Source organism: Haloarchaeobius sp. FL176, assembly GCF_024609245.1.
GTDB lineage: Archaea > Halobacteriota > Halobacteria > Halobacteriales > Natrialbaceae > Haloarchaeobius.
On the sequence record NZ_JANJYH010000010.1, the window covers coordinates 1 to 57050 of the forward strand.

58 protein-coding genes and 7 pseudogenes (1 of these 65 running past the window's edge) are annotated in these 57050 nt (G+C 58.3%); 53 read left to right on the forward strand and 12 right to left on the reverse strand.

Annotated elements, in window-relative coordinates:
* Window positions 1–126 precede the first annotated feature (126 nt).
* Together NO978_RS15690 and NO978_RS20020 are read left to right on the forward strand one after the other, a co-directional pair.
* Window positions 127–888 carry a VOC family protein gene (locus NO978_RS15690; protein WP_257300540.1) on the forward strand — a complete coding sequence of 254 codons (762 nt, stop codon included), beginning with the start codon at window positions 127–129 and terminating at the stop codon, window positions 886–888.
* A 152-nt stretch (window positions 889–1040) separates the two neighbouring features.
* Window positions 1041–1340: a HalOD1 output domain-containing protein gene (locus tag NO978_RS20020; protein WP_135536563.1), complete on the forward strand. Its 300-nt coding sequence runs from the start codon at window positions 1041–1043 to the stop codon at window positions 1338–1340.
* 45 nt (window positions 1341–1385) lie between these two features.
* On the opposite strand, the gene NO978_RS15695 is transcribed toward NO978_RS20020, so the two are convergent.
* Window positions 1386–1721 (reverse strand): helix-turn-helix domain-containing protein, encoded by a 336-nt coding sequence (locus NO978_RS15695; RefSeq protein ID WP_202613947.1) that lies wholly within the window; start codon window positions 1719–1721, stop codon window positions 1386–1388.
* Between the two features lie 165 nt (window positions 1722–1886).
* Here NO978_RS15695 and NO978_RS15700 point away from each other — a divergent pair, with 165 nt between their 5' ends.
* From NO978_RS15700 to NO978_RS15715, 4 genes and pseudogenes are all read left to right on the forward strand, one after another.
* The gene (locus NO978_RS15700) at window positions 1887–2639 is read left to right on the forward strand and encodes a pirin family protein (protein ID WP_369684154.1); all 753 of its coding nucleotides are present in this window, start codon (window positions 1887–1889) and stop codon (window positions 2637–2639) included.
* 49 nt (window positions 2640–2688) lie between these two features.
* A pseudogene (locus NO978_RS15705) lies at window positions 2689–2810 on the forward strand (VOC family protein); the annotation flags it as partial.
* A 780-nt stretch (window positions 2811–3590) separates the two neighbouring features.
* Window positions 3591–4862, forward strand: a complete 1272-nt coding sequence (gene tuf, locus NO978_RS15710) for a translation elongation factor EF-1 subunit alpha (protein ID WP_235167714.1) — start codon at window positions 3591–3593, stop codon at window positions 4860–4862.
* Window positions 4863–5057: 195 nt separating this feature from the next.
* The gene (locus tag NO978_RS15715) at window positions 5058–5969 is read left to right on the forward strand and encodes a formate/nitrite transporter family protein (RefSeq protein ID WP_006667280.1); all 912 of its coding nucleotides are present in this window, start codon (window positions 5058–5060) and stop codon (window positions 5967–5969) included.
* Window positions 5970–6103: 134 nt separating this feature from the next.
* On the opposite strand, the gene NO978_RS15720 is transcribed toward NO978_RS15715, so the two are convergent.
* Window positions 6104–7126, reverse strand: coding sequence for an LLM class flavin-dependent oxidoreductase (locus tag NO978_RS15720; RefSeq protein WP_235167716.1), 1023 nt, complete (start codon window positions 7124–7126; stop codon window positions 6104–6106).
* Window positions 7127–7302: 176 nt separating this feature from the next.
* On the opposite strand from NO978_RS15720, the gene NO978_RS15725 reads away from it, so the two are divergent.
* The 3 genes from NO978_RS15725 (at window position 7303) to NO978_RS15735 (ending at window position 9783) form a co-directional block, all read left to right on the forward strand.
* The gene (locus NO978_RS15725; RefSeq protein WP_235167718.1) at window positions 7303–7890 is read left to right on the forward strand and encodes an NAD(P)/FAD-dependent oxidoreductase; all 588 of its coding nucleotides are present in this window, start codon (window positions 7303–7305) and stop codon (window positions 7888–7890) included.
* Between the two features lie 132 nt (window positions 7891–8022).
* A complete protein-coding gene (locus NO978_RS15730) occupies window positions 8023–9210 on the forward strand; it encodes an MFS transporter (RefSeq protein WP_257300542.1) in 1188 nt (395 codons plus the stop codon).
* 207 nt (window positions 9211–9417) lie between these two features.
* Window positions 9418–9783 (forward strand): amphi-Trp domain-containing protein, encoded by a 366-nt coding sequence (locus NO978_RS15735; RefSeq protein ID WP_257300543.1) that lies wholly within the window; start codon window positions 9418–9420, stop codon window positions 9781–9783.
* A gap of 339 nt (window positions 9784–10122) precedes the next feature.
* Here the strand turns inward: NO978_RS15735 and NO978_RS15740 are convergent, their stop codons facing one another.
* Complete coding sequence (locus tag NO978_RS15740) at window positions 10123–10740, reverse strand: TetR/AcrR family transcriptional regulator (protein WP_257300544.1); 618 nt, start codon at window positions 10738–10740, stop codon at window positions 10123–10125.
* Window positions 10741–10911: 171 nt separating this feature from the next.
* On the opposite strand from NO978_RS15740, the gene NO978_RS15745 reads away from it, so the two are divergent.
* The 4 genes and pseudogenes from NO978_RS15745 to NO978_RS15760 all read left to right on the forward strand — a co-directional run.
* Window positions 10912–11511 (forward strand): TetR/AcrR family transcriptional regulator, encoded by a 600-nt coding sequence (locus NO978_RS15745; protein WP_135536549.1) that lies wholly within the window; start codon window positions 10912–10914, stop codon window positions 11509–11511.
* Window positions 11511–12995 (forward strand): MATE family efflux transporter, encoded by a 1485-nt coding sequence (locus NO978_RS15750; RefSeq protein WP_235168827.1) that lies wholly within the window; start codon window positions 11511–11513, stop codon window positions 12993–12995. The genes NO978_RS15745 and NO978_RS15750 overlap by 1 nt, the downstream gene beginning before the upstream one ends.
* Before the next feature lie 156 nt (window positions 12996–13151).
* Window positions 13152–13415: pseudogene (locus NO978_RS15755) on the forward strand (MATE family efflux transporter); the annotation flags it as partial.
* A gap of 343 nt (window positions 13416–13758) precedes the next feature.
* Window positions 13759–13977 (forward strand): annotated as a pseudogene (locus tag NO978_RS15760) (hypothetical protein); the annotation flags it as partial.
* A 151-nt stretch (window positions 13978–14128) separates the two neighbouring features.
* Here NO978_RS15760 and NO978_RS15765 read toward each other — a convergent pair.
* Both NO978_RS15765 and NO978_RS15770 read right to left on the reverse strand, forming a co-directional pair.
* Complete coding sequence (locus NO978_RS15765; protein ID WP_257300545.1) at window positions 14129–15016, reverse strand: hypothetical protein; 888 nt, start codon at window positions 15014–15016, stop codon at window positions 14129–14131.
* Window positions 15017–15087: 71 nt separating this feature from the next.
* A pseudogene (locus NO978_RS15770) lies at window positions 15088–15216 on the reverse strand (PadR family transcriptional regulator); the annotation flags it as partial.
* A 171-nt stretch (window positions 15217–15387) separates the two neighbouring features.
* On the opposite strand from NO978_RS15770, the gene NO978_RS15775 reads away from it, so the two are divergent.
* From NO978_RS15775 to NO978_RS15840, 15 genes are all read left to right on the forward strand, one after another.
* Complete coding sequence (locus NO978_RS15775) at window positions 15388–15663, forward strand: hypothetical protein (protein WP_257300546.1); 276 nt, start codon at window positions 15388–15390, stop codon at window positions 15661–15663.
* Window positions 15650–16108: a pilin gene (locus NO978_RS15780; protein ID WP_257300547.1), complete on the forward strand. Its 459-nt coding sequence runs from the start codon at window positions 15650–15652 to the stop codon at window positions 16106–16108. Before NO978_RS15775 ends, NO978_RS15780 begins: the two co-directional genes overlap by 14 nt.
* 12 nt (window positions 16109–16120) lie before the next feature.
* A complete protein-coding gene (locus NO978_RS15785) occupies window positions 16121–17899 on the forward strand; it encodes a hypothetical protein (RefSeq protein ID WP_257300548.1) in 1779 nt (592 codons plus the stop codon).
* A complete protein-coding gene (locus tag NO978_RS15790; RefSeq protein ID WP_257300549.1) occupies window positions 17892–18800 on the forward strand; it encodes a hypothetical protein in 909 nt (302 codons plus the stop codon). Before NO978_RS15785 ends, NO978_RS15790 begins: the two co-directional genes overlap by 8 nt.
* A gap of 3 nt (window positions 18801–18803) precedes the next feature.
* Window positions 18804–20003, forward strand: coding sequence for a hypothetical protein (locus NO978_RS15795; protein WP_257300550.1), 1200 nt, complete (start codon window positions 18804–18806; stop codon window positions 20001–20003).
* A 15-nt stretch (window positions 20004–20018) separates the two neighbouring features.
* Window positions 20019–23336, forward strand: a complete 3318-nt coding sequence (locus NO978_RS15800; protein WP_257300551.1) for a VirB4 family type IV secretion system protein — start codon at window positions 20019–20021, stop codon at window positions 23334–23336.
* The gene (locus tag NO978_RS15805) at window positions 23329–24465 is read left to right on the forward strand and encodes a hypothetical protein (protein ID WP_257300552.1); all 1137 of its coding nucleotides are present in this window, start codon (window positions 23329–23331) and stop codon (window positions 24463–24465) included. The genes NO978_RS15800 and NO978_RS15805 overlap by 8 nt, the downstream gene beginning before the upstream one ends.
* Window positions 24458–27511: a type IV secretory system conjugative DNA transfer family protein gene (locus tag NO978_RS15810; RefSeq protein WP_257300553.1), complete on the forward strand. Its 3054-nt coding sequence runs from the start codon at window positions 24458–24460 to the stop codon at window positions 27509–27511. Before NO978_RS15805 ends, NO978_RS15810 begins: the two co-directional genes overlap by 8 nt.
* A 357-nt stretch (window positions 27512–27868) precedes the next feature.
* The gene (locus NO978_RS15815; RefSeq protein ID WP_257300554.1) at window positions 27869–29134 is read left to right on the forward strand and encodes a hypothetical protein; all 1266 of its coding nucleotides are present in this window, start codon (window positions 27869–27871) and stop codon (window positions 29132–29134) included.
* 108 nt (window positions 29135–29242) lie between these two features.
* On the forward strand, window positions 29243–29776 hold the full coding sequence (locus NO978_RS15820) for a sugar-specific transcriptional regulator TrmB (protein WP_257300555.1): 534 nt from the start codon (window positions 29243–29245) through the stop codon (window positions 29774–29776).
* Window positions 29777–29784: 8 nt separating this feature from the next.
* Window positions 29785–30219 carry a hypothetical protein gene (locus tag NO978_RS20025; RefSeq protein ID WP_369684155.1) on the forward strand — a complete coding sequence of 145 codons (435 nt, stop codon included), beginning with the start codon at window positions 29785–29787 and terminating at the stop codon, window positions 30217–30219.
* A gap of 104 nt (window positions 30220–30323) precedes the next feature.
* Window positions 30324–30554: a hypothetical protein gene (locus tag NO978_RS15825; RefSeq protein ID WP_257300556.1), complete on the forward strand. Its 231-nt coding sequence runs from the start codon at window positions 30324–30326 to the stop codon at window positions 30552–30554.
* 1025 nt (window positions 30555–31579) lie between these two features.
* Complete coding sequence (locus NO978_RS15830) at window positions 31580–32479, forward strand: DNA-binding protein (RefSeq protein ID WP_257300557.1); 900 nt, start codon at window positions 31580–31582, stop codon at window positions 32477–32479.
* A gap of 194 nt (window positions 32480–32673) precedes the next feature.
* Complete coding sequence (locus tag NO978_RS15835; protein ID WP_257300558.1) at window positions 32674–33381, forward strand: helix-turn-helix domain-containing protein; 708 nt, start codon at window positions 32674–32676, stop codon at window positions 33379–33381.
* A 9-nt stretch (window positions 33382–33390) separates the two neighbouring features.
* Window positions 33391–33921 (forward strand): hypothetical protein, encoded by a 531-nt coding sequence (locus NO978_RS15840; protein WP_257300559.1) that lies wholly within the window; start codon window positions 33391–33393, stop codon window positions 33919–33921.
* A gap of 48 nt (window positions 33922–33969) precedes the next feature.
* Here NO978_RS15840 and NO978_RS15845 read toward each other — a convergent pair whose 3' ends face one another.
* Complete coding sequence (locus tag NO978_RS15845; protein WP_257300560.1) at window positions 33970–34455, reverse strand: hypothetical protein; 486 nt, start codon at window positions 34453–34455, stop codon at window positions 33970–33972.
* A gap of 280 nt (window positions 34456–34735) precedes the next feature.
* Window positions 34736–35803 carry a hypothetical protein gene (locus tag NO978_RS15850; RefSeq protein ID WP_257300561.1) on the reverse strand — a complete coding sequence of 356 codons (1068 nt, stop codon included), beginning with the start codon at window positions 35801–35803 and terminating at the stop codon, window positions 34736–34738.
* A 455-nt stretch (window positions 35804–36258) separates the two neighbouring features.
* Here NO978_RS15850 and NO978_RS15855 point away from each other — a divergent pair, with 455 nt between their 5' ends.
* Entirely contained in the window at window positions 36259–37179 is a 921-nt protein-coding gene (locus NO978_RS15855; RefSeq protein ID WP_257300562.1) for a transcription initiation factor IIB family protein, read from the forward strand.
* A 58-nt stretch (window positions 37180–37237) separates the two neighbouring features.
* Here NO978_RS15855 and NO978_RS15860 read toward each other — a convergent pair whose 3' ends face one another.
* Complete coding sequence (locus NO978_RS15860; RefSeq protein WP_257300623.1) at window positions 37238–37399, reverse strand: hypothetical protein; 162 nt, start codon at window positions 37397–37399, stop codon at window positions 37238–37240.
* Here NO978_RS15860 and NO978_RS15865 point away from each other — a divergent pair.
* The 13 genes and pseudogenes from NO978_RS15865 (at window position 37325) to NO978_RS15920 (ending at window position 45294) form a co-directional block, all read left to right on the forward strand.
* Window positions 37325–37666, forward strand: a complete 342-nt coding sequence (locus NO978_RS15865; protein WP_257300563.1) for an SWIM zinc finger family protein — start codon at window positions 37325–37327, stop codon at window positions 37664–37666. The two genes, NO978_RS15860 and NO978_RS15865, sit on opposite strands and share 75 nt — an antisense overlap.
* Window positions 37667–37832: 166 nt before the next feature.
* Window positions 37833–38726 (forward strand): hypothetical protein, encoded by an 894-nt coding sequence (locus NO978_RS15870; RefSeq protein ID WP_257300564.1) that lies wholly within the window; start codon window positions 37833–37835, stop codon window positions 38724–38726.
* A gap of 130 nt (window positions 38727–38856) precedes the next feature.
* On the forward strand, window positions 38857–39348 hold the full coding sequence (locus NO978_RS15875) for a hypothetical protein (protein ID WP_257300565.1): 492 nt from the start codon (window positions 38857–38859) through the stop codon (window positions 39346–39348).
* Window positions 39349–39361: 13 nt separating this feature from the next.
* Window positions 39362–39727 (forward strand): hypothetical protein, encoded by a 366-nt coding sequence (locus tag NO978_RS15880; RefSeq protein ID WP_257300566.1) that lies wholly within the window; start codon window positions 39362–39364, stop codon window positions 39725–39727.
* Window positions 39728–39892: 165 nt separating this feature from the next.
* On the forward strand, window positions 39893–40294 hold the full coding sequence (locus NO978_RS15885) for a DUF6166 domain-containing protein (RefSeq protein WP_257300567.1): 402 nt from the start codon (window positions 39893–39895) through the stop codon (window positions 40292–40294).
* Between the two features lie 22 nt (window positions 40295–40316).
* Window positions 40317–40595: a hypothetical protein gene (locus NO978_RS15890; RefSeq protein ID WP_257300568.1), complete on the forward strand. Its 279-nt coding sequence runs from the start codon at window positions 40317–40319 to the stop codon at window positions 40593–40595.
* Between the two features lie 40 nt (window positions 40596–40635).
* Complete coding sequence (locus NO978_RS15895) at window positions 40636–41301, forward strand: helix-turn-helix domain-containing protein (RefSeq protein ID WP_257300569.1); 666 nt, start codon at window positions 40636–40638, stop codon at window positions 41299–41301.
* Window positions 41302–41303: 2 nt separating this feature from the next.
* Window positions 41304–41996: a nucleotidyltransferase family protein gene (locus tag NO978_RS15900; RefSeq protein WP_257300570.1), complete on the forward strand. Its 693-nt coding sequence runs from the start codon at window positions 41304–41306 to the stop codon at window positions 41994–41996.
* 122 nt (window positions 41997–42118) lie between these two features.
* Complete coding sequence (locus NO978_RS15905) at window positions 42119–42340, forward strand: hypothetical protein (RefSeq protein ID WP_257300571.1); 222 nt, start codon at window positions 42119–42121, stop codon at window positions 42338–42340.
* 135 nt (window positions 42341–42475) lie between these two features.
* Window positions 42476–43477, forward strand: a complete 1002-nt coding sequence (locus NO978_RS15910) for a DUF6610 family protein (protein ID WP_257300572.1) — start codon at window positions 42476–42478, stop codon at window positions 43475–43477.
* 57 nt (window positions 43478–43534) lie between these two features.
* A pseudogene (locus NO978_RS15915) lies at window positions 43535–43693 on the forward strand (DUF955 domain-containing protein); the annotation flags it as partial.
* A 16-nt stretch (window positions 43694–43709) separates the two neighbouring features.
* Window positions 43710–44017: pseudogene (locus NO978_RS20030) on the forward strand (hypothetical protein); the annotation flags it as partial.
* A gap of 581 nt (window positions 44018–44598) precedes the next feature.
* The gene (locus NO978_RS15920) at window positions 44599–45294 is read left to right on the forward strand and encodes a hypothetical protein (RefSeq protein ID WP_257300573.1); all 696 of its coding nucleotides are present in this window, start codon (window positions 44599–44601) and stop codon (window positions 45292–45294) included.
* A gap of 384 nt (window positions 45295–45678) precedes the next feature.
* On the opposite strand, the gene NO978_RS15925 is transcribed toward NO978_RS15920, so the two are convergent.
* Entirely contained in the window at window positions 45679–46146 is a 468-nt protein-coding gene (locus NO978_RS15925) for a hypothetical protein (protein ID WP_257300574.1), read from the reverse strand.
* A gap of 65 nt (window positions 46147–46211) precedes the next feature.
* Between NO978_RS15925 and NO978_RS20035 the strand changes: the two are divergent.
* The 6 genes and pseudogenes from NO978_RS20035 to NO978_RS15950 form a co-directional block, all read left to right on the forward strand.
* Window positions 46212–46395, forward strand: a pseudogene (locus tag NO978_RS20035) (hypothetical protein); the annotation flags it as partial.
* Between the two features lie 472 nt (window positions 46396–46867).
* On the forward strand, window positions 46868–48271 hold the full coding sequence (locus tag NO978_RS15930) for a lamin tail domain-containing protein (RefSeq protein WP_257300575.1): 1404 nt from the start codon (window positions 46868–46870) through the stop codon (window positions 48269–48271).
* On the forward strand, window positions 48271–48552 hold the full coding sequence (locus tag NO978_RS15935; RefSeq protein WP_257300576.1) for a DUF3006 domain-containing protein: 282 nt from the start codon (window positions 48271–48273) through the stop codon (window positions 48550–48552). Before NO978_RS15930 ends, NO978_RS15935 begins: the two co-directional genes overlap by 1 nt.
* A 224-nt stretch (window positions 48553–48776) precedes the next feature.
* Complete coding sequence (locus NO978_RS15940) at window positions 48777–49454, forward strand: helix-turn-helix domain-containing protein (protein ID WP_257300577.1); 678 nt, start codon at window positions 48777–48779, stop codon at window positions 49452–49454.
* A 13-nt stretch (window positions 49455–49467) separates the two neighbouring features.
* Window positions 49468–50157, forward strand: coding sequence for a hypothetical protein (locus NO978_RS15945; RefSeq protein ID WP_257300578.1), 690 nt, complete (start codon window positions 49468–49470; stop codon window positions 50155–50157).
* 302 nt (window positions 50158–50459) lie between these two features.
* Window positions 50460–51287, forward strand: a complete 828-nt coding sequence (locus NO978_RS15950; protein WP_257300579.1) for a hypothetical protein — start codon at window positions 50460–50462, stop codon at window positions 51285–51287.
* A 331-nt stretch (window positions 51288–51618) separates the two neighbouring features.
* Here NO978_RS15950 and NO978_RS15955 read toward each other — a convergent pair whose 3' ends face one another.
* Window positions 51619–52344 carry a 3'-5' exonuclease gene (locus NO978_RS15955; protein ID WP_257300580.1) on the reverse strand — a complete coding sequence of 242 codons (726 nt, stop codon included), beginning with the start codon at window positions 52342–52344 and terminating at the stop codon, window positions 51619–51621.
* Window positions 52345–52453: 109 nt separating this feature from the next.
* Here NO978_RS15955 and NO978_RS15960 point away from each other — a divergent pair, with 109 nt between their 5' ends.
* On the forward strand, window positions 52454–53215 hold the full coding sequence (locus NO978_RS15960) for a hypothetical protein (RefSeq protein ID WP_257300581.1): 762 nt from the start codon (window positions 52454–52456) through the stop codon (window positions 53213–53215).
* Window positions 53216–53218: 3 nt separating this feature from the next.
* On the opposite strand, the gene NO978_RS15965 is transcribed toward NO978_RS15960, so the two are convergent.
* Window positions 53219–53800: a hypothetical protein gene (locus tag NO978_RS15965; protein ID WP_257300582.1), complete on the reverse strand. Its 582-nt coding sequence runs from the start codon at window positions 53798–53800 to the stop codon at window positions 53219–53221.
* Between the two features lie 117 nt (window positions 53801–53917).
* Here NO978_RS15965 and NO978_RS15970 point away from each other — a divergent pair, with 117 nt between their 5' ends.
* Both NO978_RS15970 and NO978_RS15975 read left to right on the forward strand, forming a co-directional pair.
* Window positions 53918–54844, forward strand: coding sequence for a transcription initiation factor IIB family protein (locus tag NO978_RS15970; RefSeq protein WP_257300583.1), 927 nt, complete (start codon window positions 53918–53920; stop codon window positions 54842–54844).
* Window positions 54845–55013: 169 nt separating this feature from the next.
* Window positions 55014–55670 carry a trimeric intracellular cation channel family protein gene (locus NO978_RS15975; protein ID WP_369684156.1) on the forward strand — a complete coding sequence of 219 codons (657 nt, stop codon included), beginning with the start codon at window positions 55014–55016 and terminating at the stop codon, window positions 55668–55670.
* Window positions 55671–55777: 107 nt separating this feature from the next.
* Here the strand turns inward: NO978_RS15975 and NO978_RS15980 are convergent, their stop codons facing one another.
* Complete coding sequence (locus NO978_RS15980; protein ID WP_222609130.1) at window positions 55778–56131, reverse strand: helix-turn-helix domain-containing protein; 354 nt, start codon at window positions 56129–56131, stop codon at window positions 55778–55780.
* A 62-nt stretch (window positions 56132–56193) separates the two neighbouring features.
* Between NO978_RS15980 and NO978_RS15985 the strand changes: the two genes are divergently transcribed.
* Entirely contained in the window at window positions 56194–56895 is a 702-nt protein-coding gene (locus NO978_RS15985; protein WP_257300584.1) for an SDR family NAD(P)-dependent oxidoreductase, read from the forward strand.
* Window positions 56895–57050, forward strand: the start of a protein-coding gene (locus tag NO978_RS15990) for a DoxX family protein (RefSeq protein WP_222923614.1). The gene runs 264 nt beyond the window's last position; the window shows 156 of its 420 coding nt (coding positions 1–156); it begins with the start codon at window positions 56895–56897; the stop codon falls past the right edge of the window. Before NO978_RS15985 ends, NO978_RS15990 begins: the two co-directional genes overlap by 1 nt.

Here is a 57050-nt window from a genome sequence, read left to right on the forward strand (position 1 = left end):
AGCCGACGCATAATCCGAGATGAGGAGTCCTTGTCGTGCACAGACTGGACTTCCTCATTCCTTCCGAAAGATGCCTCGATAAGCCGCCGCTATCACGCGTTTTCTCGCTTAACTAAAGACGGATGGATGACCGGGTTCTACCGGGACGTCGTTGGCCTCAGTGTGCTCCGTACAGCCGATACGACCTCGGTTCTCGGGGTTGACGACACACCACTCCTCGTTCTGGAGGGAACTGAAGATACCCTCCAGCGTCACCGATCAGCGGCCGGGCTGTATCACAACGCGTTCAGAGTACCTTCGCGTGCGGCTCTCGGTGACGCACTGGCTCGGATACGGGACCAGTGGCAACTCGGTGGTGCCTCCGATCACTGGGTCAGCGAGGCGCTGTATCTCACTGACCCGGAAGGGAACGGTATTGAGATCTACCGCGACTACCCCCGCGAGGACTGGCCAATCGCCGACGACGGTCGTGTTCGGATCAGCACCGAGCCGCTCGACCTCGCCAGTATCGAAGCTGCTGCCACAGGTGGTAGTCAGGCCCCGTCGGGAACGGACGTCGGGCACGTCCACCTCGAGGTCTCTTCGCTCGACGCGTTCAGGGACTTCTACGTGGATACGCTCGGATTCGAGGTGCAGACGACCGTGCCCGCCGCATCCTTCGTCTCGGCGGGTGGATATCACCACCACATCGGAGCGAACACGTGGAATCACCGATCAAAGCCAGTCGGCGGCAGAGGACTGTCCTGGTTCGAGGTCGTCCTTCCAGGCACAGAGGTACTCAACGTGATCCGAGAGCGAATCTCCGACAGTCAGTATACGGTCACTGCGAGGGATGAAGGAATAGCTGTTACTGGGCCAGATGAGATCGAAGTTCGACTCCGAGGGTGAAACCCTCACACCACTACCCAAGCTGTGTGAGTACACCTCAACACTTCCATATCTGGTAGTTCCTACCGCACTTCTAACGTGGTAGCTTTTCACTTTCTGTCCCGTAGTAATGGATTCCCGGTGAAAGACAGAACAAACACCTCCAATACGCAATGACTGACCATCCCCCCGACGAGAACGGGAACGACATCTCCGGACCGCCACATAATGATGCTTACGTCTACGAAATCCGGGCGGATGAATCACACAGCCAGGCTGTCGTCCGGGCTGTCGCCTCCGTTACAAACACGTCCGGAACGAACCTTGAACTGCTATACGAGGCCATTGATCCAGAACACCTTGATGGCCTGTTCGATGGGAACATCTTACCCGAGAGTACAGTTGTATTTCACTATAACGGCTGCCAGGTGAGCGTGACCCCGGATACGGTTCGTGTTTCCGAACGAACCTAAACCGGATACAGCGGGCGACACACCCTCGGACTCAAGATACTCACTTTAGTCTGAGCAGTAGCGATCCATCCACTCATCCAGTTCTCGGAACATCGGTTCGAGGTCGTTTAACATCTGTGTCATCTCGTATTCCACGCGGGGAGGGATCTCGTCGTATTGTGTGCGTTCCAAGAATCCAGCTTCGACGAGTTCACCAAGCCGCCGAGACAGCGTATTCGGGGAGATATCGAGCTCATCTTCGAGTTCGCCAAACCGAATCGGTTCATCGTCGTCCAAGACGAATTCCTTGAGGATCGCCAGCGTATGAGCCTTCCCAAGCAAGGAAAAAACCGTACTCATCCTATGGTTATGTTGCGTTTCCGCCCGGTCAGATTTGCTCATAGCATTACTACGATTTCAGTAGTAATGTATGTTGTGAGAAACCGAGTCTACATTCCCATACCCAAACAGTGCGAGTATGCTCCAACACTTCCATATTTGGTATTTCCTACCGTACTTCTAACTTGGTAGCTTTCAACTTCCAAAGTCGTATTATAGGATGAAGACATGCAAGTAAGCAATGATACCGCGCTCTACAAGGCACCTCGCACAGATCTCGGGCAGAATCAGGGGATGTTCAGAATGCATACCAACTATCCTGGTCGACTCCTCCCGGACCACGACGACCACGGCTACGGACCGCTCGCTCGCGTTGACGAGGCAATCTTGGATCCGGACACGTTCGTTGGTATGCACCCGCACCAAAACGACGAAATTGTCTCGTACGTCCCGACCGGCGTGATGCGTCACCGAGACCGGGCAGGCAACGAGTTAGTCATGGACTCTGAACACCTGATGGTGATGAACGCCGGGCGGGAGTTCTGGCACGAGGAGCAGACGCTCGCGGATGACCCGCAACTGCGGCTTCTCCAGATATTTGTTCGACCGCACACGACTGATCTCGAACCGAACATCCAGCAGAGACCAGTTCCGGATCCGGTCACCAATGAGTGGCGACACCTCTTCGGTCCGGAAGAGTCCGACGCACCGTTCTACGTGCGCAACGACGTCAACTTCTATGACGTCCACCTCGACGTGGGAACGAGTGTCGAACTGCCCTCGATAACGGGATGGGATACGTACTTCTACGTGTTCGAAGGCGCAGTCGAGGCCAACGAGACGACCTTCGGCCGGACAGAACAGGGGTTACTCGTCGGCGCGGAGGAACTGACAGTCACCGCCCAAGAAGAAACGTTGCTCGTTGCCTTCCTCATCAACCCCGACGCACCGCTTACGTACCAGGGGACCATCGGCCGGTAAATAGCTGCCATCGGTGACACCACGCAACACAAACGCAAAACAACAATCAATGGTAACAGACACGCCCGGGACCCATCATATCACGGGCATCGTCGGGATGCCCAGCGAAATCTCGACTTCTACACGGAAGTCCTCGGACTACGCCTCGTGAAACAGACGGTGAACTTCAATACAGGACGTTCACTTCGCAAACGTTCACCCGAAATACACATTTAGGATGGTTTCTTAGTCATTTTATGAAGCGACGCTCAGTCCTCGCTGCCTTCTCTGGTTGTGCTCTCCTGTCGTTATCTGGTTGTATCGCCGAACCTGGTACGAATGGTGGGCTGTTAGAAATCCTTGAAACACAGAAGCCTTCCGAGGCAACAGTTACGCCAGCAAACGATGAGCGGATCCGTTCTGTAGAACCAATCCAAACCGCACTTGACCGGGCAACTGCGAACGGAACTGCAGATCTACGGTTGAATCAATCCGAGTTTGATACTACCGCGACTGCTCTCACTCCATTGCCATGGTACGAACGGGAAGAGAACTCCCCCTCGGGCATATATATTCGTCACGAAGAGGAAATCTTCGTCGTGTCACTCTGGCCTTACTGTACCGACTTCATCCTTGGAAGTGCAGAAAGCGAGCGTGGTGTCTATGGTCGTGGAGGTTGTCTGGACCCAGAGGACCGTCCAGGAAGTTCTTGATCAATACGCATATCTACTGAACGGTTGTTCCACCGGGAAAGGTGTCGAACCAAGAGGATGTCAACAGAGCCACTGCGGTATAAAACACGCAGCGACAACACTATTCCTTATCTAGCCGAGTTCTCTCCTCCGAGAAATACAGTCGATGATACGAAATACATCCAGTGGTAAACCTTCGCAGTCACTTCCACACCCGGTAGTTACTACTTCACTTCTAACGTGGTAGCTTTTAACTTCTAAAAGCGTAGTTAGCGGTACAGTGAGTACTGACATACCCCACCAGAACCTGGCTATCATCGGCCACGTTGACCACGGCAAGAGCACACTCGTGGGGAGACTTCTCTATGAGACGGGGAGCGTTCCCGAGCACGTCATCGAACAACACCGCGAGGAAGCTGAGGAAAAAGGCAAGGGCGGCTTCGAGTTCGCCTACGTCATGGATAATCTTGCCGAGGAGCGTGAGCGAGGTGTCACGATAGACATCGCCCACCAGGAATTCTCGACGGAGGCGTACGACTTTACTATCGTCGATACACCGGGACACCGAGACTTTGTCAAGAATATGATCACGGGCGCGTCCCAGGCTGATCACGCTGTTCTCGTCGTCGCTGCTGACGATGGCGTCGCGCCCCAGACCCAGGAACACGTCTTCTTGGCCCGTACCCTGGGAATTGACGAACTTATTGTCGCTGTCAACAAGATGGACCTCGTCGACTACGAGGAAGCGACGTACAAGGAGGTCGTCGAGGAGGTAACCCAGTTGCTACAGCAAGTTCAGTTCGACACCGACGATGCCTCGTTCATCCCCGTATCCGCCTTCGAGGGTGACAACGTTGCCGATACCTCCGAAAACACGAACTGGTACGGCGGTGAGACGCTGCTGGAGGCGCTGAACGACTTACCTGAACCGGAACCGCCGTCGGATGCGCCCCTTCGACTGCCGATCCAGGATGTCTACACAATCGACGGCATCGGTACGGTCCCGGTCGGCCGCGTCGAGACGGGCGTCCTCAACATCGGCGACAATGTCTCGTTCCAGCCATCGGATGTCAGTGGCGAAGTGAAGACCATCGAGATGCACCACGAAGAAGTTCCGAAGGCCGATCCCGGTGACAACGTCGGGTTCAACGTTCGCGGTATCGGCAAGGACGACATCCGCCGAGGCGACGTCGTCGGTCCCGCTGACGACCCGCCAACGGTCGCCGAGACCTTCCAGGCACAGATCGTCGTTATGCAGCACCCAAGCGTGATTACTGCCGGATACACGCCGGTTCTCCACGCACACACGGCGCAGGTCGCCGGCACCATCGAATCCATCGACCAGAAGATCGATCCCTCCTCCGGCGAAGTTGCCGAAGAGGAACCTGACTTTATCAAATCCGGCGATGCTGCAGTCGTCACGATCCGACCACAGAAGCCCCTCAGCATCGAACCATCGAGCGAAATCTCCGAGTTAGGCAGCTTCGCTATCCGCGATATGGGCCAGACAATCGCAGCCGGCAAGGTTCTTGGAGTCATCGAGCGAGACTAAATCATCGGTGACGAACGCCATCATTGTTTGTGATGGCCTTATCGGCCCGAGTGCCGTGCTGTTTCCCACACAACAGTCTTGATACCGTCGTCCTTGACTCTCTTTTATGCTCTCAGTAGTCCTTCTAACCAAAGAGAGTGAGTAATTGTGAGTGACCCTGAACAGGAAGATTCGGAGTCCGAGTTCCGTGAATCAATGGATCACGCCCCATCGGGAGCACCTGCAGTTGGGTGGGCGATCGGCGACCGCTTCTCAACGGAGGAAATCTTCGTTCGCGTGCTCGCAAGTGCTGAAGAAGAGATCGACACCCGCAAACAACAGCTATTTTTCAGCGGATTGACGGCCGGATTTGCCATCGTCCTGACGTTCCTCGGCCATGCAGTCGGTGTGGCAGCATTCCCTGAGAACTCCCTTCTGAGTGCGATTCTGTACCCGGTCGGCTTCATCTACATAATTATAGGCGGCTATCAACTGTACACTGAGAACACGCTGCCGCCTGTCGCGCTGGTCCTTTCTCGTATCGCCAGTTTCCCGATGTTGCTCCGCGTCTGGAGTATCGTGCTACTCGGCAACGTGGTCGGTGCCGCGCTCGGGGCATACGTCCTTGCAAACGGACAGGTGCTCTCGCCTGACGCAGTTCAGGCTGGTCTCGCATTTACCAGTGAAGGACTTGAGAAGGACTGGTGGGCGGTCTTTAATCGGTCGATTTTCGCGGGGTGGCTAGTCGCTGGCGTCGTCTGGCTCAACCATGCGGCGCGCGATACGATCTCTCGTTTCATTATTATCTATTTCATCTTCTATCTGATCGCGGCTGCCGAACTCTATCACGTCATTACTGCAGCGTGTGAAGTGCTCTTCTTTCTGTTCGTCACTGGATCAGCATCGGGTACTGTCGTGTCCGAATTCTGGCTTCCGATTCTTCTCGGAAACACGATCGGCGGCGTGTTACTATTTACCTTAGTGAACTACGCACAGACCGAGCAGCGCCGCTTCCCTACCATCCGAGAACTAAATATGCGCGAACTGTTGTTCGGTTGGCACGGTGGCACCAAGCAGCGGTCTGATTCCCTTGAACCGGCTTATCAATACTTTGAGAAAGAAGACTGACCGCTTCGTCTCGGCGTCGAATACCCGCCCCAAATTTCCGTGCTCTCGAATGGTCCGGTAAAGGTGTGAACTTTACGGTGGATTGATCTGGAAATCATAATACCTCTACCTTTGTCCTGAGAGATATCTCAGTTCTACGTGAGTCCGATGCCCTCGGCTATCAGTTCGTGCGACCGGAGTGCGTCGTCGTGGGTTGCATGGATGTGCTGAATCATCATTTCATCGACGCCGACACGGTCTGCAAGTTGTTCGAAAAGCGACGCGAGTGTCTCCGGACTGCCGGAAATCGCTCGTGGCCATTCACCAGTATCGAGTGTTGCGGGGGTCGGTTCGGGAACGCGACCGAGTTCGTCGATGGCTTCATCGATGGAGGGCCGCGTTCCGACGACACCGCGTTGCATACGTTTATACGACGCCTCGGCCACGGCCCGGAGCCGTGCTGCCTCGTCGTCAGTCTCGGCACAGACCGCATTCACCGCAATCATCCCCGCTGGTTCGTCGACGCCGCCCGCCAGTGCAGACGGCTGGAACTGTTGGCGGTACGCCTCGAATGATTGAGTGGCGAGCTGTGGTCGGATGAACGCTGCGAAGCAGAACGGGAGTCCGAGTTTGGCAGCTATCGCCGCGCTCGACGGACTGGACCCGAGCACCCATGGATCCGGAGTTCCCGCCTCGGAACGTGGGATCTGCAGGTCACTGTACGGATGGTCGTCGGGATAGTCGTCGTAAAGATGGTTGACGACGGCTTCGATCTTCTCTGAGTGGTCCTTATCGGGGTTCTGTACGCGCCGGTCCGTTCCGAGTGCGCGGTCGGCCGCTGGCGACCCGTTCGCCCGACCAAGGCCCGCATCGATACGGCCTGGAGCAAGCGCGTCCAGCACGCTAAACTGTTCGGCGACCTTGAACGGGCTGTAGTGGTTGAGCAGCACCGCTCCCGACCCCAGCCGAATCGAGTCTGTTTCCGCGGCAAGGTGTCCAAGCAGCACCTCGGGCGTCGTCCCGGCGATGGAGTCCGCCATGCCGTGGTGTTCGGCCACCCAGAACCGGGAGTACCCGAGCTGTTCCGCCTGTTGGGCGGCCTCAATGGTGTTCGCGTACGCATCACTTGCAGTCCCATCGACGGGAACGGGGGACAGGTCGACGGCAGAGAGATCCATACCCAGATTCGGAGACTGCGAGAGTTAACGGTTTGGTTAGTCCGTCTCTTTTTCGCACCAATTGCCAGACCGTCGATGGGACACGCTCAGAGATAAACTCCCGAAACGACCCTGCTTACGGTCGTGTGTCGATGGGATTGAGAAGGTTTTTCGCACTGACTGAATAATTAGCTACTATGGCAGACGTACTTGTTATCGGTGGTGGTCCGGCTGGTCTCAGTACCGCGCTATTCACGGCGAAGAACGGTCTCGAAACGACTGCTTTCGACACCGACGAGACGTGGATGCATAAGGCCCACCTGTTCAATTACCCTGGCATCGGGTCGATCGACGGAACGAACTATATGGCTACGCTCCGCGAACAGGTCGATGATTTCGGCGTCACCCGACACCAAGACACCGAGGTCACGTCTGTTTCGACAACCGACGATGGGTTCCGCGTCACCACAAGCGATGATGAGTACACTGCGAACTATGTCGTGTTAGCGACGGGGGCGAACCGCGACCTCGCGGATAACTTAGGCTGCTCGTTCACCGATGCGGACGTCGTTGACGTGGACGTAACGATGGAAACGTCAGTCGAAGACGCGTACGCGACCGGCGCAATGGTCCGAGCCGAAGAGTGGCAGGCGGTCATCTCGGCAGGTGACGGCGCAGCAGCCGCGCTCAACATTCTCACAAAAGAGAAAGGCGAGCACTTCCACGACTTCGACGTGCCAGCGGACGCCGAAGAACTGTTCGGGTCGTTAGTCGACACCGAGTAATCAGGGCCCTTCGGTGTTCGCTCGTCTCATTCGCTACTTCCCGTCTGAGGGTGGCTCCCCGTACCGGTGTAGCCGAACCCGCGAGAGCGATACCAACAATCGGACCGCAGCCGCTGCGAGGAATTCATCCCTATGAGTGACCGATCCAGACTTGCGCTCGTCGTGTGGAGTGTCCTCGTTTCACAGGTCTTTCTCTATCCGGGACTCGACGAGATCGTCTCGGTGCTTGGAGGCAGTGAGAGCATTCTCGCGGGGACGTGGTTCCTGATCGCCGAGTTCGCCGCGTTCGTCGTCTGTGCTGTCTTGTGGGGTATCGTGAGTGATTCACTCGGCACACGGTCCCCACTTATCGTACTTGGCGCTGTGGGCGGGGCAGCAAGTTATCTGGTAGTCGCGTCCGCACCCACCCTCGGGTTCGGGTTCGGCGTCGTACTACTAGTGCGCGTCATTGGCGGTGCGTTCACGATCGGTGCGTTCTCGCTGTCGATCACGATGCTGATGGATCTCTCGGGCGGTCACGGCCGAAATATGGGCGCGGCCGGGACGGCTATCGGACTCGGTGCGGCGCTCGGCTCGGTCGTCGGCGGGCAACTGACGAGCGTCGACCCGCTCGCGCCCCTGTACGGCGGTGCAGCGCTCCTCGCTGGTGCAGCTGTCCTCGCTGCGACGGTTCCCGACCGGGGTTCCGGTGGCGGGCTTCCCGTGGGTACGGTCGTTGACCGCGTGCGAACACGCCCGGCGTTACTCGTCCCGTTCGCGTTCGGCTACATTGACCGGTTAACTGCGGGGTTCTTCGCGCTGACCGGTGTCGCTTACTTCAGAGAAGCGTTCGGCGTTGACGCCGCACAGGCGGGGCTCACACTGGCGTTGTTCTTCGTACCGTTCGCGGTGTTGCAGTATCCGGTCGGCTCGCTTTCTGATCGGATTGGTCGCTTCGTCCCCGTTGTCGTCGGATCGGTGCTGTACGGGGTCACAATCATCGCTGTCGTCCTCGCTCCTACGTACGGGATTGCGGCGGGACTGATGGTTCTTGTCGGTATCTGCGGCGCGTTGGTCTCTCCGACGACGATGGCCCTCGTCACCGACATAGTGCCGGCGACAGAACGGGGCGCTGCGATGGGTGGCTTCAACGTGTTCGGAAGCCTCGGGATGCTGAGCGGGTTTATCATCGGTGGGACCGTCACGGACCTATACGGGTATCTACCGGCGTTTGTCGCTGCCGGCGGTCTGGAGATCGCAATCGCCACTGTTACATCCAGAGCCGTCTGGAAGATCACGTTTCACGAACGAGGCCCGGTACCGGGTGGCGGCGGCAACTGACCGAACCGAACGACGCACTGAACCGACGGAGCGGCACAGCTTCCGCTGTGGAAGTCGCTATATGCGCTGCTTCGTTGATGTCTATAAGATGTGTTCTGGCTCTGACTTTACCGAGAGTCGGCGATGGGGTCTCGGTAATCAGAGTTAGTAGCAGAACTCGCGTTCAGTCTCGTAACGGCTCTCCTCGGTCTCGTCTTGACGGACGTGATGCGTACCGTCGATCAACCCGGTCAGGAATGTGGCCCGATATATTTTATTGGCAGCCATCGTAAGCCCAGTATGGCAGACGACGAACAAGAATCCGAGTCCGAAGCAGAATCGGCAGACGACGAGACGGAACGTGAAGGTGAGCGGATGATGAATCGTGCAGACGGCGCAGAGATTCTGCGAGAAGTCGCTGCTGGTGTCGAGAACGGGACGATCGACATCGAAGGAGAGAACGGTTTCACGGTGGCGGTACCGGAGCGATTCGAACTGGAAGTCGAGTACGAAACTACCGACGACGAGGCAGAGTTCGAAGTCGAACTCGAATGGCAACTGGAAGACGGCGAAGCAATACCGGCAGACGAATAATTCGTACGCCGGTCTCCGTTGTAGCCAAACGTGGTAATCTGGCTTTGTCAAAACCCTCTGACGGAGATTGGATTGGAATCCTCAACGGTCAGTACAGGATGCAACGTTATCACGTCCAATAAGATTGATAGTCATCACAAATGAGTGAACCGTACATTCAACAAGCGACATTGACCGTTGCCGAGCAACTTACGGAGGTATACCAGAGCGCATATCAGGAAAATGCTGACAGTGGTCATTCTTCCGGGCGGGATTCGATATCTCCGTGTTGTCCTGACCTCGTTGGAGTTCGGGGAGAGAAGCGTTCGTTGGGCCCTGTGACCGGTGCGACAATCTGTACTAGTTCTGTTTGTTCTCGTCTATCTCGGGTTTGAGGACGGCGTTCACATATTCGTCTGCGGTTTGTCTGGCCGTTGCAAGCGTATCCGTTTCGTCAAGTACGACTGCCCGAGCACGAGCGCCGTCAACGATAGTCATGAGTGCGCGTGCTGTATGTTCGGTGTCGACGTCGTGGAATACATCTTCCTGGATGCCGTGGTCCATCACAGTCTTGAGCATGTACCGGACGTATTCGTCGTTCTGTTGGAATCGCTTTCCGAATGCTTCCTTGTACGGTGCTTGACTCCGCATCTCTAGGACGGCGATCAACAGGTCGTGATGGTCCTCTGGAGCGACGAGTAATTTATCGAGTAAGAGATTCAGTCGCTGCTCGGGATCGGTCGTTTCGACCTCGTGGATCGTATTGACGAACCGTTCGAGGATATAGTCGAGGAATGCGACGAGCAGATCGTCTTTCGTGTCGTAGTGGTAATGAACAGCAGCGGTCGATTTGCCGTACTCGTCAGCGATCCGCTTGATTGTGAGGTCAGCGTAACCGTGTTCTTGAAGTACGCGATAGGTCGCACGCATGATCTCCTCGTTAGAATCCGAAGAAGTCCGTTCCGGCGGTTCAGCCATTGGTCCAATATTAGTCCTGCGTCAGATAACTGTTTTGACCGCCTCATTAGTCCCAGAGGTTCTGAATATCGGCTGTATACTGAATGCAGGCCGGAAATCCGGTGTTCACTCGTCCGGATCATCCTTCCAAACCCTTTTGACTAACTAGTTAGTAAGTATGTTATCGACCAAATGGCGGACGACCCAGCCACCGAAATCCTGGATGCGACGTATCGTGCCCTCTGTGAGCACGGCTACGCAAACCTCACACTCCAGGATATCGCTACTGAAGCAGACACGAGCAAGGGATCGATCCACTATCACTACGATTCCAAAGACCAGTTGTTCGTTGCCTTCCTCGACGAACTGTACGAGCGGTTCACCGACCGCGTGAACTCACGCGACGGTGACACGCCGCGTGAACAGCTTGAAGCGCTCCTCCAGGTTTTACTCACGACCGACGCCGACTCGTCGCTGAGAGCATTCCGAACCGCGATGCTCGAACTGACAGCACAAGCCCCGTACAATTCGACTCTCCAGGAACGCCTCACCGACTTCGACGAGTTCCTGATCGAACAGTTACGAGAAATACTCGCAGCTGGCGTGGACACCGGCGAATTCGACGATAACATCAATCCAGTCCACGATGCAGAATACCTCGCAACGACGATCACCGGCGCACACACTCGCCACGTCGCCATCAACCACTCCTCTGACCAACTCTACGACACGATGACCAGATACATCGAACGACAGCTGCTCGCCGACGAGCAAGCGGAGGTCGCACAGTAATGGCGCTGTTACGCCGTCTCAGTTCACTCTTCAAAGGCCCCGAAGAGTTCGACCTCACGTCGGGCGGCATCGGGAAGCCACTGTTCTTCCTGTCTATGCCGATCGTCGTCACGAACCTCTTCCAGACCGCGTACAACCTCGCCGACACGTTCTGGCTCGGCCAGTACAGTACGGACGCGCTCGCTGCGATCAGCTTCGCGTTCCCGATGGTGTTCTTGCTCATCTCGCTCGGAATGGGGATTTCAGTCGCAGGTAGCGTCCTCGTCGCACAGTTTACCGGCGCGAACGAGGAACGCGAAGCCGAGTACGCCGCCTCCCAAACCGTAACATTCGCCGTCATCGCCTCGATCCTCCTCGGCAGTATCGGGTACTTCGGTGTCGACACGTTCCTTGGCCTGATGGGCGCGTCGCAAGACGTGTTGCCGCTGGCGACGAGTTACATGGAAGTCATTTCGCTCGGGCTCGTGTTCATGTTCGGGTTTGCCGTCTTCGTCGCACTCATGCGCGGATATGGCGACACTATCACCCCGATGCTCGTCATGTTTGGGTCGGTCGTACTCAATATCATCATCGACCCGTTCCTGATCTTCGGGTGGACAGTCGTCGAGAACGCGCCGCTCGTCGGGACTATCGCGTTCCCGGAACTCGGTATTCAGGGCGCGGCCATCGCCACCGTGTTCTCGCGTGCGCTCGCACTGGTCGTCGGCCTGGCGATCATGTTCCGCGGTAACCGAGGCGTCCAGATCCACCTCCGAGATATGGTCCCGGACCTCTCGTATCTCCGCCGGCTCGTTCGCATCGGCCTCCCCGCGTCCATCGAAGGGACTGGCCGAGCGTTGTCGATGAACCTCCTGCTGGTCATCGTTGCGATGTTTCCGGACACAGTCGTCGCCGCGTACGGCATCGGCACGCGTGTCTTCTCAGTTGCCTTCCTCCCCGCCCTCGCCGTCGCCCGCGGTGTCGAAACGATGACCGGCCAGAACATCGGGGCCGACAAACCGGACCGAGCCGCGCAGGCGGCGGGGCTGGCGGCGAAAGTTCTCTTCGGGCTCCTCACGGTCGCGGGAATCGCTGCCTTCCTGTTCCCTGAACCCATCGTCTCGGTGTTCGTCGGTGCAGACCAGGCGAACGCCGGCCAGGTAATTGAGATCGGAGCGGAGTTCATTCGGTACGTCGCACTGACGTTCGGGTTTATGGGCATTATGCGGGCGTACACAGGCAGTTTCCGGGGGGCTGGGAAAACGCTCACTGCGGCGGCGATCTCCGTGCTGACGCTCGGTGTCATTCGCTTCCCGGTCGCGTGGATCACCGCAGGCCCGCTCGGAGAAACGGGTGTCTGGCTGTCGTTCGCGGTCTCGAACATCGCCGGAGCAATCATCGCCTACGCGTGGTACCAGCGCGGCACGTGGCGCAGGAGCGACCTGACCGAATCAAAAGTCGACATCGACGAAACAAGTGTTGAAGCAACAGCAGGTGATGACTGATACCAATGGCTGACTCGGCATCTGTCCACTCCGCACAGATCGAGTGCCACCTTGAGCAGGTGCTCAGTGACGCGGACGAGGCCAATCTACCGTTCGTCCGGGAAGTATTGTACGAATCCCCCGACAGGTGGTACGGACAGCTGATGGTAACAGTGCAGCTTCCGGGGTGCTGGAAAGACGCTCACAGCCGCAGCCATCTCCGTGCTGATGCTCGGTGTCATCCGCTTCCCGATTGCGTGGGTCGCTGCCGGACCGCTCGGAGAACCCGGCATCTGGCTGTCGTTCGCCATCTCGAACGTCGCGGGGGCAATCATCGCCTTCGCATGGTATCGACGCGGGACGTGGCGTGAGACGACTCTCACGGACTCTAGAGTTGACCTCAACAAGGTCACCACTGAGGCCCCAGCAGACGGAGATTGAGGGACGTAACCATCTAGAGACAGTACATCAGTCGAAGATCGACGCATAATTCAATCGCGTTCTCAGCGACGCGGATGACCGCAGGGGTGCGTCTCGTGAGTGAGCCTCCGATGAGGACATTCGGCCGCCGTCGATCACGACGGACAGTGCACGGTCGATTCCCCAGCGACTCTCAGAGGCTGCCGAGATCGACATCGACTATCCGAAACACGACTACCTGGCCTTGTTGAAACCCTCTTACCGTCTTGCGATTGCATATAGACGCGAGTTCCGGCCGCTTTGCTTGTGAACGGTCAGAAGAACGCCTCTCTGGATGTCAGTGTAGAAGGGTTTCAACAGAGCCGACTACCTCTCACCACACGGCTGTCGGCGGGGGAATGGAAGAGGTCCTCGTCAGGGCATTTGGGTACACTGTGGCTGCCCGATATCTCGACAATTCAGAGGAGATGGTCGGGAACAGTATTCGCATATTGAAGCTGGCGAGTTGGTTGATGTCGCTACTGAAGTTCTCGAAGATGTCGATTTGGTAGAAGCTGGATTGACAACAATCAGCCTGTGCTGAAGCATTCAACACTAGGTTTATACCGCTCGGCCGGCTTCTTTCCGATATGAGCCTCGAAGAGACGGTTGACTATCTCGCCGAAGAACTCGACCTTGAGCGAAGTGAACACGTTCGCGAGGTCGGTCACTCGGTCGCTGAGCTTCGCGACTGATCAGAACATCTCTCTGAAGTCCCGTTCGACGAGTCCGTCTTCCAGATACGTGATGAACTCTTGTTTCGTTGGTCCTTGACGGTCGAGCAGGTCGTCCCCATCTGCTCGTTCGAGAACTGCCTGCGCGAAGTCCGTACAGTGGGATTCATGCTTCTCAGCGTACTCTGAGAGGGCTTCTCTCCAGTGCATATCCAGCTCGAACTCTGCTAATCGGATTTGGATTCCGTCTTTCCGTTCGACGAGGTCGACGTCCAGGTCTTCGAGTTGCTTGAAACGGAGGTTGTTCCGGCGGACCGTGATGAGCCGCTTGGAATCGACGATGTAGGGATCGACCCACTCCCGCCAGGTATCGTCGTCAACGTGCGTTCGTGGCATCTCAAAAGCCGGGTCTACACTCTCAATACAGAACTGAAGCATCGCGATGCCAGTCCGATGATTCGCATTCGGCAGAGAATGTCGGAGAATCAAATTCGACATCACCTCTCCAGCGACGTTCGGAAGTGGTGCTCCCCAGGATACGTGATCGAGCGCTTGCTGGATCTTTTGTGGTTCGAACTCCTTGTAGAGCCGAAACTCATCCTCATCTCGAACATCGACCGCAGCCTCAAGCAGCTCTACCAACCGGAATGCGACAACTTGCCCAGAACGGGGGAGATCACGAATACGGTCGCTCAGCCATTCCTGATCAAAGTCGATGTCTTGGGCAGATTCGATCTCCGACTCGCCTTCGTAGAGCACATAGACCGGTGTTTCGAAGGGGTATCCGATGAGCTTTGTCGACTCGTCGGACTGCTCTCGTTGAGACAGAATCTCTTCTACCGATACCGAGCTATATTTGAGTGAGAAATTCTCGGCCTGTGGGTGATGATAGAAGACGACCCGAGCCATCTTAATGCGTATTCGGGGGAAGTGGGTAAAGCATTCCCGCTTTTATATTGAGTTCTACTCGCCTGGTTCTACTAGGTAGTGGATGCGTTCACGTCCTCTAAATACTGTCTTTCCCACTCACGTCGCGCCTCGATCTCCCGCACTCCGCGTTGTGTGACCGTGTACACGTTCGTCCGTTTGTCGCTTTTACCTTTCTCCAGGGATTCATCTCGCGCCTGAAAGCGCGGGTATTCTCCTTGCTCTTTACAAATTCTATTTCGAAGATAGAGTGGTACAAGTTATCAATTGATACTGTGAATATAAGTGCCCGCAGCAAGCAGTCATCGAACGCACGTGGCAGAAATGGTTGTTGCATATCACCACTACAGAAGATGACACGGAACACTGTCAACACGACCGTTTCGCTCAGGCCCGCAGACGCGGTCTTCTTGGAATGGGCGAGCGGCGTCAACGCTTCGGGGCTTTTCCGGGAAGAACTCGCGGACCAAATGGCCTACCGGGGTATCGACCGTCGGCAGCTGGTCTCCCTCGTCGGTCAGGCTCTCGACGCGGGAGCCGACCTCGACGATCTACTCGAACAGACCACAGACATGGACGACCTCGAAGCACTCCTCGATACTAACAAGAAAATAGATGATGACAACTGACACGACGGACGTCCACGACCGGGACGATTCGACTACTGACAGGGACGACTTCAAACACCGCATCGCACACCGACTCCCAACTGAGGCCGTCTCACTCGCTGTCGGTCTGGGATTCCTCATCGTTGGCGTTGCCCCCGTCCTCGCAGCCCCGGACGATGTCGGGACTGTCTACTGTGACACCGGTGTCGAGACCGGCATCGACCTAGTCTTCGGCGCTGTCGCGGGTCTCGGACTGCCTGCGACTGGCTACTACATGAGCAAAGGCGGACTCTCGTACATGCGCGCTGGTGGAAATCCGGAGAAGAAGAATCAGGCGAAAGAACGTCTCGTCATGTCCGGAGTTGGATTCGCCATCGTCGTTCTGGCGCTCCTGTCACCCGAACTAGTCGACAAAATCGGTTCCCAGATGGGCTTCGGTTTCTCCGATTGTGTGAAGCCTTTCTAACGATTATATTTCATGTCTGCCCTCCGTTCGGTGACTCTCGGCGTGTTCGCCCTCGCCCTCGTTGCACTCGTGGGTAGTGGAATCGGGAGTGCTGACACTGTCTCACGGACGGTCGAGCCAGCGCCGAACAACACGACAGTCCCCGACGATGGCCCAGCGTACGGGATCAACAACAGCACGTTCCAACGGCTCTGGTCGGGAGACACCGACCAACCCGATCTCTCCAGCGGCGCGTTCGACTCCTGGAACACCTCACGACCGGAGTTCTTCCGCCGGCTCGCGATGACGACCGACGTTCCCTTTGACCGGCCGCCAGCGGCGGTTGAAGCCTGGAACAGTGGTGACCTCCGCGATTTCAATCCCGGGAATCACTCTCGGTCGATCCATCCGGACGGCGTCCGCCTCCGGAATAGCGAGTTCATTCGCGATGCGTACCTCGCAGTGTACGCAGTTCAGCCCTCGACGATAGTTCACCAATCGAACGGCACAACCCACTACATCGCGCCCGACGGCGAGGTCCTCACGACAGCTGACTTCCGTGTGCAAACCCCAGATGGTGACCCAATCGGACCGATTCGTCGCTCATGGGACATCAGCGAGGCCCGCATTCAGACGGTCGCGCTCGCTGCACAGAACAAAACTCAGGACACCAGCTCCGGGCATACGACGACTCTGGAGTACACGGACCTGAGTGGAAATCGGACGCTGACTGTGCGCGCCGAAATCGTCGTGGAGGTCGAGGAGGTCATTCGCTCGTGCAACAACTTCAACGGAAGCACCCGCGAGTGCAACGAGGAGTGGAACGTTACCATCAACGAGCATACGGACAGCGTGAACGTCACCGCCAATCGCACGGCACAGGTGAACGATCTCTCCACCGCAACCATCGAACGTGTTGCGTTCAGGGATGGGTCGGAACGTGACGGTGCAATACTCCAGCCGAATTCGACCTGGGGGCGAATCATCGTCGACGATGCAGACGGCGTCGGCGTTCGGAGTGGCTACCTCTACTACACGGCAGGAAACGAGAACTGGCATAACCTGACGACCAGCGCCGCAATCTGGAACGAAACCCACGAGTCCTCGGTTCGACCGCTTCAGGTCCATGCCTTCCCCCGCCCGAGTGGGACTAGCATCCTCCACGGCAGTGCAGACTGGTCCTGGAAGCCACTCAGAGTCCAGCACAGAGAGGCGACAGAAGCCGCTGCGCCCACCATCCCGCCGAACTTCCACGTGGATAGTGGTGCGCCGTATTCGGAGACAAATCGTCTCGTCGTGACGTCGACTGAGTACGACACCGGGACGTTCCAACAGGCGACTGTGTACGGTGTTGTTCGCTCGCAATCCCGGACAGTGTCGTCGAGCTCGGTGAAGACCGTCCAGGAGACCATGGTTACGGTGGACATTGTTGCGCCGGAAGCAGCCGGGACAACGCTACGAATCTGGGTGGGAGAGACCGATGGAACACCGGTCCAGCACGGACGCGTCCACGTCGGGTCGAGGACGGTGCGGACGAACGATGACGGGATCGCGTTTGTCACCATACAGAACCCGCCCAGTCTGGTCGAAGTCACGTATGACCCGCTCCCGTGGTGGAGTACGGACCGACCACACACCCCATCGCGCGAAATCAAACAGATGCCGCTCGATTTGCCGTCGATGACGGATATCCTCAACCTCGCCATAGTGACGCTGCTGTGGTTCATCCCGGTCGCAGTCCTCCTGTTCGGGGTTGATTACGCCTCTGACGGTGCACTTCTCGGTATTCGCGAAACAGAAAGTCATGAGTGAGAACGCAGACTCCACAGAAACGAGTCGTATCGCCCGCCGAGCACTGCTGAGTTCGATAGCTGCCGGGTCAGTCATGCTGGCTGGCTGTTCATCCGATTCTTCGTCGACAGCCACCTCGACTTCGGAGTCGAGGAACTCGTCCCAAACTGAGCCGAATACACAGCTGACGACACCGGAGGAAAGTAGTGTCTTCGCCGACATCCGGGTTGGAACGACCCACATCGAAGTCGAGCTTGCAGAGGGGAGTTCGATCGACCGTGTGAACCTCATCAAGCCCGATGGCGAACTCCAGAGCCGGAGCGGTGTGAGTACAGGAGTGAGGCAAGTTTCACTCCGCTTCTCCGATGACTGGGAGTACACCAGGGGAGGATACAGCCCGGGGACGTATCGGCTGGTCGCAATCGCTGGCGGCGAGTCCGTCGAAGAGGCGGAGATAGACCTTCGCCCCGATGTGTCGATTGCCGACGTTCGCTGGGCGAAGTATGACTCTGTCCCCTGGGACAATCCCGGAGAACCACCATCGCACCTCGCTCAGATCGTACTAGAGAACACTGGGACTGGTCCAGGGCTAGTCGAGACACTGGAGACCGTCGATACCCCATACGATCTGGGTGTGGTCAGAGACGGTATTGATGTTGGCAGACATGTGATGGTTCCGCAAGGCGGTACCGCTTCCCTGACATCCAGAAGGATATTTAGAAAGGGCAGTTCCGGTGGAATCAGACTTGACTGCGAAGAATACGAGACGGTCACGTTCACGATAACAGCCCGTCTCCAAATGAGTGATTCGGCCCCGACCTACTCGCAGGCCGTCAGATACGGCACAGATAACAATGGTACCTGTGATCTCTCTCTTGTTCCAAGAGAGGAGGGGACAACTGAAGAAGGAGAAGGGGAATAGACGATGGGATGGTTTGCCGACCAGGTCGTCAGCGGGATCATGTCCTTCATCAGGGAGGGAATTAGCCAACTCCAAGACCTGATAGAGTCTCTCATTGGATTTCTAATTCAGAAAATCGTCGGTGTTCCCCATCCAGAAGGGTCGCGGTATATGGTCATCGGACGACCGGAAGACGACCTTTGGGGACCACTCTACTCGGACGTGTACCTTCAGTACATCCTCCCACTCTCACTGGGGATTCTATTCATCGGTGTTGCCTACATCGGTGTCAGGAGCGGTTCGATTAGCCCCTACCGTCGGAAAAAGCTGCTCCGGCGTGCAGGCTTAGTGTTCATGGGCGTCTTCGTCTGGTTCCCACTGGTGTCCATTCCACTACACTTTGTCAACGACATCGGAATGGTGATAGCGCCAGTAGATGACATGACTAGCTCGTTCGGTGGCGCCCTGAAAGGCTTGACCGGCGGCGTGATTCTTATTTTAATCCTCTATCTCGTCGAAAATGTATTGCTGGTCGCTGCGGCACTCGTCTATGCTATTCGATGGCTCGGTATCATCGTATTGACGCTCACGATGCCGTTGCTCGGTGTGTGCTGGGCGTTCGATGTCTGGCCCCTCAGCCCTGTCTCTCAGATTGCTAAACGAGCTGCGGCAGTGTACCCCGGCCTCATCGTTGCGGGACTACCCGCAGCGGTTCTATTCCGAATCGGTTGGGAGATGGAACTGTTCACACTCAATCCCGATAAGCTCACGTTCAACATCCTCATGGCGGTGATGTTGATTCCAGGAGCCTGCATCGCGAGTATTCTCACGGTCTACTGGAGTAGCCCGATGATTCAGCGCGTTGCACAGAAGGGGGCAAATCCAACAGCACGTGCAGCCTCAACTGCGGCCTCGAACACCAAACAGTCCGCAAAACGCGGTGTCAGCGGAGCAGTACAGGTCCATCGAGACCTGACACGGAACCCGAACCCACCCACGACACCCGCAAACGGTACCGGTGACGGAGATGGATCGGACCACCCATCGGGGGGTGGTAATGCGGTCTCTCGTTCCGGACGCACAGTCAAGCAAGACGCAGAGACACCCGCACTCCCTGGCCGAACTTCCGGTGACACGAACACAGGCACCAACAGGTCATCGAAACTCGACAAGGCCGCGTTCAAACGCACCCAGCGGAAGGTCATGCGGTGGACCGACGACTAACGCTTCAGACACACCATGAGTACGAAATCGAATCCAGGCGAGTACAGCGCCCGACGAATTCACCAGTCACTCGGTGGCACGACAGCCTTCCTCCGAGGCTACAGCATCGCCGAACTCGTGCTGTTCCTCGGCGTCGGCTTCGTTACCTTCGTCGCCGCCGCACTCGTCCCGGCGACACTCACGATCCCCGCGTTCGGGTTCGGGCTGATGCTGCTATTGCTGTTGCTCTTGCTGCACAAAGCCAAGCCGAACCACCTCTGGCTCACCGAATGGCTCCAGGCCCGACTCTCCTGGGCACTCAAAAACAAATCCTACACCCACGGCGGCGAGGACAACAGCGAAGTCAGATACATGACCCGACTCGACCGTGTCTACCCCTACGGTATCGAGCGTACTGACGGCGCGCTCGTCGGTGCGGTGAAGGTGACGCCGGCGAACCTTTCCCTAGAGGACGGCGACGCCTGGTCGAGAGCCGTTCAGTCGTTCTCGGAATTCACGAATGCCACCATCGACTTCCCCGTGACGATCTACACGACCAGTCGAACGGTCAACCAGGACGACCTGGTCCGCACGTATCGCGACCGACTCGGGGACGATGACGTGCGCTCTCGCCCGATTCTCAAGCGACTGCTGGAGACACAGGTCGAGGAGAACACGGACGACCACGGCGAACCGGACTCCGACACTACGACCGTCCGCGAGTTCTACATCATCACCGAAGTCAGGGACGCCGATATCGAGGCAGACACCGGCGCAGACGACAGCGTCCTCTCCTACCTCGAAGAACTCCCGGTCGTTGGGTCCACCTTCGGCCGATTCCAGTCGAACAGTCTCTCACCCGAAGACCGAGACCAGCTGAAACAGTCAAAGCTCGAATCCCAGTTGGCACAGCTCCGTCGCGGCGGGTCGTCGCTCTATCAGTGTTCGGTCGCACCGGTCGACTCCTACGAACTCGCTCGCGTGACCAAGGAGTACTGGAGCTGTGAGCGCGAGACCTACGGCGACCTCTCGAACGCCATCGGCACGTTCCCAATCGTCTCTCACGGCCTGAGTGACGGTGTCCCGTCGACGCCGCACCCGGACGATGTCGTGAGTGATCTCGGTGACCCTGCAATAGACGACCCTGAAGACGAGTGGGAATTCCCGCTCGAGGATGAAAGCGATGGAGAAGACGCCAAGAATGCTGACGATGAACAGGAGGGGACGGAGGACACGTCGAACGAGTCGTCGACGACAGAGACGGTCAACGACCTCACGACCCGTCACCAGTCCATCGTCGCGCCGTCGACGGTCGACTGGAACAAGACCTACGCGGTCATCAACGACGACACCTTCGTCCGCACGTTCTGGGTCGACCAGTTCCCCGAACAACCAGTCGAAGGGATGTTCGAACGAGTGCTGCTCGAAACGGATTTGAACACGGACATCAGCATCCAACTCGACCCGTTCGACAACCAGTCCGCCAAAGACATGATGGCCGACTGGATCTCCGATTTGAAGGTCAACCAGCACGACGCTGCTGGCCTTCACGCCGAAGACCTCGATGACGATATCCAGCGGGCGAAGTACATGCGCGGGCTCGTTCGCGCGAACAAAGCGTCGTTCTACCGTGGGGGCGTGTTCATTCGACTCACCGCCGAGAGCAAGGACGACCTCGACTCGCAGACGACGCGCCTGCGCTCGCTCGTCAAGGACGCTCCGTCGAACTGCACACTCAAAGTAGCGAATCGCTGGCAGGAGAAAGCCCTCGCAACGGTCTCCCCCCTCGGACGGAACGAACTTGGCCGTGACCGGATGTCGACCATGACCAACCAGGCCGTCGGCGCGATGTTCCCCTTCTCGTCGGACTACCTGATGATGGACGACGGCATCGACTACGGCTACCACGGCCACAACGGCTCTGCCGTCCAGGTCAACCCGTGGGACCTCGAAACCGGACACAGTGAACTCGTACTCGGAATGCCGGGCGGCGGGAAGACCTTCGGCGGTATCATGCGCCAGCTTCGGACGATGAAGCTCCGCAGCGATACGATGCTCGTACTCATCGACCCCGTCGGCGGCTTCGAGGGCATCGCGGACGCGCTGAACGCGAAGACGATTAGCGTGGGCGGAGACACGAAACTGAACCCGCTCGAAATTCGGCAGACGCCACAGCACGTTATCGACGCTGACGACGGTATCTCACCGGTGTCGGCGAAGAAAGACGAAGTGTTCGCCGTTCTTGAGAACTTCCTCGATGGCCGGGACATCACACTCGGTGCCCAGACCGGCGTGCTGTCCTACGCGGTCGACGAAGCATATCGACAGTCCGGCGTCGTCGCTGGCGATGCGAGCACCCACACCCCGGCGAACTCACCGACGATGCAGGACGTCCTCGACATCCTCGCAGATATCTCAGACCACCCCGACACGCACAACATCGCAGAATCAGCGTCCGCTCGGGAACAAGCAGCGCAGTACGCCGACGACCTCGCCATCGCGCTCCAGCCGTTCAGCGAGGGTGGGTCGTACGAAAACCTCGCGAAGCAGTCCGAAGTCAACATCCTCGAGGGCGACAACAAGGTCGTCTACATCGACCTCGGACAGATCGAAGGCAGCGCGTCGGGCATCGACCGCCAGACGTTCCTCATGCAACTCTTGCTGTCGACGGTCTACCAACAGGCGAAAAAGACCGACCGGAACGTCGAACTCGCCATCGACGAGGCCCACTACCTGTTCGAGGATAAAGCGAACCTGGACTTCCTCGAAACGGCATTCCGGCACCAAAGGCACGCCGGACTGCGAATGGTACTCCTCTCCCAGACCGCTCAAGAGTTCTACGAGAGCGAGCAGGCCGAGAAGATTCTCGGGATGTGCCCGATCAAGGTGTTCCACAAGCTGCCGGACCTCGACGACGAGACCGCAGACAAGATCGGGCTTACACGTGAGCAACGGCAGTACGTCCGTGGAGCCGACGCGGGCAAGGAAGAACTGGGCTACTCGGAAGCCCTGGTCCGCGTCGAAGAGCAGGGTACGTACCCCGTTCACGTCATCGCTGACGAGTTCGAAAAACGCGTCATCGAATACGAGCCCGACGACCAGGCATTCATCGAGCAGGCCGTCACCGATGTCCCCGACGAGTACGCGGACTTCGAATCGTTCGTCGAACACGAGGCACAGGCGAACGCACTCACGAACCGCTACGGCTTCTCCCCGGAGCGTGCAGAAGCACTCGTGAGCGGTGACCTCACCGCAGACGAGCTACTGCAAGCCGCCGCAGGGAGTGCTCACCCACAGTCGGACGTGGTCGCACGCGCAGACGGTGGGGCCATGGGAGGTGAGTCCAATGAGTAGTGGATTCTTCGGCCTCCTCGGTGGTGACCCGCAGTATGAGGCGATACAGATCGACATCGACGAGCCGCTCACGTGGTCACAGCAAGACACCGACGGGACGCTACTCCGGATTCGACCGTACAAGGAGAACGACGGCATCATCGACGGTGCTGGTGTCCTCCAGTCAGTTCACGACGTGACGACCGACCGGCTGGGGAAGAACTCCAGCGACCACCACTCCTTCGAGGTGTGGTTCGACGGGGGGAAGGTCAAATTCTTCATGCACGCAGCGACCGAAGCAGCAGCGGACAAGTTCCGCCGACGTGTCGGGAACAACTACGCCAATTCGGAAGTCTTCACAGTTGATAAGGGGAACGCCTTCCCGCGCATCGAGCCCGACGAGTACGTCGCCGGCGGGTGGCTCGAAATGGAGAAGATGCCGTACTACCCGATTCGTCACCACAACAGCGATGGCTGGGAGACGGACCCCTACGGAGAGATTACCAGCGAAATGCTCTCACTCGACGACAGCAAAGTTCTCACACAGGTCATCTTCAGGCCCGCCAAGCAGTCCTGGACCGACGGCGACCGCTTCAAGCACAACGGTGTCGACGACCTCGCCCACGGGCTTCGCCAGGGCACCTCAGTTGGCTGGCTGAATCCGAAAACACGCCCCGCGAGCGAGAAGGACAAGCAAGCTGCGAAAACCATCGAGCGACAGCGCGGCCAGCAAGGCTTCCACGTCAACATCCGAGTCCTCGCGATTTCTCGTGAGCAAGACGAAGCCGAAGCCCGTGCCCGCGGCGTTGCCGGAATGTTCAGGAAGTACTACAACGCCATCACCGAGCAGGGGCTCGACGATTCGCCCGTGTGGCATCGTCGCGAGTCGAAACGGCAGCGCAAGCTCTCCGAGTTCGTCGAGCGGATGGCCGACCGCGAGTGGGTCGACCGTGAGATGATCATGACCGTCGACGAACTCGCCGGCGTCGCCCACATCCCGAACGACGAGATTACGACCCCGAAGATCGACTGGCGGTACACCCAGCGCGGTGATCGCGTCCCCGCCGATACGGGCCAGCACGAACACACCCAGAACAAGCCACCAACCGATTCCCAGTGGGCCGGACAGGGAGGGCAGGACCGTGTTTGATCGGTTCCTCGGCCGCGACGACGAGCAGGACGGTGAACCGGAAGAGACGGCAGAGTGCGACGACACGTCACCCGAAGCAGTGACTGACGGCACCCCTGAAAGTGACGCAGACCAGCGAGCCGCGACCACTCCTGGCCCACGAACATTGCTCGGTGAGACGTACGACATTACCGAACAGGAGACAGACAAAGTTGGGACCAGACGCGTCATCACGGAAACAGAGAGCGAGGGGACTGTCGCCGGCCCGTACGTCCGCGAAATGCTCGAAGCCGGCGTCAGTCGAGACCCGGCACCGCTGTGGATCGGCTACGACGAAGACCCCCAGACTGGGTTCCGCGAAGCCCCACTCCGCTTCGAGTCGCTGTTCCGCCACATCTGGATTACCGGCACCACCGGCTACGGCAAGACCACTGAGCTGCTGAACATGATGGTCCAGTGGGCGTACTCGGGCTACGGCTTCGTCTACTTCGACCCGAAAGGCCGTGACTCGCGTGAACTCCTGCGGAAACTTCCCGAGGACCGCCTCGACGACGTCGTCTGGATCGAACCCGGCTCGTCCGAACACGACAAAACTGTCGGGCTGAACTTCCTCGAAATCCCCGACTGCAACACCGAAGAAGAGCGTGAGAACGAGATCGAGAACCGCATCGAGAACCTCAAAGCGATCTTCGACACGGACGAGTACTGGGGCATCAACATGGAGTCCATCACCGAGTCGATGGGCCGGGCGATGATGCAGTCCGACCAGCCGTTCTCGGTGATCGATATGTACTTCACGCTGTTGCACGCCGAACGGCGCGAAGAGTTCGCCCTCGACGTCGAAGACCCCTACGTCAGGGAGTTCTGTTTCGAAATTGCGCGGATGGACGACGAGACCATCCGACCGCTGCTCAAACGCATCAAATCCTGGGTCGAAAACTCGGTCATCCGTCGCATCATCTCCCACCGCGAGAGTACTATCGACTTCCGCGACATCATCGACAACGACCGCATCGTTATCGTCCGCACGCCTGTCGAGAACACCGACATCAAGAAGATGGTCACACTCGGCGTGATGCGAAACCTCTGGAGTGCCATCCAACAACGTTCCTACGAGAACAACACTGACCCAGACCCGTACTTCGTACTCTGTGACGAGTTCGACGACATCGCGAGCAAAAATCTCGATATCGAGTCGATGCTCGCTCGCGCCCGGTCGATGCGCCTCTCCGTCACGCTCTCCTCCCAGTACCCATCCCAGTTCGAAGAGGACACGCGCAAGGCGATGCAGAACAACTGTGACAATCTCATCGCCTTCTCCGTGAACGACATCGACGACGCCAGACTCCTGATGAAGCGGTTCCGCAATTACACCGCCGAAGACCTCATCTCGACTGACCAGTACAAAGCCTGGACGAAACTCCCACTGGAGGGTGGTCGCTACTCCGAGCCAGTCCTCCTTCGGACGTTCCCAGCCTACCCCCCGCTCCGGTCCGCGGACACCGTCGACGATATCATCAAGGCGAGTCTCGACCAGTATGGCACCGACCCGCTGACCGACGCCGAAATCATGCAGAACCTCATCTACAGTGACGCCAACGAGGCAGCTGACCCAACCCAGATTCTGGATGTGACGATGGCCGAAGCGATTCGCGCCGTCCAGATTCGAGAAGACTCCCGGGAAGCGAACGACTGGGTCGGTGTGGCTCCCGTCGACGAAGAACTCTCGACACGCCTCGAAAACAACCACCCCGGCATCGACTACGCTGACGACGACCTGCCCGAGATACGCGACGCTTCGCCGTTGATCGATGTCGAGTTGCACGACGGCGATGTCGTGACGCGCCTGTCCGAGGCTGGCGAAGCCGAAGTCCAACCGGATACTGGGTCGGTCCCGTCGGCAGGTGGGTCCGACCACGATGCAGTACTCGTCGAGACCGAGCAGGCACTCACCGAGCGCGGGTTCAGCGTCGATATCCTCGAACAGGACGGCAGCGAGCAGCCCGACGCCACCGCGACCCACCCCGCCCACGACACCGTGTTCAACATCGAGGCTGAAACGACGACACCGGACCGGCCCGCGAAAGTCTTGCAGAACCTCAGACGGGCACACGAATCCGAGCGCGTCCCCATCTTCGTCGTTCGCGCCGGTGACACCGACGAGACGGACTGGGCCTCCCGCGTCGAGAACATCCTCTCGGTGCCACTACGAGAGCTGGCCGACGGCACCGAACAGTTCTACAACTGCGACGAGGTCGTCAGCTTCGGCGGCGGTGCCACAGCCCACGGTGGCGTTACCGGTGTTCGACCTGCGTCCGACACGAATCGGACTGTCTGGACGCGTGAGGACGGTGAGCGTGTGTTGTCCGACGGTGAAACGGAGTTCACCCGTGTTTCCGACGAGGGACCGCTCTCGAAACACGACGTGCCAGCATACTACACCCACGACCGCGAGTCCGGCCAGTACACCGTCTTCGAACACGGTGACACCCACAGCTTCGACTCACGGGACGCCTTCAAAGCGGCGTGGACGCCCATCAAACAGCCGTTTATCCCCGATATTTCCCTCCCAGACCCGGCGTACACGCATGACAGCTACGTCGTGATGATTCTACCAGCGGAGGGTCCCCCGATGCTCTTCCAGAACGGCGAGACGTACCCCCTGGGCGAATCCTCGGACGACGTTGACCTCTGGCCCGGTGAATCGACTAATAGGCACCATCAGACTCCACCGTCAATTCCAGCTGAAGAGTCATCTGGCGCACGTTCATCGACAACCCAGGAGGTAGAGGTCGATCCAGATAGTGATGGTATCGAGGCGTTCGCAACGATGCACATCAGAGAAGCGGAGGGAGCACAGGTGCCAAAGGAAACGCTGTTTCAGGCGTACTCGGCCTGGACTGACCAGCACGATATTGATGGCACAAACTCAGTCTGGTTCAGCCGGAAGCTCGGGAATGTCGTCGAATATGAAAGCGGGCGCGTCAGAGAAAACGGCGATGAGTTGGTGACAGTCTACACCGATATCGACCTGACACCAGAGGGCTCCCAGCTACTCAAGCAATGATTTATATCATAATTTTGGATGGATATGAGTCAAATGAATACCATGAACAATTGGACCAGAACCAGAATTTCAAATCAGGCGTGTATAGGCATCAGGGCCTTGGATTTGGTTTTATACCGCATTCTGTTCAGGGTAAAACAATTGTTCAGGGTAAACCATCCATCCGTGTTCAGGGTAAAAACCGCATTACAGGAGCAGTGTTCAGGGTAAATCGGCGGTCAAAACCAACTAGTATAGAATGGGTTGACCCCGTTGGAAAGGAATGGGAACAGCACAGCAGCCGCAGGGCATTTTATCAACATCGTGATAGAGGAAATGGAATGTCCAGAGGGACGCTCACCACGAGGGTGACTGGCCGTGTCTGAGTCGCCGGTTTCTGTCTCGGTGCTTCCGGAAGTGATCCGCGAACGCGAGCAGTGGGTGTGCTGGCGCGAAGAGAAACGGGAGGGGAAACCGACGAAGATTCCGGTGATGCCGGGGACCGGGAGATTCGCTTCGTCGACGGACCCAGAAACGTGGGGTGAGTTCGAGCAGGCACTCGAGTACGCCGAGACGGAGTACGCTGATGGTGTCGGGTTCGTGTTTACCGACGATGACCCCATCGTCGGTGTCGACCTGGACGACTGTCGTGACCCCGAGACGGGCGAGGCCAATGACGCAGCGCGGGACATCATCGACCGATTGGACTCCTACACGGAGGTGTCGCCGTCCGGGACGGGCTTTCACGTACTCATCAGGGGTGAGCTTCCAGACGGCCGGAACAGACGGGGCAGCGTCGAACTGTACGATACAGCACGGTTCTTCACCGTCACGGGCGACCACGTCGCCGACACTCCGAGCCGGATAGCGCGCCGGCAGGACGCTCTCACAGCGGTTCACCGTGAGTACGTCCAGGACACCGAAACGAACACAGACTCCGACTCCGGGCACCGTGACGCGGCTGACGAACGGTCAGCAACGACCCGGCCGGTCGATGTTGAGAGTGACCTCGAGGACGAAGAACTGCTGGAGAAAGCCCGGAATGCCTCAAACGGGTCGAAGTTCGACCGCCTCTGGAACGGGAGTACAGCCGGATACGACAGCCAGTCCGAAGCCGACATGGCACTGTCTTGTCTGCTGGCGTTCTGGACCGGCGGCGACCAGACACAGGCGGACCGACTCTTCCGTCGTTCTGGACTGCTCCGTGAGAAGTGGGACGAAGTCCACTACGCCGACGGCTCAACGTACGGAGAGAAGACTATCGAACGGGCAGTCGCAACCACCTCGGAGTTCTACGAACCGACCGGTGACGACGACACCGCGGACGAGCGCAAAAGTACTACGAACGCTTCTTCGGATGTCGACGGCGATGACTCCCAGCCGAGTCGCGCGTATCTCGTCGAGAAGAATCAGCTGTTGACCGACCGCGTTGACGAACTCGAAGCGACAGTCACAGAGAAACGCGACCGGATCGATACGCTCGAAGCGGAGATCGAGCAGCTCACCGAAGCACTCGATCGCCGTGACCAAGACCGAGAGGAGTCCCACGACGCGGCTGCTGTGAATACCGGTGAGCGAGGTGGTGAGTCCGAGACATCGTCCGTGTGGGGCCGGACGAAACGGTTGTTCGGAAACTCTGAGTAACGGCGAGGCACCGATGTAGTGTTTCTCAGGGGGCGTCTCATGTACCACACCAATAAGGAAACTATTCCCCGGAGTAAGAAATATATCCACCGAGTCGAAAGAACACGTATGGCCGATTCAGAATCCACGACCGGACCACCGCCGTTTGAGGACGCCTTCAGCGGCGAGGATGTCGAACAACGCATCTACGGGACGGTCCTACAGACCCGGGAGCCAGCGACGGGGAGCGAAATCGCGGAGCGTGTCGATTGTGACCCGAAGACAGCCCGAAAGTACCTCAACTGGTTTGCGGACCTCGGCATCGTCACGCACCACGACGGGCATCCGGCCACCTACGAGCGCAACGACGCGTACTTCGAGTGGCGACGCATCAACCAGCTCGCTGCAGACCACTCTGTCGAGGACCTCCAGCAGCGCGTCCGCGAGCTGACGACCCGAATCACCGACTACGAGGATGCGTACGACGCCAGGACACCGGCCGCGGTCGACGCAGTCGCCGTGGTGGAGGCGAGCGACGAGCGGACGATTGACGACGTGTACAGTGACCTCGCCGACTGGGCGACCGCACGCGAAGAGCGCGAGCGCTACGAACGCGCCCGCCAGCAACGCGCCAGCACCGACGGCGAACCGGCCTCAGGGTAGGACTAGCGATGGGACCACCAGCTGGAGATGGGAGCAGCCCCGCCCCCATCGACCGTCCGATTCTCGAATTTCTCCAATCCCGGCTGCAAGCCACACAGCAAGTCGAACAGGCGACCACCACGGACGCCAACGGGCATCTCGAACTCCGTGTTGTGTTCACGTCGGCGTACTATCCCGCGACTGTCGACGAGGCGACGCTTGCTGTTCGCTGGTATACGAACGACGACTTCAAAATACACTATCGGGAGATCCATCCGGAACACGCCTGGGAGTGCCGGTGGGATCGGCACCCGAATCCCCACAACACACGAGACCATTTTCATCCCTCGCCTACCGCCCCGACGCCCGGTGACGACGCTTCGTGGCCGACTGACCACCGTGATGTCCTGCGACTCGTCCTCAACGAGGTCGAGCAGCGGATCGCAGACCTGTGGGACGAGTAAGAGGGTCCACCACCCGTGACTGTTGATCCACGCCAGGAGGTGTGGTTTTATTGCCACCAAGAGTGGTGAGGCGCGTCACCAAGCCCGCCTCAAGTGATTCTAGTATGAACGAATACCTAGACAACGACGAGTACGTCAACATCGGACCCGAAACCCTTCCACCCGCAGTGGCTGAAATCCCTGCTGACCGCGTGAACAATACCAAACCGACTCTCTCAACTGACGAGCACTACGAAAAGCTAGCAAAACACGAATTCGTACTCCGAAAAGAACGCGGCGAAGAGATCCCGGAGTCGCTCAGAGAAGCCGTCAAAGACCTGAAAGCTGGCCTCTGAGTACGGCCGCCGACCTTTTTTCTCTGACACGGTCTGTCTGTCCCGCCCCACCAGGACCGTGAGTATGGCAGCATCATCGCGACCGCCTGTCGGGTGTGTCCGCACGGGTCCGTTCGGGGTGGACTCCTCGGGTTGTGCGCGCTCCGGCCATGCAGACCGTTCCTGCCGGGCCCGGGCTTTCGCGTTTCCGTTGCGTCTGCGACGGACGGGACACGGTCCTGGGCCGGGTCGGGCCGAGTGCAGCCGCCCGATGCCGGATTCACCCGAGAGCGGGCCTGCGAGCGCTCGGCCCGCGACCGGGCTCACCCGGGGCCGGGCCGGCTGCATCTTCGCCTGCGAGCGCCGACGCTCGAAACCGCCCTCGCGTCGGCTCCCGCTGGGCTCAGACGCGGCCTCTTTCGCGGTCCGGGTCGGGCTGCTCGCCGTGACGGCGACCCCGACGACCGCTGCCGGGGTCGCCGTCACCCGCGCTCGTCGGCCATCGGTCCCTCGTTCCTCGGAACCGATGACCGTCCTCGCGCGGGCTGGCTGCGCTGCCTGCCGGGCGTGCGCTCAAACTCGCTCGGCGCGCGGGGACGGTGCCGGGCTGCGGCTCCCAGCCCCGAGCTTCCACGCTCGCGAACGAGTTCGCTCGCACGGACTCCTCGGGGACTGGTCGCCGGTCCGGGCTGTGTCCCGCGCGCCGTCACTCGCTGCGGCCTTATGCGAGGCCGTCCACCGACGTAAACCGTGCTGCTTGCCGTCTCTGTCCCGCCTTGCGTTGCGTCTTCGACGGACGCGGCGAGACAGACCCGCGGGTCAGCAGGATTACGTCGGTGAGCGCGCGCTCACCACGAGCTTCCACCCCTCACTGGATTGTCTGGGAGTCTCGCCGGCGTCGCGGCGCGCCAGTACTACACCGAAGGCGCGCCGCGACCGCCTCGGGGACAACGTCCCTGGGAGGACGATGTGACGAAAGCCATGGCTGGAGAGTCGTGGTGTCGGAAGAAGACGCCGAGTGAGCGCCTTCGGAGCTACAGACTACAATGTCATCTAAGAACCGCTTCGGTAATGAAGTTTCGGTCGATGAACAGGCATTCGAGAAACACGAGGAAGTCGAATACGACGAGGACGGGTTCGAAGTCGTCGACGAGACCCCAGAGTTCCGGGCGACGGTCGAGATGGAAGTGCAGGCGAAGGTCGATTCGAATCATCCCGACGCTCGTGTCCAGGACGGACCGGACCACATGGTCGGGAAGACGCTCGAAGAAGAAGAGAAAATCAAGGCGCGCGAAGCCGAACTGGAACACATCAGTACTCAAAGCATCCTCGGGAAACAGGTGGGTCGAGAGGCGCGGACTCGAACCGTCGCAGCCACTCACAGTGCGGAGCGGCGCGAAACGTTCGAAAAGCGTAGAGCAAGCGTGAACCCCCTGGCTCACCCGGACGAACCGGACCCCCGTGAAAAACTCGAACGAACGCAGCTGGCGGCTGTGAACAAACAGTCGATGCGGATGGTCGAAAAGCTCGATGGCTGGTCACGGGCGGCCGTCAGTCGGCGGCTAGCCGAAGCGGTCGTCACCGGGATGGACATGATGAGTGCAGTCGTCAGCGTGTTCGAAGAGCTACAGACGGCACCTGGACAGATGCTGCCACTCGGAAAGATCGAGGACGTGGATCAATACGAAGTGTGTATCCAAGGGACGGTGACCCAGCTGTGGGAGCCGTCAAACTCGGCCATTCAACAGGTCGGACTCATCGAGGACGAGACGGGGAGAACGAAATTCACGGTCTGGAAGAAGTCGAACCAACCCCTGGTCGACGAAGGCGAGCGCGTGCAGATTCACGGTGCAGCGCGGAACTGGTACGAGGGGCGCGTCTCGGTGGCCCTGACCGGCTGGAGCATCGTCCATTTCCCAGAACGCGGGCGATGGTGGGAAGCGTAGCCGGCTAGCGCGGTCTCCCCTTTTTTGCTGTGCCCCAACACCCACGACCCGCCGCCCCACCCACCTCCACGTACCGGGCGGTTCACTGCGTTCACCGCCGGGCTTTCGCCACCGCGTTCGTCAAGACAATCTCGAATAGCGGAGAAAAATTGTCTGTCGATAGTCTGAAGTACATGGACTTCGAACTAAATCGTATGACCTCAGATTACGATCAACTACGCTCAGACGGTGGAATCAGGACACTCGACCCACCCCCAATCGACGCACTCGACGAAGAGACACTCGAGCCGGAAACGCTAGCACAAAACGCCTCGCGGCTCGAAACCATCGTGGAACTGCTCAACCACCCAGCACTCGCCCGAGTCTACGTCTACGTGTGCTACTGGGGACCGGTCGCCCCGCCGGCAGTCATGGAGGCACTTGACCTCTCGAAATCGACCACCTACGAGTACGTCGACCGACTGGTCGACCTGGGCCTCGTCGACCGTGACGACTCGACGCGCCCCCAGCAGTTGACTGCCGATCCGATCATCATCGTCGAGCAGTACATCCCGATCGTCATCACGCCAACCGTCCTCCACGCGCTCGCGCTCCAGGAGATCGATGAAGACATCTCGTACTTCATGGACCGCTACGGCATCGGGAAGCTCATTGCCGCGTTGCGAGGTGCCGGTCTCCATTTCGCGGGAGAGACCACCCAGCGGATGGTCGCCAGCGACATCGACGTGCGCGAGACGGAGGCGATGATGATCGTCTACGCGCTCGAACCCGCGCTGGCTGTCGGCCGGGAGCACGACCCATTCTTCGAGTACCTCTTCCCGGATGTGCATGACGAGATGGAACTCCCCGATCTTGACGAGATAGCTGGTGCCCCGACGAATTCGGCGGACACCGACGAGTGAGTCCGATAAATGGGTCGAGACACACCATTATCCCCCGACCAGGATGTCCTCGTCGACGCGAACATTTTCTACGCGATCGGCCGTCCCTCGAACCCCCAGTATCGCCGCTTCCGAACTGCAGTTCAGAATGCCGGCGTCGTCTGCAAACTTCCCCAGCGCGTGATTGGCGAACTCGGTGGCCCAGAGACGGATCGAGTCCGGACGGCCCTCGACGACGGCTGGGCCGAAATCATCGAGGCAACCCCACCGACGGACGGGGACGCTGTCGCCGCGAGCGATATCGCCAGACGGACTATCGCGAGCGAAACCAACCGAGCAGAACACGAGGTCGAAAAGACCGATGCGATTCTCGCAGGGCTCGCCATCCAGTACGTCAGAGACCACTCACCGTCGACCGTTGTCGTGCTCACTGACGATAACCCTGCCAGAAAGGGCATCAAGAACGCAGCTCAATCGCAGGGGTACGAGGAGACGATTACGGTGTACGGCTTGGTGGACATTATCGGTGACGATGCCGGTGACTCAATGCGACTGATTTAGGCCAAGAGGTGCCCGATTCTTGTTGGTGTGAATCTCAGCTCAAAATAGTTATGAACGAACGGAAAACCTAGCAGCGACCCCATAGTTAGTTTCGTAGTTGTTCTCAACTTCCTTTTCAGACGTGACGCCCCAGTACACGAATCGATACTCTCCATTCGTAAGCGGTGCACAGATATGATACGTCGGCGAGTGTCGAACTGCGTCCGAAGCACCCTCTTGTGTGAACGTGAGTTCCCACTGGAATCCGGCTCCCGGGTCGTGCCTCACGCCTTCATCGGACCACCCTGCAAATACTTCTTCCCGTCCGAATATCGTCCGCCACTGGTTCAAGTCCCGGTATTGGATATCGAACTTGCCCTTGTTCCCGGAACTATTAGTTTCGCCCGAAACATTCTGCAACCTCGCAACTAACGTGTCCCCTACTGAAATCGACCCATTCTCGATCTCAAGGACGAACCCAGCGAGCCGTCCGTAACATTCTACTATCCAATACGGGTCGATAGACTGATACCCATCTCGGCAGGATTCAGCCATGTCCGCACTCCCATCAGTTACCGGAGTGGCTGTTCTAATCTCTGTGGTATTTGGAGTCTCCGTGGCGGTTTCGGTCTGGGTGTTCGTTGGCTGTGTCGTTGTCGATTCTGAGTCGTTTTGAGATTCATCGGTGAAGAGACACCCTGCAGTTGTACAGGTTAGAGCTGCGGTTAAGCTCAGTAACTTTCGTCGGGTTGGAGGGCACATACAACAAATTCACCATCCACAATGCCAAATTATTTTTGGTAAAATACTAATATTATATTGATGTATTAATTTGTTATAACCCAAATTGGATGTTGTATGTGTTTGCGATATTGTATGCTGCTGACCCATCCGACTCATTACCGTAATGAGTGGCTATTACTGCGTCGTAGTATTGGTTAGTATTTTCATCAAAATATGTCTTGAAATATGGTCCTCCAGAGTCCCCATTTCCTGTGGCAAGATCAATTTCAACAAAGTGGTCTCCTTGCTCATCGCATAGCGGTTTAGACTTTTTTATTTGTTCAATATTCCCCCCTGTATCAAGTCCGGTGTTGATGCCAAATTTCTTGACATTATCGTTGCCACTAGTGGACATCATATCTGCGAGGGCATTTTTCGTAACGTAGCCTCGAACATTTCTCCCTGAAAAATTGATATCATCGCGAATATTCACTTCTGACACGCTCTTAGTACTGTCTGCAAACACAAAGTCATCGCCCCATGAGAATTCGGTTACTTCTCCTACGATCTTTGGACTTGAGTTTCCTTGTAAGAGATTTTTACCTTTAACTTTGCCATCAAAACAGCTGTAGAAGTGCGCACAAGTGATTAAGCCTGCATTATTGGCTGAATCTCTAGCAGGACAACAAGATGTAGCTGGTTCGTAGGAAGGATAGTCGTTGTTCTCAACTCGGACACCTCCAGGTACGGGGTTGTATTCAGTACAATTAGTATTACATGCATCTGGCTCTGGAGGGACCCATTCCTTTATCGAGACTGGGACCCCCTCAACAGTGTCTGGTAGAGTTGGAGTAGTATTCGAAAAATCTACTACGACAGTGACCGACGGACGATCCCGATCTTCCAAGTCGCTTGAACTGGAACCAAGTGAAATATATTTGACTGCCTCTTGATTGAGGTAGTTCTCTTCTAGTGTTCTCCGCACGTTCCGAGTGTGGACCAATTGTCTCCACCATGATTTTGGTACCTCTTTCTCTTTTATTGACTCTTGGCCCTGTCGAACGGTCGTTATTCGTTTTGTATTGTCGTCTAATGGTGCTCCTTGACCGATGGGAGTAGTCATCGCAGTGATGCTTCCAGATACTATTCCACTAAGAACCTTGCGACGGTTGACTGTCATTTGAGACCACACACCACACCATTTATTGCCGATACAAATAACTTTTGGATTTGGTTTATTGTACCTCGGTGATTTCCCGACAAGTGACCACCTTTGGGATACTCTCTCCTATAGCGCACCTGTACCATCGAATGTACTTCACACAGGGAAGCCGTCGAGTTGGCTCGTGGCTGTCAGTCTCAATGCGTTGTCAACCGAGATGTTAGTCAGGTCCATCGGAACCTGACTGAGCTGGAGGAACTTCACCTGATTGACCTGGTTGAGGACGGCGGCGTGAAAACGGCCCGTGGTCTGTTACGATGCAATCGATATCGATCTGCCGCTCGTGGAACCGGTCGTCGACTCCGACGAAGCGACAGCGTGAACGGATTCTCGCCTGCTAGCAGCAATTTATTGACCCCCTATCGGGTGAGGGGTTCGTCAAGCAGACGAGCACCTCGGAGTGCTGTATTCAGATGCCTGTTAGTGACATCTACCCGACGACGTTCGACGAGGACGTACCGACCGAGACCAACACCAACCACTGCCCAGAGTGCGACGGACACATCACGCCGAGCGGTGACGAGTCAGTCTGTGAAGACTGCGGCCTGGTCGTCAACGAACAGCGACTCGACCGTGGGCCAGAGTGGGGGAGCTACGACGAACACGAACGTAGGCGCACTGGCGGCCCACGCACGGTCTCCAGACACGACCACGGGCTCTCGACCACGATCGGGTACGGGAGCGATTCTCGGGGAAACCAGCTCTCCAGACGGAAGCGCCGACAGCTCGCGCGGATGCGTCGCGAACACTCCCGGGGCCAGTACGAGTCCAAAGCCGACCGCAACCTCATGCACGGATTCACCGAAATCCGTCGGATTGTCGGCGGACTCAGCCTCGGCAACTCGCTCCGAGATCAAGCCTGCTCGCTGTTCCGAACAGCTCAGTCCGAGTCCCTGCTTCGTGGTAGATCCATTGAAGGCATCGCAGCGGCCTGTGTCTACGCAGCAATCCGGTGCAACGGTCTTCCCAGAACGCTCGACGAGATCGCGACGCTCGCGCAGGTGTCCCACTCCCGGGTGAAGTCCTGCTACAAGTCGCTCAACGCCGAACTGGGGCTACCCGCAAAGCCGATGACCCCGAGTGAGTTCGTTCCCCAACTCGCCTCGAACCTAGAGGTCCCGGATCGACTCCGTCGCCGTGCTCGAGAGTACGCACGCCGGGCACAGGAGAACGGTGTGACGACGGGCGTACGTCCGTCCGGATTCGCGGCGGCCTGTCTGTACAAAGCCGGCGAGAGTACGATCCTCACCCAGAACGACGTGGCAGAAGCTGCCGATACGACGCCGGTAACGGTGCGCACGCACTGGCAGACGCTCAACGAAGTCATCGACTGAACGTTTATACTCACCTTCAGGGGTGAGGTGAGACAGAATCCCCACCGAGAATCATCCATTATCGCAACTGTCGTTCACGAACCGAGTCCGGAAACGAGCCGAGTACGAGGCCTTCGAGTTCCAGCTCGCCGGCGACGCCGTCCTCGTGACCAACTGCAGCCACGACGACCCGAGTGAGCACCGATACCTGGTCCGCGTCGGCGACGGCGTTCCGACCCACTGTACGTGCCCCGCTGACGAACACTACGACGACGCCTGTAAGCATCGCGTCGCCGTTGCGATTCGTGGGCCTGTTCTGAACGCGGCTGTGGATGCGACGGTCGCGACTGACGGCGGAAGCGTGGTCAGCAAGCCAGAGCGGACTGGAACAGAAGAGGACCCGGAATGTGAGTGCGGCGAACTCCCCGACGGAGTCCCGTGCTGGCCTTGTTACTGTGACGGGGAAGCGACGTTCGAGCCGGTCGACCGATCATCGCACACTCCCTGACTGACCACCCTGTGAGTCCGCCAGTTGACGCCAACGCTCCGAACCCACCGAAACACACTCGACGAACTCGGCGTGTGAAGGTAGTTGCACACTGAGACTTTGTTGCCGGAGTACCGTTCACGCTCACGCCCGAGTTTAAATACTATGCCGGGGCAAGCCTCCCACAATGACCGACCACTCCGAAGACTACGAAGAACTCCGACCACTCGGTGAAGCAACACACGTTCCCGACGAACAGACCCCCACCCACAACAGTGGAACGGCCCACCGCCAACGCCTGGCTGGCGTCGATGCTGACTATCCGGACGATCTGATAGCAACCACCACAGACTGTCCCTCCTGTGGCGCGTCGATCCCCGCCAGTCTGACCAAGTGCCGGTTCTGCCTCACGAACCATCTCGAACCAGCCACCGACGACCAGGACAGCTCTCACTCGGAGTCTGACCTCCTCCACGTCGTCCACGCGCTCGTCGAGGCACCCACCTTCTACGGTGCCGCCGCAAAGGGGGCGGCTTCGGCCACGCTCCTCGCACAGTCGGGTTCCGACTGCACCGTCAAGGACTGCCAGCCCATCTACGACCTCGACGACGACCCGGCCGCTCAGCTCCTCGACCAGTGGCCTGCGCTCCCCCCAGCAGCACGAGTCTCCTCGGAAATGGGGGGCAGAGTCCTCGCCGCCGCTCGCGACCGAACGGTGTGGACAGACTCGACGCAATCGCCCTGTGAAGACGAGCACGCGACGTTCCTCTACGACGAAACCGGAACCGGCATTCTCGACGAAGAATATCTTGATTCGCTCCTCAAGGACGCGGACGATGACATCTGGCTGGTGCCAGCGATTGCCCTCCAAGAATCCGTTGACGACAGCAGTCCCGAACGCCCGCAACACAAGAGTCCGACCAGGGCCCAACTCAATTGCTGGGAGTGCGACCGCGACACCACCCACCGATTCCGACGATTCGTCGACGGACCTAGCGAGGAGTGGCCCAGCCAACCCATGTGGAAATGCCAAGTGTGCGATACTCCTCAATACGGGCCCGAGCCCGAAGCGAACTGGTGACCCACCTCGGGGTCAACCCACCGCCTGCCGTCCGCAGCCAGAGTTTTTCGAGCGCCGGCGATGGGTGCCGGCGCAGTAAGTCGTGACGCAGAGTTGAGTCGCGTCCGTCGGCAGACCAAGGTGAAAACAGATGCATATGGTCATTCACGCACTCGTAGAAGCATCGACGCAAGAAGACGCACTGGCAACCGGGAAGACGGTGTTCGACCGACTCGTCGGTGCCGTCCTACATGCAAACCCCGTGTTCGACTACTACGTCACGTTCGATGAAGACGGGACGACGGTCTCCGGTACGGCCCGTTGGGGGCAGCTACCCGTGGCTGCTCCCGTGGACTCAGCGGCCGGCGAGAAGCTGCTCAAGCGGGGCTGGAACGCGACGAAAGAGGAGTTCCAGCGAAATCTCGACCGCGTGAAGGAGGCACTCGACGAACACAGCGACGAGGAGATCATGCGCGATACAGACCTCGCTCGCCACGCCTTCCACCAAGTCGGCGCGTACGACGGACCCACAGTCTTCCTGTACGACGAACACGCCAGCGGGATTCGCCATCGAGACAAGCTTGACCGACTCCTCGACGAGAGTGAGGACCTCTGGATCGTCCCCGCGGACGTCCACTACTAAAGCGGACACCACCATGCCACCAATTCCGAACTGGACCCGAGAGAGCCGAACACCGAGTCTGGTGTATCGGAACACCGAAACTGACGCGCGAGCGGTACTCCACCGAGCGCCTGATTCATACGTGTACAAATGGCGGGCGGCGATCCTCGTCGACGGCTACCTCATCTGGTCGCGTGGGTCCGAGACGAAGGAAGCCCAGGCACTTCGTGACGAACTCCGGAATCGCCCGGGTCCCAACCTCAGATGTCCGGACTGCATGGTCGATGCCGTCGCTGTCGGTCAGAAGAGTGCTGACGGAGCGAAGGTTCAACGCTGGTTCGAGTGTCGCAACTGCGGCTACGAAAGTCCCTCAGAAATCGTCTACGGGCCCGAACGCTGAGGAGTCCCGCTCGGGGTCAGACCCCACCGATTGCGAGTTAACCAACGTCTGGTCGGCGTTGTTGGTTAATACGTGCGACACCCCCTCTGGCACTCAGCGACCGGAGCAAGTTTTTCGCCCCCTGAGGGGTGCGGGGGTGCTCGAACGAGTGCCGTCGAACAGACCATGAGTGGAACTACCAATGCACCATCGCTCGAACAGACACCGTCCGAACGTGAACACACTGTAGTCTACCTCGGCTATCGAAAACGAGGCAAATCCATCGTGAAGAAACAGCCCGACGGAGAACGGCTCACACCAGCCCGGAGCCTCGAACTGGTCAGCCACAGTCCAACCGGATTCGAATGGGGATACGGTGGCAGTGGCCCAGCACAGCTCGCACACGCCCTCCTACTCGACTACACAGACGATGCAGAGATCGCCATGGCGCACTACATCGAATTCAAAAATCGGGTCGTGAGCCAGCTCGACTGCAGTGCTCCCGGCGGACGCTGGCGACTCAGCGCCAGTGACATCGACGCTGCTCTCCACGAACTCGCCGACGACGTGGTTGCATCGTCTCTCTGAACAAGGAGTATCGATAACATACATGTCTGAACGCACCCAGCCGACTGGAACGGATGTCGAATCGACAGCGAACAGTGATCCATCGTCGCCGACGGAGTTCATCGAGCGCACCGACATCGGTGTCTCACTCACCGTGAAGCTCACCCGCGGGACTGGCACCCGTGACCAGGACAAAATCATCGCGAAAGCGAAGGCCAAGACGCTCGACGATGCCCGCGAAGACATGGAAATCCTTCGCGAGTACATCCACGACCTCGCCGAAGACACACGTCAGATCCAGCCAGCAGACTCACACGAATAGTAACTCTTTTGTCTGTTGCACAACTTTGTGCAATCATAGAATGTACGAAGTGTGTGGCGAGAAGGAATTCAAGGTCCTCCTCGCACTCGATGCCGGGGACTCCATCTCGGGCGTCGCACGGAAGATTGACGAGAACCGAGAGACGATTCGTCGCGTCGTGAACCGCCTCGAGGAGGCCGGGTACGTGACGTACGATGACGGTCTCCAACTCGTCGATCGGACGATCACTGACGTCGGCCTCGAATTCCTGGCCGCAGCAGCGGCTACCGTACCGCCGTCAATCCCTGAGGCATATGTACTCCCACAGTTCGCCGACATGGACTATGCATTCACTGCCATCGATGCAGTCTACGTCTGGACCCGCGGTGGCTACCAAGTCGCCCGCGACCCCGACGACTACCCGCTGTTCATCGCCGTCGACGAATCCGACCTCGACGCCTGGGCAGCGTTCTTCGACCGGTTCGGAATCCCGACTGCGGAGGAACGCCAGCCCGCCGACGGCCTCGATGGTGCGATCCAGGTCGTCCTCGAGCCACGGTCACAGTTCGAGACCGAGATGGTCGACGGACGGCCCGTCATCCCGCTCCAGAAAACCGTGGCGTTCGCAAACGAGTACTATGCAACCTTCGAGTCGGCACTAGACATGCTCGGCCGAATGTACGACGACGTCGACACTGACGCGACCTACCGCATGGAGCCAGCCTGAACATGAGCCAAGAAGACCGAAGTGAAGCACTCATCGAAGTACTCGAAGAACTGGAGCAGTCAGATATTGGGTTCGTTCTCGTTGGTGGGTACGCGATCAGTCAGTTCGAGACACGGTTCTCGACCGATCTTGACCTCGTCATCGCTCCGGACGACTACGACGAGGTCGTGACATTCCTCGAAGCACGCGACTTCGAACGAACGGCCGATCTCGAAGTCCCACCGGAAGAGACCATCTACAATCGGGAAATCGAATGCTTCGAGCGAAGCGAGGGACTACCCCATCCGGTCGGCGTGGACATTCTTGTGAACGGCCTCGGCTGTAGACAGACCGAGGCGGAGTGGTCGTTCGATTATCTGCGTACGCATAGTACCTCAACGACGGTCTCGGGAGGGACTCGGTCGACGACCGCACGAGCAGCTGATGGGGAAGTACTCGTCGCCGCCAAGCTCCACAGTGGCCGGAAAACGGATCTCGCTGATGTCCTTGCCGCAATTCCGTCAATCGACTTGGACATGGTCGAGACGCATCTGCATCGCGGAGATGGTGATGCCCTCCGAGCACAGCTCAGTGAGGCACAAGCGTTCATCGAAGAAGGCGGGCTGGATCACCGCTTCAAGAGTATGTTCGGCCAATCGTCGGCGTCGGCCGAAGACATCGAGACCCTTCTCCAGTTCCTCAAACAACAACGGTAGCGGGACCACACTCGCCGTGACTCTCGCACTGGGGTAGTATCTGCTGTCGCTGAGACAGAAGCGAATCAGTGAGTGAACTATCCCTGTTTTTCGTCGCCTTGCAGGCGCGGAGGCGATATACAGTGAGCCACCCCACAGAGCAGTCCACGGAACCGAACGGCCTGTCACCGGAACAGCGGGTCGAACCACCGAATCCGCGCCTCATCAACGCCGGCATCGTGACGATTCACGACATGGATACGCTGCGAGCCTGCGTCGCCTACGAAAACGCCCACCAGCAACGAGTACAGATCCTTCGGCTGCTCGAACACCGCGCCAACGAGATCCGTTCCTCGGAAAAATAGCCGGTCGCTGTGAATTAACCAACACCAGGAACGGTCAGCAGTGGTGTTGGTTAAGGCCGGCTTCGACTGGCTGTTTTGTCTCCCCCTGAGAGCGGCTGCGGGGCGAACAATCCCGTATCTTCTGGGTGATTTGAAATGGCACTCTCAGCACGTCCGACCAGCAGCAGCGCCGGCAAGATTGCGGAAGCACGGCAGGCCGACCACGTGGCGTTCCTCCACCGCGTTCCCTTCGCACTGGACGCGTTCCGTCTTGGCTTTCTCACAGGCTTTCGTGAGGACTGTACCTACCAACAGCACCAGTATACGAACCTTGAGCTTCCGGTCGGGATGCTCGACAACGACTTTCGCAATCCCGACCTCGAACGGTACATCGAGCGCTTCTTCGAGTGCGAACCGCGGGTGGGCGTGATTGGTGACGCCTACGACGTCGACGACGTCAACGAGTACGTTGCCGCGGCGCGCGAAATTCAGAGCAGCTACCCCCAGGCAGACCTCGTCATCGTGCCGAAGTGCCGGGCTGCGATTCACGCGGTTCCCGACAACCTCGTCCTTGGCTACTCACGCGGCTACGCTGACCGACTCGCCCACGAGTTCTCCGACCCCGTGGACTGGCGTGGCCGTCACGTCCATATCCTCGGTGGGAGCCCACCCAAGCAACTCAGCGTGATCGACCAGCTCACCTGTCCGACACTGGCGGGCAACCCACCAGCCGATATCGTCGGCCTCGACTGGAACGGTGTACATTTCGGAGCACAGTTCGGCGAGTTCTGGACGCCGGATGGCTGGGACGATAGCGGTCGCGACGCCGACCACGTCACGGTTCGCAAGACCGTGCGCCACGGCCTCGCCAGGATTCGTGAGTTCTGGCAGGCACACGGCGTCTGGCCCGAGTCGACACCCCAAAAGGACGGCATCGGACTTTCGTATCGCGGTCCATCACCGAGCGATCTCGAGAGCGCGGCGTGTACTGAGTGTAGCGCGAACGTGTGGACGACCGAGCGCGGTCCCTACGTCGCCGAGTACGACACAGGCGACATCTGTGGGTATTGCAGCTACGACTGCTACCTCTCACACCGACACCGGAACAACCTCGAGGAACTCGCCGGCGAGCAGAGCGTATCCTTCCCGCCGGCGTGACGCCACAGCGAGTTTTTTCTGCGCCCCGAAGGGTGCAGCGCGGTTCAGGTAAAAACAATGGCTACGACCAGTGGCTCGTCGGTTTCGTTCGAGGAGACCGATCCACGACGCGACCAGATGCACAGTACCATCGAACAGTGGGTTGACGACCTCGTCGCCAGCGTCGACGACGCCCAGGCTAGCGAGGAGTTCCAAGAGTGGCTCGACGACGAGTCGGCGGAGACAGGAGGCGAGTGTGGGCCTCTCCGATGAAGAATTGCTTCAGAAGGCGCAGAGCGCCAGCAACGGCGATAAGTTCGAGCGACTGTGGCGCGGGCGAGCGCAGGCTACGAGAGCCAGTCCGAAGCCGACATGGCGCTGTGTTGTTTGCTGGCGTTCTTGACCGGTGGAGACAGAGCTCGGATGGACGAGTTGTTCCGTCGGTCCGGGCTCATCCGTGAGAGATGGGATGAGGTACACTACGCCAAGGGGCCGACCTATGGCCAGAAGACGAGCGAGCGAGCAATCTCAAGTACCAGCAAGTTCTACGAGCCTGAGTCTGGTTCGGGTTCTGAAAAAAGAGGTCTGTGGACACAGACTCGGAGGAGTCACATGAGTCGAAGCACCACTCGGATTGTAGTGAGGCTCATCTGGAAGAGAGGAATCGTTTGTTAGCCGACCATGTCGATAAATTAGAAGAGAAGGCCGAGTAGAAAAATAATCGGGTTAAAGAGCTCGAGAGGGCTGTAGAAAAGCTCCAGACGCAATAACACTTGAGGTTGTGAGAACTATTGAACGTCAACCCCACGCGTACTACTTTCGGAGAGCGTTCTGGGTCAGTCAACCGAATACCTGTGCTTCTTGAGCTCAGCTTTCGCAATCTGTCGTTTGGACTCTGATTCGTGGTGTTCGGCTACCTGACAGAGATGCTGGCGAGCCTCTTCAGACTCGAGACCGAAGCTCGGATTCTACGGACCAGGTATTTGAGGCACGCGCAGCGTCGATGTATCCGCCCTGGGAGTGTGGTAGATCGCAGCATCTAATAAATAAGTAATTAATTTCGATAATATATTTTTGTTATTGTATTACAACAATATCGCCTGCATAAACTATTTGTAATTGCAATCGGTGAGAACCAATCGATGCCAACAGTAGAAGTCAACGTGTATCAGACTGAGGAATTAAATAGTGCCCACCCTGGTCTTAATCACGAAATCGCTGACTTAATTCGCGATACATTCTCGGAATGGCCTTCAATGTCTTACTTTGTTTCAGCAGATTACCACAATCCGGATCCACCTAGCGAAATAGTTGAACATAGTGGATCCGGACCTATTTGCTATAGTGAAAGCGGGGCCTGGGACGATTTAGTTGAATGGTGGAGATATTACGGGACTGAGTCCTGTCTGACCAACCCAGCACCGACCTCAAATATCTTGCTAACGCATGGTGATGGACGTGGACCCTACATTGGTAAAGGCGATTACAAAGGACAGTACTGTGTAGTGGAAGCAGGACCCCTAACTGCTGAGAAAGGCTTTGGGGATTGGACATACGACGGGACACGTATTAGCTCAGATTATCAATTCGAATACGCTGTAGTTGCCGTCCACGAGATGGGGCATAATCTTGGAATGCTACATAAAGACGGACGGGTTGACGGGAGTGCCAGCAATTCAATTTTGACTACACCAATGACGAACTTCTACGGTGATAATGCGATTGATGAGGGATGGAATCTGACTTGTGATGATAACTTGCCGGACAGTTCTGATGGAGAATTCAAGTCCTGGAATATTTTCTCCGAATGTGAACGAGGTGTTGCTTACTTTGACTAGTGAAACTAACCTTAACCGAAGAAACCTCCTCAAGACTGCTATTACAGCGGGAGCAATCGGCTCAGTCAATAGTGTGGTAGGTAGCCCGAACAAGATACAGAGTGAACCGTATTATCGTTTGTCGGTGGACGAGCTCTCATCTAATGTGAGAGCCTCTATGTTTTCATCAAAGCGCGTCTCTGAAGAGACAATCCGGCAACGAATAGGTGTGGTTGATTTTCTTGACTTAACTGTGAACGAGCAAAATCTCTTACGCAGATTGATTGCAGAGGATGGTGATTACATCTATTTCAGTGAGAGTCCGCCAGCCGGTATTCGAGAAAACCGGATATTGAGGTTGAATGGCGATGAGTACAGGATAAACTTGGTAGCGTATAGATAGGCTTAGCTGAATACAACATCAGAGGCCGCCAATCTCACAATATTATAATATCCACCGGCAGCATGAATTGAAGTCGTGTCCGGGCCATGATTATTTTCATCTCTATATGGCTCGAGGGCAAGATTGTCTATTTCTCTCAGAAAGTCCATAAATGGAACTTCGTTTGAACACGATTTTGCAATACCATTTTCAACGGAATATCGGACTAATAACTTAGAATGGTCTGTTAATTCATTATAGTCTACCACAGCAACTGAATCCCCGACATCCTCGTTTCTCCCGGAAAGGCTCAAGTAGCCCGCGGCATAACCGATTTCACAGTCATTGTCCTCCGAAAGCCACTCAGGAGGATCATTGACAGTCTCAAGTGAACTTGATCTACTCTCTGATAAGCATCCACTTGTCAATATCAAAAGAGAGCTTGACGCTGCCAATAGGGATCTCCGATGCATATTGGTATGTTTGGCCATCGTGCAATGAAAATATACGGGAACATAAAGGCTATTTTTCACCCTAACCCATCATTTTCCAGAAAAGTTTCGGAACTCGCGAACACTCTGAAATCCACTACTTGTGGCCGGGAGGCCATCCGGTCAAAGAGCACCTCCATAGCGGCTCAGTAGTTTGTGGAAGCCGTCGCTCCGGACAGTAGTCGAACGGGCGACGTTAACAACCGGCTGGTCGTCAACGAGAACGCACAGTCGCAGGGTAACCTCGAGTTTGGGGAACCAATTATAGTAACCTGAGGGTCCTTTCTTAAGAATCTCGTGGACTCCAGTTTGGTGACCGGCGGCTTGGGAGATCGCTTAGAATGACCTGAACTCGACAGTATACGTGTTCATAGAACCTCGGGAAAATCAGGTAATTGACCTGTCCGTAGAAGCCCATCATTCGTAGATAGAATCACCGGATGCCGGTTCGACCGTAGTTCGTCCATTTCGACACTGTCTATCTGATTTCCGCAATTTCGAGGGCCTCGGTAAACGAGTCGAATCGGCGGTAGTAGGTCACGGGAGCAGGAAGATCATCGTATTCGGAAAGATCGCTCACAAGTTTCCAGTCGCACCTGGTTAACCAACAGCCGTGGCATATTGGTTAACAGCCTCGAACCCTTGGCATTCACCAAGCGCAGACCATTTCGCGGCTGCAGCCAGGGGCATGCTTTTGCGACTCGGGCAGAAGCATGTCACCATGCGCGCTTCACGCCGGGGTATCGGCCTAGTCATCGTCTGTGTGGTCACCCTGGCCGGGTGTGCTGCCCCCACCGACCTGGGAGTGACACCGACCGACAGTCCGACTGAGGGAGTGACGCCCGTCGGTGAGGCTACCGCGGTGACGGCGAACGGGACCCTAGAGGTCCACTTCATCAACGTCGGGCAGTCGGATAGCATCCTACTGATTACGCCGGCTGGGGAGACGATGCTCATCGATTCGGGCAACTGGCCCCAGGAGGGCGAGTACGTTATCAACTACCTCCAGGAGATCGGCGTCGGGCGCATCGACCACCTCGTGACCTCGCACGCCGACGCGGACCACATCGGCGGCCACGCCGCCGTCATCGAGTACTTCGAGACGCAGGGCGAGGGTGTCGGTGCCGTCTACGATCCCGGCCTGGCGTCGAGTTCGAACACCTACAGTCGGTATCTGGACGCCGTCGAGGAGTACGACGTGCCGCTCTACCAGACCCGCGAAGGCGCACAGATGCCCGTGGAGGCCGTCGACGTCTCCGTGCTCGGGCCGCCCCAGGATCTCCTCGCGAACGACCAGCGCAACGAGAACAGTCTCGTGCTCCGGGTGACCCACGGCGAGACCAGCTTCCTGTTCACCGGCGATGCCGAAGTCGAGGGTGAGTCCGCGCTCGTCGAGGAGTACGGCAGCCAGCTCGATTCGACCGTGTTCAAAGCCGGCCACCACGGCAGTCGGTCCAGCTCTCGGTCGAGCCTCCTCGACGCCGTCCAGCCACAGGTCGTCGTGGTCACCAGCGCGTACGACTCCCAGTACGGCCACCCCCACGAGGAAGCTCTGCAACGGTTCGCCAGCCGCTCGATCCCGACCTACTGGACTGCGACCCACGGGAACGTCGTGGTGTACAGCAACGGGAGCGCGGTCAGTATCGCGACCCAAGACGAGGCACCGACCGACCCGACATCGCTCCGGTCCGGAGATCCGGTCGAACCAGGGACCTACAGCGGGGCAGGCGTCCGTGAGACGATCGTGGGGACCAGATCAGTTGCACCCACGACAGACGTCGCGACCGACGGTGGCGGCGAGCTCTCGCTTGTGGACATCAACGCTGATGCCGAGGGCAACGACAACGAGAACCTCAACGACGAGTACGTCGTGCTCGAGAACACCGGCGAGTCGACACTCGACCTGAGTGGTTGGGAGCTCGTCGACGAGGCCGGGAAGACGTTCGAGTTCCCCGACGGCTTCACGCTGGCGCCCGGCGAACGTGTGACCATCCACAGCGGGAGTGGGACTGATTCAGCGACCGACCTGTACTGGGGGCAGGAGACTGCTGTGTGGAATAACGGCGGCGATACCGTGACCGTGCGTACTGACGATGGGACTGTCGTCATCGAGGAGAGCTACTGATGCCTGAAACCTACACCGCCGTCCTCGACCGCTTTGAGGAATCGACTGCCGTCCTGCTGCTCGAGCAAGACGGTGCACAGGTGGACGAGATCACCGTGGCGCGTGGCATGCTCCCGAAAGCTGGCCGCCACCAAGACGCCATCTTCGAGCTCGAGATCTCGGACGAGACGGTCGCGCTTCGCTATCAAAAACAGGACACAGAGCAGCGCCGTACCGATGCCCAATCACGATTCGACAGCCTATCGAGCGAGTTACCGGACGAGCGGCCGGGAGCGGAGTGACCGAGAGGCCCGTTCGGTTCGACTGAGCGTTTGTTTAGCCCCGAAGATTGGGGACTGACGATATGGGACCTCACAGCGAGACCAAGCAAGTCAGTTGGTACTGTTATCTGACCAGCTCAGCGTCGCAATTGGGCCCTCACCACGACGGAAGTTCTATTAGTCATCATCGCGTTAGCGATAATCAAGACCGAGTTCAGCGCTCCGGGAAAGGGTGGCAACTACAGATGGAAGACGTGATCGATGCGACGGCTGCGAAAATCGTCTTGGCAGCGAAGCGTGGCGACTCAATCAACCGTGTCGCGAACAAGATAGGGAAATCGTACTCGTGGACGTACGACTGGGTCGAACGATTGGAAGCCGCCGATATTATCTCGAATACCGACACTGGAATCCAGGTCGTCGACCACGGGATGCGACAGCAGTACGCCGAGATGATGGCCGCGGTGTACAGCCGGGATACCATCTCTCAAGAAGATGCCTACATCATCCCGCACTTCGCCGGCATGGAGTTCGCGTACACAGAGATCGATGCCGCGTACGTCTGGACGCACGGCGGGTACCAGATCGCCCGCAGTCACGACGACTATCCCGTCTTCATCCAGGTCCACGATCAGGACATCGAACGCTGGATTGCGTTCTTCGAACAGTATGGAATCGAGACGACGATCAACGAGCGTCCGGACGTCAGCGACGTCGACGGGAACGTGCACTACGTGCTGTTCCCGCAACCCGATCGGTTCGAGGTTGAGTGGGTGGACGGGAATCCAGTCGTCCCCTTAGAGACTGCAGTCGATCAAATGATGGAGAACCGGCCAGCGTACGAACCCGCGTTGGAAATCATCGCCACCGAATACGACGTCGACGTCGATGCCTCGCACCACAGTGCGATGGATGCGGACTAGCAACTACTCTCGAATGAGCCTTCCTGAACGTCAATCCGAACTCATCGACACGCATCGTGCAGTCCAGAGTGCCGGACTCCCGTATGTCCTCGTCGGCGGCTGGGCTGTGTCCGCCTTCCAGACGCGGTTCACAACCGACATCGACACCGTAATCCCGGCCACCGCGCTGGACGACTACGACACCCTGCTCCACGAGCTTGGATACGAGAAGGAGTTCGAGAAAGACGTCTCGAACGAGTACAAGGGGCGAATGATCCAGTACCAGAAGCCAGTTGGCGAGAATGCCGTGACCTTCGAAGCCCTCGTCGACGCGATGCGGTGCCGACAGACCGACGCCGAATGGTCGTATCGCTACCTCCACGAGCATAGCACCATCCAGTCCATCGATGTGGCGGACGACTTGGACGGCCGTATCCCGGAACCAGCGCTCCTGTTCGCGATGAAACTACACAGTGGCCGGCTGGCGGATACCCGCGATCTCGTCGTCATCAGCACTCGGGCGGAGTTCAACCGGATCGAACGGCATCTCCACCGTGGAAATCCCGAGGAACTCGACGGGCAAATAGAGGTCGTCCTCGACCGGCTCCAGCAGGACGGGTTCGCAGACTCGTTCAAGGGTGTGTTCCAGCAAAAGGATCTCCCTGCTGATGCCGTCGACGATCTTATCACGTTCTTGCGTACACAGCGGGAGCAGCTTCACTAAGACGACAATACGCTGGGCTCTCACCGAATCGACTATGTGACGAAGGGAGTCGCTCTCCGAAAGCCCTCGGCCGCTCGGCATCCCGCAACCCGCGCTGCGCTCCTCGTGCCTGCGGTGCTTCCGGGGTCGGGGGACGACCGAGACGGCCTCGCCCTTTCTGAGTCCGCCAGGACGGTAGATGGCCCACCGAGCGAGGTAGCCGGCTGAACAGGTGTGTCTGGCCAGTCGGTGTTGCAGAAAACCGCGAGTGGAGTCGCGGTTGTGGACGCTCAGTGAGCGCCTTCGGAATCAGGTCGATTCCAATGTCTAGTAGAAACACGATCCGTGATGAAGGTTCGGACGTACAGGCGACTGAACAGTTGACCCTCGAAGACGCGATCGAGGACGACGACGAACTGCTCGCGGAAGCGGCGTGTGGGGAACACGCACCTGAGCTGCGACCCACGGTGGAGCTCGAGAAGCAGGGTCGAATCGACTACGACTGGAGCCGGAAGGCGAATCTGGACCACCCGTACGGGACGACGCTCGAAGCGGAGGAACGGCGGCTGGCCGAAGAGCGAGAGAACGCACTAGCGGCCGAAGAGGCTGGCATCGATCGGGAGCGGTCGTGTAGGGTGCAGACCGAGCGGGAGTCCAACGAGCAGGTTCGTGACTTCAGAGAGCGTGGCGTGCTCGGGAGCGGTGGCGACCCCGACGTCGACCCGCGTGAACAACTCGATGCGGATACCCTGGGCGAGCTGAACCGATACGGGATGCAGCTGGCGGAGCGCTTCCGGGGGCCATCCCAGGGAGCCTACGCGAAGCAACTCGCGGAGAAGGTCGCGTGCCAGGACATGGGGTTGACGGCGGCCGCCCTGCAGACGAACGAGGAGGTGGCGAAGGGCACCGATGCGATTCAGCTCATCGCGACCCTCGAAGAGTGGATGGGCCACCCCAAGTACGCCATCCAGGCGAACGTGGAAGCCGAAGTCAGAATGCTCTACCAGCCGGCGGCGGTCAACCAGCAACAGGTCGGCGTGCTCGACGATGGCTCGGCGACGGCGAAGCTGACCATCTGGAAGCGCTCCCGGATTGGGACGGTGCTCCGCGAGGGTGACCGTGTGAGGCTGCTGAACTGCGAGGTCGGCTAGTACGGTGGCGAACCAACGTTGGCACTCACGTCGGAGTCGGAGGTACGAGTGCTCAAACGTGGTGACGGTCCAAGCCTGCGAAACGGGACGGTGACCCACGCGGACTTCAGCAAGGGGTCGACTGAGCAACGCCTGGACGTGTTCCGGGACTGAGCTCGCAGGCTCCTCTCTCGGCCACACTTCGCCCTCTCTTTTTTTGCCGACGCACCGGTGGGGTTGTGGCAGTTGTCTGTGTGCTCTCCCTGTCTGCTCGTCGTTCACCTAGCACCGCATCCCCCGCCTCCCCACCCTCCGCTCCGTGCTCGCTGCGCTGCGCGCGCAGCCACGACCATTATTCGCTGAAGGGTATCCTGTGCGAGAGCGTGATGAGGTGTTCGATATCGCCCAAGATGTAGTCCGAGAGCATCCGCTCCGTCTGCTCAAGATTACACGGGCCTATATCGTCGTGACTGTCCGAACGAGCGTGGAGCCACGTTTCCATAATTCCAGGGATGTCGCCGCTATCGACGTAGTCGGTGTCTGCATCAGTCGGGCGAATCCTCTGGAGATCTAATTCATGAGCGTAGTCGTCGAAGAACGTCCGCCGGAGCCCGACCTCCTGATGCTGGATGAGATCGTCGAGTCCAGTCCCATACCCGTAGGCCTCAGCTGCGAAGTCGCCCAAATCCACAGATTCGGCGCTCTCAATGATAGTCTTCAAATCGCCAGCGAGCCCATCACCGGCAGGGCCGTCAGCAGCATAGACGGGTCGTTTTTTCAGGATCGGCAGGTCGAAGAAATCGCCCGCATACGTTACGATCTCGTCCGGTTGGTAGGCCCACAGCTCAGCATTGATCCGTCGTAGTAGATCCAGTTCGGACGCAAGCCCTGGAGCGCGCCGAGTGAGGATCTGCGTTCGGGGTAAGCGACCGCCTGCTTCGGGACCGTCATACGCGAGTCCGATTGCCGCGAGTTGGAAATCCTCCGGATCCTCCCAGTCAGGATCGTCATCAGGCGTGAGATGCGGGCTGATCGTCTCGATATCGAGGGAAAGTCGCCTGGTACCACTAGATGACATAGCGGATTGTCCAAGTCTGGGTATTTAAATCGAAGTGAAACGTCTGGGGTTAGCTGTCAGTGTTCCCGGTCGTGGATACTTTTGCCGGGACAGACTTGATTAGAGAAGTATGAATCAGGCAGAGGTCTCCTGGCCAACAGCCCCTACCGGAATAGCCCCTGGAGGTCGGATCTCCAATCCGGAACTACGAGAGCTCGCCAGATTGCTCCGGGAAGACAGTACATCGCAGTGGTTCGAACGGGTGAAGCCGCCGAAGAACCCGGATCCGACAGTCACCAAGCTACCGGACTACGACCACGAAGAAGAGCTAGCCGCTGTTCCGGAAGAGCCAACTGAGAACTACCGACAGCAGGCTCTTGAGTACGTCGAGGGCGTCATCGAAGCCAGGGACTCGGTACGGCCGGATTCACTCCAGCCTGCATCTGAACTTCCAGATGGAATCAGTCGTTCAACCTCCCGTGGGTGGGTCTGGTACCATACGACCGACAGCATCCAGGAGCGGACAGATGACCGGCCACGATCGTTGGCTGAAACGACTGACCACGGAAAATATCTGTTCTTCACACCAGATGACACGGACGTCCTCGAGGACATCATCGTCGAGCAATTTCAGTCTCGCCCGTTCGACTCTGCGAAGGTCCCAACGATTCCGAACAGAAAACCGGATGCAGTCCTCTGCCTCTATTATTCGGACGACCGATATCGAGCCGATCTCCGAGAGACGTATCAGAACGAGCCGGAAGACGACACCTACGGGGTGGCATCCCCCTACGATCCAGAGCAGCCAATCATCAAACCGCGAGGGTTCAAAACCGACTCTGCAACGCGGCGGAATGAGTACTCTGACGAATTCAGGCAAGAATCAGAGTAAGCGTTACTCGATGAGTTTCTCCCTAGCCTGTCGGACATTCTTTCGCACCGCTTCAGGGTGGACATCACGTTGGGATGCCCATTCTTTCGGGGCGTTCCCTAGCTCTTCGGTCATCCAATAGTCGAGGATTTCGGGTGGGGTGAGGCCATCCTCTGCCAGCTCTTGAAACCACCAAGATAGGACGAGTCTCGATCGTCGCCAGACCTCGATATCTTGAATCGGTACGACGAGATATGAGTGACCCTCCTCCAATTCATGAGAGCGCCCGCTGGACGTGAGAAGGTCATGTGCGCGGATGGAATGCCACTCTTTCGCTGCAGTCGCCTCGTCCTCCTCAACATCGATCGATTCGAAAATGGTTGACCACTCAGAGTCAGGTATAGCGAAGACGAAGTCACTCGGTGGATTCTGGAATGCTAGCTCGACCGTCGATGAAGAACTGCGCCACGCCTTCTCGAGGTAATCATCGATAACGGTCACGTCGGCGATCCGTTCCAAGAGTTCCGTAAGGCGCGACGTTGACACAGTGGTCTCGGCAGCAACCTGCTGAATTCGCCCTCGATGAACACGCCGTTCCTGAGTCATACCAAACCTCTTGTTTGGAATTACTTATAACCCCGCCACGACACAACTTGTAGTTTGTTATTGGCCCCGATGGGTGGGGCCCTCAGAAGGAGGTGTCCCAGACAGAGGTGAGTTAAAATGGCAACCAGAGACATCTACGAGAGCGGATTCGACGAAGACGTCCGAACGGAATCGAGTGCGAACCAGTGTCCCGAGTGCGACGGTCGAGTCACCACGAACGCGGTCGAAACGGTCTGCGAGGACTGTGGCCTGGTCATCGACGAACAGCGCATCGATCACGGGCCGGAGTGGCGGGCGTACGACGACGAGAAGCGCGAGCGAACGGGTGCTCCACTCACTGCGGCCCGCCACGATCGCGGCCTGTCGACGGAGATCGGTCGCGGCACCGACGCGAAGGGGAACGAACTCTCGGGGCAGAAACAACGGCGACTCGCGCGGATGCGCCGCGAGCAGACCCGGGGTCGCTGGCGGTCGAAAGCAGAACGGAATCTCGCCCACGGATTGGGCGAAGTGCGTCGGTTGGCGAGTGCCCTCGAACTCTCCGATTCGGTTCGCGACCAGGCGTGCCAGCTCTTCCGGAGCGCCCAGAACGAGGATCTGCTTCGTGGCAGATCCATTGAAGCCATCGCCGCGGCCAGCGTCTACGGGGCCTGCCGGTGCAACGGCCTCTCGCGGTTAGTGGACGACATCAGCGAGATGGCCCGCGTCGCGGAGTCACGAGTTACGAACGCGTACAAAACGCTGAACGAGGAGCTGGGGCTCCCCGCTGAACCCGTCTCCCCCAGCATGTTCGTGCCGCGCCTCGCCTCGGACCTCTCGTGTCCGGACGAGATCCGACAGCGGGCCCGAGCCCTCGCGGAACAGGCCGAGGAGCGCGGCGTCACGACGGGCGTCCATCCAGCCGGATTCGCTGCGGCCTGCCTCTACAAGGCCGGTCGCGAAGAGGGCCGATGGCTGACGCAATCCCAGGCCGCAAACGTCGCGAACGTCACCGCACCGACCATCCGGACACACCAAAACGTGCTGGGCGAGTTATCTACCTGAATCATCGTCGTTGGAAGCTTTGTCGCGTTTAGACGGAACTGCTGTAAGAAGATGGGGTGGAGAATACTCTACATCTGATGACCCTCGTGTAGCGCGTGACGGAGTAGCGAACCCGAGATGGTTGGTGGAGACGAAGCACTCATCAGACTCGTTATCCTGTCTCGAACCAGTGACGCAGGAGATCGTCGACGCCCTGATCGTTGATCCCTTCGCCGTAATGAACACGGTTGGGCTCGTCGCGTTCGCCCTTGTCGGGGCCACCAAGGCAATCCGCGAGGAGTTCGATCTATTTGGTGTCGCGGTGGTCGGCCTCGCCACGGCATTTGCAGGCGGGATGACCCGTGACCTCCTCGTCAATCGGATTCCGCTCGCGCTCAGTACACCCACCGAGATCGCCCTCGGATTGCTCGGTGTCGGACTAGCGGTTGGAGTGAGTGCCGTCCTCGAGTCAGCCGACACGCATCCGGTGACACAGTTCTCGGATGCGATCGGGCTCGCCGCGTTCACAACGACAGGTGCTATCGTCGCCACGCAGGCCGGCATCCCCGCCTTCGGCGTCGTCGCGATTGCGACGATCAACGCGGTAGGGGGTGGTGCTGTGGCCGATATCCTCCTAGCTCGCTCGCCATTTATCCTCCTCGACGATTTCTACGCCAGCTGTGCGGTACTGGGTGGGAGTGCATACTGGATGATCGTCGCTGTCGGAGGGGCGAACGGAACCGCTGCAGCGGTGTGCGCAGTGATTGTTGTCGGCACACGAATTGCGGCACTTCTCTACGGCTGGTCACTTCCGACTGCACAGGTACTGGGACTAACACGAGAGTAGCGCCCCAGTGGCCACGGAGATGAAGACAGAGAGAGCGGAGGTTATCGGCGTTCCTTATCCCAGATCGGCCGATCATCACCGACGGACTACCGTCGGTCTGACAGCATTCAGAGCCAGTCCTCACCCCAAGCGTCAAGCGACTCGAACACGGGACAGAGGGCATCTCCCTTCTCTGTCAGCGTGTAGTAACTCGCCACCGGCGACTCGAACTCTTTCCGGTTCTCGATGAACCCTTCCTCCGCTAGGTCGTCGAGCACCCGCGAGAGCGTGTAGGAGCTGGCACCCGTCGAGCGTTTGAGTTCGTTGAATCGCTTTTCACCGTCGCGCAGGTCGTTCAGGACGATGAGCTTCCACTTCGCTCCCATCTCCTCGACCGCTCCGACGACGTTGCAGACGTCCGCATTCCGCCGTTCGACCTCGGTGTCTTCATCTGTGTCAGCCTCGGGTGGTTGGGTCGCCATTACTTGGTCACACTATTGTTGCCTGAGCTATATATAGGTTTGGGGGCAAACTAGGTAATGTAATGGAACTACAAAACTCGACGGTGCTCGTGACCGGCGCAACCGGCAACATGGGCCCGTACGTGACTGATTCGCTGATCGAGAGCGGCGCCGACGTCGTCGGTACCTACGTCACCGAAACGGCGAGAGATGAAGTAGCGACCCGCGCTGAACACGCCGATGCAGTATCGTACTACCAGGTCGATCTGACCGACCAGCCAGCTGTCGAAACCTTCGCCGAGACGGTTGTCGATGACCACGGATCGGTCGATCACATCGTCGGCCTCGCCGGCGGCTTCTCGATGGGCGGCGTCAACGACACCGACGCCGATGCGTTCCAGGCCGCGTTGAATCGCCACGCGACGACGGCGTTCCTGACCGTTAAGGCCTTCGCGGAGAACCTCGACGAGCGCAGCGGAGTCGTTCTGTTCAGCTCTGACCGCGCCATCACCCCCGTCGGCGGGACGCTCGCGTACGACGTCGGCAAGGGCGCGGTTCGAACGCTGACCGAGTCGCTCGATGTCGAACTTGAGGCCCGCGTCAACGCCGTGGCTCCGTTCCTCATCGATGTCCCGGGGAACCGCGAAGCGATGCCCGACGCCGATTTCTCGGAGTGGACGGCACCGGAGGCCGTCGTCGACGAAGTTGTTCACCTGCTTTCGAACGCGGGTGTTACGGGGCAGATCGTCCAGCTGACCGGTGGGCAGCCGGGGGTCGAGGACTGATGGCGCTGGAGACTGCAGCTGGTGGGCTCGCGTTTCTGGTGGGCCGCGTCGTCTTCGGCGTCCTGCTCGGGTTCATGGGGCTCGGTCACTTCACGGGGCTCGACGGAATGAGTGGCTACGCCGAAGCCAAGGGCGTTCCCGCCCCGCGGCTCGCC

Coding starts and splice junctions, on each gene's coding strand:
- NO978_RS15690 (WP_257300540.1), top strand. CDS start 127: ATGACCGGGTTCTACCGGGACGTCGTTGGCCTCAGTGTGCTCCGTACA.
- NO978_RS20020 (WP_135536563.1), top strand. CDS start 1,041: ATGACTGACCATCCCCCCGACGAGAACGGGAACGACATCTCCGGACCG.
- NO978_RS15695 (WP_202613947.1), bottom strand. CDS start 1,721: ATGAGCAAATCTGACCGGGCGGAAACGCAACATAACCATAGGATGAGT.
- NO978_RS15700 (WP_369684154.1), top strand. CDS start 1,887: ATGCAAGTAAGCAATGATACCGCGCTCTACAAGGCACCTCGCACAGAT.
- NO978_RS15715 (WP_006667280.1), top strand. CDS start 5,058: ATGGATCACGCCCCATCGGGAGCACCTGCAGTTGGGTGGGCGATCGGC.
- NO978_RS15720 (WP_235167716.1), bottom strand. CDS start 7,126: ATGGATCTCTCTGCCGTCGACCTGTCCCCCGTTCCCGTCGATGGGACT.
- NO978_RS15725 (WP_235167718.1), top strand. CDS start 7,303: ATGGCAGACGTACTTGTTATCGGTGGTGGTCCGGCTGGTCTCAGTACC.
- NO978_RS15730 (WP_257300542.1), top strand. CDS start 8,023: ATGAGTGACCGATCCAGACTTGCGCTCGTCGTGTGGAGTGTCCTCGTT.
- NO978_RS15735 (WP_257300543.1), top strand. CDS start 9,418: ATGCGTACCGTCGATCAACCCGGTCAGGAATGTGGCCCGATATATTTT.
- NO978_RS15740 (WP_257300544.1), bottom strand. CDS start 10,740: ATGGCTGAACCGCCGGAACGGACTTCTTCGGATTCTAACGAGGAGATC.
- NO978_RS15745 (WP_135536549.1), top strand. CDS start 10,912: ATGGCGGACGACCCAGCCACCGAAATCCTGGATGCGACGTATCGTGCC.
- NO978_RS15750 (WP_235168827.1), top strand. CDS start 11,511: ATGGCGCTGTTACGCCGTCTCAGTTCACTCTTCAAAGGCCCCGAAGAG.
- NO978_RS15765 (WP_257300545.1), bottom strand. CDS start 15,016: ATGGCTCGGGTCGTCTTCTATCATCACCCACAGGCCGAGAATTTCTCA.
- NO978_RS15775 (WP_257300546.1), top strand. CDS start 15,388: ATGACACGGAACACTGTCAACACGACCGTTTCGCTCAGGCCCGCAGAC.
- NO978_RS15780 (WP_257300547.1), top strand. CDS start 15,650: ATGATGACAACTGACACGACGGACGTCCACGACCGGGACGATTCGACT.
- NO978_RS15785 (WP_257300548.1), top strand. CDS start 16,121: ATGTCTGCCCTCCGTTCGGTGACTCTCGGCGTGTTCGCCCTCGCCCTC.
- NO978_RS15790 (WP_257300549.1), top strand. CDS start 17,892: ATGAGTGAGAACGCAGACTCCACAGAAACGAGTCGTATCGCCCGCCGA.
- NO978_RS15795 (WP_257300550.1), top strand. CDS start 18,804: ATGGGATGGTTTGCCGACCAGGTCGTCAGCGGGATCATGTCCTTCATC.
- NO978_RS15800 (WP_257300551.1), top strand. CDS start 20,019: ATGAGTACGAAATCGAATCCAGGCGAGTACAGCGCCCGACGAATTCAC.
- NO978_RS15805 (WP_257300552.1), top strand. CDS start 23,329: ATGAGTAGTGGATTCTTCGGCCTCCTCGGTGGTGACCCGCAGTATGAG.
- NO978_RS15820 (WP_257300555.1), top strand. CDS start 29,243: ATGGCCGATTCAGAATCCACGACCGGACCACCGCCGTTTGAGGACGCC.
- NO978_RS20025 (WP_369684155.1), top strand. CDS start 29,785: ATGGGACCACCAGCTGGAGATGGGAGCAGCCCCGCCCCCATCGACCGT.
- NO978_RS15825 (WP_257300556.1), top strand. CDS start 30,324: ATGAACGAATACCTAGACAACGACGAGTACGTCAACATCGGACCCGAA.
- NO978_RS15830 (WP_257300557.1), top strand. CDS start 31,580: ATGTCATCTAAGAACCGCTTCGGTAATGAAGTTTCGGTCGATGAACAG.
- NO978_RS15835 (WP_257300558.1), top strand. CDS start 32,674: ATGACCTCAGATTACGATCAACTACGCTCAGACGGTGGAATCAGGACA.
- NO978_RS15840 (WP_257300559.1), top strand. CDS start 33,391: ATGGGTCGAGACACACCATTATCCCCCGACCAGGATGTCCTCGTCGAC.
- NO978_RS15845 (WP_257300560.1), bottom strand. CDS start 34,455: ATGGCTGAATCCTGCCGAGATGGGTATCAGTCTATCGACCCGTATTGG.
- NO978_RS15850 (WP_257300561.1), bottom strand. CDS start 35,803: ATGACAGTCAACCGTCGCAAGGTTCTTAGTGGAATAGTATCTGGAAGC.
- NO978_RS15855 (WP_257300562.1), top strand. CDS start 36,259: ATGCCTGTTAGTGACATCTACCCGACGACGTTCGACGAGGACGTACCG.
- NO978_RS15870 (WP_257300564.1), top strand. CDS start 37,833: ATGACCGACCACTCCGAAGACTACGAAGAACTCCGACCACTCGGTGAA.
- NO978_RS15875 (WP_257300565.1), top strand. CDS start 38,857: ATGCATATGGTCATTCACGCACTCGTAGAAGCATCGACGCAAGAAGAC.
- NO978_RS15880 (WP_257300566.1), top strand. CDS start 39,362: ATGCCACCAATTCCGAACTGGACCCGAGAGAGCCGAACACCGAGTCTG.
- NO978_RS15885 (WP_257300567.1), top strand. CDS start 39,893: ATGAGTGGAACTACCAATGCACCATCGCTCGAACAGACACCGTCCGAA.
- NO978_RS15890 (WP_257300568.1), top strand. CDS start 40,317: ATGTCTGAACGCACCCAGCCGACTGGAACGGATGTCGAATCGACAGCG.
- NO978_RS15895 (WP_257300569.1), top strand. CDS start 40,636: ATGTACGAAGTGTGTGGCGAGAAGGAATTCAAGGTCCTCCTCGCACTC.
- NO978_RS15900 (WP_257300570.1), top strand. CDS start 41,304: ATGAGCCAAGAAGACCGAAGTGAAGCACTCATCGAAGTACTCGAAGAA.
- NO978_RS15910 (WP_257300572.1), top strand. CDS start 42,476: ATGGCACTCTCAGCACGTCCGACCAGCAGCAGCGCCGGCAAGATTGCG.
- NO978_RS15920 (WP_257300573.1), top strand. CDS start 44,599: ATGCCAACAGTAGAAGTCAACGTGTATCAGACTGAGGAATTAAATAGT.
- NO978_RS15925 (WP_257300574.1), bottom strand. CDS start 46,146: ATGGCCAAACATACCAATATGCATCGGAGATCCCTATTGGCAGCGTCA.
- NO978_RS15930 (WP_257300575.1), top strand. CDS start 46,868: ATGCGCGCTTCACGCCGGGGTATCGGCCTAGTCATCGTCTGTGTGGTC.
- NO978_RS15935 (WP_257300576.1), top strand. CDS start 48,271: ATGCCTGAAACCTACACCGCCGTCCTCGACCGCTTTGAGGAATCGACT.
- NO978_RS15940 (WP_257300577.1), top strand. CDS start 48,777: ATGGAAGACGTGATCGATGCGACGGCTGCGAAAATCGTCTTGGCAGCG.
- NO978_RS15945 (WP_257300578.1), top strand. CDS start 49,468: ATGAGCCTTCCTGAACGTCAATCCGAACTCATCGACACGCATCGTGCA.
- NO978_RS15950 (WP_257300579.1), top strand. CDS start 50,460: ATGTCTAGTAGAAACACGATCCGTGATGAAGGTTCGGACGTACAGGCG.
- NO978_RS15955 (WP_257300580.1), bottom strand. CDS start 52,344: ATGTCATCTAGTGGTACCAGGCGACTTTCCCTCGATATCGAGACGATC.
- NO978_RS15960 (WP_257300581.1), top strand. CDS start 52,454: ATGAATCAGGCAGAGGTCTCCTGGCCAACAGCCCCTACCGGAATAGCC.
- NO978_RS15965 (WP_257300582.1), bottom strand. CDS start 53,800: ATGACTCAGGAACGGCGTGTTCATCGAGGGCGAATTCAGCAGGTTGCT.
- NO978_RS15970 (WP_257300583.1), top strand. CDS start 53,918: ATGGCAACCAGAGACATCTACGAGAGCGGATTCGACGAAGACGTCCGA.
- NO978_RS15980 (WP_222609130.1), bottom strand. CDS start 56,131: ATGGCGACCCAACCACCCGAGGCTGACACAGATGAAGACACCGAGGTC.
- NO978_RS15985 (WP_257300584.1), top strand. CDS start 56,194: ATGGAACTACAAAACTCGACGGTGCTCGTGACCGGCGCAACCGGCAAC.